Source organism: Mycobacterium paraffinicum, from assembly GCF_001907675.1.
In the GTDB taxonomy this organism is placed as follows: Bacteria; Actinomycetota; Actinomycetes; order Mycobacteriales; family Mycobacteriaceae; genus Mycobacterium; species Mycobacterium paraffinicum_A.
This window is the reverse complement of sequence record NZ_MPNT01000035.1, coordinates 1-56,447: the sequence shown is the minus strand read 5'-3', so window position 1 is coordinate 56,447 and position 56,447 is coordinate 1. Positions and strand designations below refer to the sequence as shown.

Here is a 56,447-nt window from a genome sequence, read left to right as displayed (position 1 = left end):
GTGGTCGCCAGGCTGGAATGGCCGAGCAGCTCCTGCACCACCCGCAGGTCGGCCCCCCCTTCCAGCAGGTGTGTCGCCGCGCTGTGCCGAAGCCCGTGCGGGCCCATGTCGGGGGCGCCGTCCACCGCGGCGACCGTCTGGTGCACCACGGTGCGGGCCTGACGCACGTCGAGCCGCCGGCCCCGCGCCCCCAGCAGCAGGGCCGGGCCGGACTCGGCGGTCACCAGAGCGGGGCGTCCCTCGTCGAGCCAGGCGCGCAGCGCCTCGGCGGCCGGCATCCCGAACGGCACGGTGCGTTGCTTGTTGCCCTTGCCGAGCACCCGGACCAGCCGATAGCGGGTGTCCACGTCATCGATGTCCAGGCCGCACAGCTCGCTCACCCGGATTCCGGTGGCGTACAGCATCTCGACGATCAGCCGGTCCCGCAAGGCCATCGGATCCCCTTGTTGGGCACCGGATTTCGCGGCGGCCATCGCGTCGAGCGCCTGGTCTTGGCGCAGGACCGCCGGCAGCGTGCGGTGCGCCTTGGGCACCTGCAGCCGCGCCGCGGGGTCCCCGGCCAGCAGCCCGCGCCGCGCGGCCCACGCGGTGAACGCCTTGACCGCCGACGTGCGGCGGGCCAGCGTCGTGCGGGCCGCGCCGGCCGTGGCCCCGGACGCCAACCATGAGCGCAAGAGCGGCAGGCTCAGATCCTTCAGCCCGGCTCCGCGGTCGTCGAGGAAAGTGAACAACGAGCGCAAGTCACCCAGATATGCGCGACGAGTATGCGCGGAACGCAGGCATTGCAGTTCCAGGTACTCGTCGAATTCCTCGAGGATGGCCTCCACGCCTGCCACGTTCGCAGGCCGCCGGGACTCGAATCAGTCGACGCGCCGAAGCGTGTCCGGGGTGAGATCTTTCAGTGTCGGATAGCCGTCGACGGCCATGATCAGGTCCGCTTCGGCCAGCAGCGAACGCAGCACGTGCACGACGCCGTCGACGCCGCCCAGCGCCAGACCGTAGGCATATGGACGACCGACGCCCACCGCGGTCGCGCCCAGCGCCAGCGCCTTGACGATGTCGGCACCGTTGCGGATGCCGGAATCGAACAGCACCGGCAGCCCGTCGGCCGCCTCGACCACCCCCGGCAGGCAGTCCAGCGCGGGCAGGCCGCCGTTGGCCTGGCGTCCGCCGTGGGTCGAGCAGTAGATGCCGTCGACACCACCGTCCTTGGCGCGCCGGGCGTCGTCGGGATGGCAGATGCCCTTGATGATCAGCGGCAACGTGGTCAGCGATCGCAGCCAGGGCAGGTCGTCCCACGTCAACGGATTGCCGAACGTCGTGATCCACTGCAGCACGGCGGCTTGCGGGTCCTCCTCGGGCGGGCGCGGCAGGCCGGCGCGAAAGACCGGGTCGCTGGTGTAGTTGCTCAGGCACAGCCCCCGCAACTGCGGAAAGTTCGCCGTGCTGAGGTCGCGCGGACGCCAGCCGGGAATCCAGGTGTCCAGGGTGACGATGATTGCTTTGTAGCCGGCGGCCTCGGCCCGCCGCACCAGGCTGGCGGCGAGCTCGCGGTTCTTCGGCGTGTACAGCTGGAAAAAGCCGGGGGTGTCGCCGAACTGGGCGGCGACGTCCTCCAGCGGGTCTGCGGTCAGGGTGGAAACGACCATCGGGACGCCGGTGGCCGCCGCGGCGCGCGCGGTGGCCAGGTCGCCGTGGCCGTCTTGAGCGCAGATGCCGATGACGCCGATCGGGGCCATGAACACCGGCGACGGCAGCGTCAGGCCGAACATCTCGACCGACAGGTCACGCTCCGCGGCGCCGACGAACATCCGGGGCATCAAGCCCCAGCGGTCGAACGCCTCGCGATTGGCCCGCTGGGTGCGCTCGTCGCCGGCGCCCCCGGTGACGTAGGACCACACCGACGGCGACATCGCCCGCTCGGCCCGGGCCTCCAGCTCCGCGAACGCCATCGGCAGCGCGGGCGCGACCCCGCCCAGACCCTTGAAGTAGATCTCGTTCTGGTAATCGCCGAAATGCGCCATGGAAGTAGAGGATGCCAGCCGGCGATCGGACCGACGAACCCGCTAGGAGGCGCCGGCCTCGGCCTCGGCCAGTTCCTTCTTCCATTGCCGGAAGGTCTCTTCGGTGCGGCCGCGCCGCCAGTAGCCCGAGATCGACGACGCCCACTTCGCGTCCACACCGCGCTCCTTGCGGATGTAGGGCCGCAGATTGTGCATGACGCTTTGCGCCTCGCCGTGGATGAACACGTGCACCTGCCCGGGCAGCCACGGCGTGGTGGTGACCGCCTCGATCAGCGGGGCGTGGTCGCCGGCGCGGTCCTCGGGGACCAGATCGGCCCGGCCGCCGCGATAAACCCAATGCACCTCGACGCCTTCCGGCGCGGTCAGGGGAATCTCGTCTTCCTGGCCCGCCACCTCGATGAACGCCTTGCCGACGGCGTTGGGCGGCAACGCTTCTAGCGCCGCGGCCATGGCCGGTAGCGCCGACTCGTCACCGGCCAGCAGATGCCAATCGGCGGCCGGATCGGGCGTGTAGGCACCGCCGGGGCCCATCAAGAAGATCCGCTGGCCGGGCCGCGCCGCGGCCGCCCACTGGCCCGCGATCCCATGCTCGCCGTGCGTGACGATGTTCAGCGTGATTTGCCGGGCGGCGCTGTCGACGTGGCGCACGGTCATGGTGCGGACCGACGGCCGCTTCTCGGGGGGCAGGCCGGCGAAGCTGTCGAGGGTCAACGGCTGGGGCAGGTCATCGACATCGACGTCGTCGGCGACGAACGCCAGCTTGACGTAGGAATCGGTGAATTTGCTGGGCACGAAGGCGTCGAAGTCCTTGCTGCCCAGCACGACCGCGACCATGTGCGGTGTGAGCTCCTTGGTATCGACAACCTCGAAGCGCTGCAGAGGTCGACCCGCCACTTGTCCTCCCATCCCCGCCCGGCCCCCGTCGACTATACGAGCCGCGGCGTCGATGCTGCTTGGCCGCTCGCGGCCCGGAGAAGTCGCCACCTGCCCTCCTGACGGCACACCAACCCGGCCAGCTCGAGCATGGCCAGCGGCCCCAATACCCGCTCGGGCGCCAGCCCCGACGCGATCGCGAGCTGCTCGACGGTTGCGGCGCCGCGGCCCGGCAGCGCCTCGTACACCCGGCGTTCGGCGTCGCTCAGCCCGTCGAGCACGGTCGACGGGCGCGGTTCCTCGGCGGCCAGCTCGCCGATGCGGCCGATGAGCTCGACGACGTGGTCGGAGCGGGTGACCAGCTCGGCGCCGTCGCGCAGCAGCGCGTGGCAGCCGGCCGATGCCGACGACGTCACGGGGCCGGGCACCGCGGCCACCACCCGCCCCAGCGCCCGCGCCCACGCGGCGGTGTTCGCCGCGCCGCTGCGCAGCCCCGCCTCGACCACCACCGCGGCCCCGGCGACGGCGGCCACCAGCCGGTTGCGGGTCAGGAACCGGTGGCGGGCGGGTCGGACGCCCGGCGGGTACTCGGTGAAGAGCAGCCCGTGTTGGCCGACGCGATGCAGCAGCGCCGCATGGCCGCTGGGATACGGGATGTCGAGTCCCCCGGCGAGCACCGCCACAGTGACGCCGTCGGCGTTCAGCACCGCCCGATGTGCCGCGCCGTCGATCCCGTACGCACCGCCGGAGACGACGGCCACCTCCCGTTGCGTCAGCCCGACCGCCAAGTCCTCGGCCACCTGCTCGCCATACGCCGTCGCGGCCCGCGTTCCCACCACGGCGGCCGCACGGTAGGCCACCTCGTCGAGCCGGGCCGGACCCTGTGCCCACAGCACCATCGGGGCCGCGCCGCGCGCCTTGCCCGAGGCGCTCCCGAACGCGGCGAATGCCAGCAGCGGCCACTCGTCGTCGTCCGGCGTGATCAACCGTCCCCCGCGATGGGCGAGCAGCTCGAGGTCGGCTGCCGCACAATCGATTTCGCGCCGCGCCTCCGTGTGCCGCGCGAGAACGTCGTCGACCAGACCGCGGCGCACCCGGTCGGCCGCCTCCACCGGGCCGACGGACCGGACCAGGGTGGCCAGCTCGGCGCAGGGCGGCTCGGCCACCCGGGACAGGTATGCCCAGGCACGCAGGACGGGATCGTCGACCGCGGTCAGCATCGGGGCGCTCCGGGTTCCAAGGATTCGCCAAGGATCCGTTGAGGCCCATACGCGAATGTGTTGTCGTCGACCCCCATTCGCCATCGCCCGGCCGGCAACGAAGGGAGTGAACGATGATCGTCTGCCCGCCGACCCAGCTCGCGGTGCCCGCCCGCCCAACAAACCCCTGGGCGATCGCGGCATTCGCGCTGAGCCTGGTCAGCTGGTGCGGCCTGCCCATCCCGATCCTGAGCGGCGTCCTCGCGTTCGTCGCGTTGCGCGACATGGAACAGCGCGGTGAGGGTGGTCGCGCGATGGCGCAGTTCGCCCGGGCGTTCGCCATCCTGGTGACCGTCGCGATAGCGGTTCGCGGCGGGCACAACGACTGGTTGACCAACCCGTACTGGTGATTCGCGGCCGGCCCTCATCGCTGCGCCCCCGGCTGGCGGAAGCTGAGCGCAGCCGCGACCTCCTCGAGCCCCGGCGACACCCCGCCGGCCAGATCGGCCAGGCTCCACGCGACCCGCAAAGTCCGGTCCAGGCCGCGGATGCTGAGCGCCCCCCGATCCAGTGCCCTTTGCAGCGGAGTCATCGCCGCGTTGCCGAGGCGGAACTTCCGGCGCAACAGCGCCCCGCTGACCTCGGCGTTGGTGCGAAATCCGTACGGCGACCAGCGCGCGGCCGCGGCCGCGCGGGCCTGGGTCACCCGCTGCCGAACCTGCGCCGTCGACTCGGCTTCGCCGCCGGAGAACGCGCCCGCGCGCACCGAGTGCATCTGCACCCGCAGGTCAACTCTGTCGAGCAGTGGACCGGACAGCTTGCCGAGGTAGCGGCGCTTGGCGGCGGCGGCACACACGCAGTCCTGCGGCTCGGCGGGCGCGCAGGGGCACAGGTTGGCCGCCAGCACCAGCTGGAACCGGGCCGGATAGCAGGCCACACCGTCGCGTCGGGCAAGGCGAATTTCCCCATCCTCCAACGGGGTTCGAAGGGCTTCCAGCGCGCTGAGGCTGATCTCCGCGCATTCGTCGAGGAAGAGCACCCCGCGATGCGCGCGGCTGACCGCGCCGGGGCGCGCCATGCCCGAGCCGCCGCCGACGAGCGCCGCCACGGTGGAGCTGTGATGCGGCGCCACGAACGGCGGCGTGGTGATCAGCGGCGTCTCACCCGACAGCAGCCCGGCCACCGAATGGATCGCGGTGACCTCAAGTGACTCGCTCTCCGACAGCGGCGGAAGCAGCCCCGGAAGTCGTTGGGCGAGCATGGTTTTGCCTACACCCGGCGGCCCGGTGAGCATGAGGTGGTGCGAACCGGCGGCGGCCACCTCCACCGCGAACCGCGCCTGCGTCTGCCCGACCACATCGGACAGATCGATCGACGGTTCGGGCGGGGTGGACGCGGTGGTGATCCGGTCGTGCAGGGCGGCGGAACCGCTGAGCCATTTCTGCAACTGCCTCAGCGTGCGCACTCCCCAGACGTCGATGCCGTCGACCAGGCTGGCCTCGGCCAGGTTGTCGACCGGGACGACGACGGCCGGCCAGCCGTCGCGCTTGGCGGCCAGCACCGCGGGCAGCACGCCGCGCACCGGGCGCACTCGGCCGTCCAGCGAGAGTTCGCCTAGGAGAACCGTCTTCTCCAGGCGGTCCCACGGGTTTTTGCGCTGCGCCGACAGGACGGCCGCGGCCAGGGCGATGTCGTAGACGGATCCCATTTTGGGCAGCGTCGCCGGTGAAAGCGCGAGCGTTAGCCGCGCCTGCGGCCAGTCGTTGCCGCAGTTGGTGACCGCCGCCCGGACCCGGTCGCGGGATTCCTGCAGGGCGGCGTCCGGCAACCCCACCAGGTGAACGCCCGGCAATCCGGAGCTGATGTCGGCTTCGATCTCCACGATCTGGCCATCCACGCCGCGGACGGCGACCGAGAACGCGCGGCCCAGCGCCATCAGCCGATCCCTTGCAGGTGGGTGATTTCGGGAGTGCGCCGGCGCCCGATCCGCACCCGGATCACGTCGATGCGCAGCGCCGCCCAACGAACGTTCTGGTCCGCCAGCCAGAGCCCGGCCAGGCGGCGCAACCGGCGGACCTTGCGCTCGGTGACCGCGTACGCCAGCCCGCCGTAGCCGTCGCCGGTACGGGTCTTCACCTCGACGAACACCACCGTGCGGGTGGCGTCGTCGCAGGCGACGACGTCGAGTTCGCCGTAGCGGCAACGCCAGTTGCGTTGCAGGACACGTAATCCCGCCCTCGTCAGGTGGTCCACGGCGAGCGCCTCACCCAGCGCGCCGAGCTGGACCCGGGTCATCGTCGTTTCGGTCGTCATGCGGCCACTGTGCGGGCCGGCCCCGACATGGCGGGCCACAGCGGCGCGTGTGAACCGTTCGCAGCGGCCGGTTATCCCCAGTGCCGCGTTCATCCACAACCGGCCGAATACGTCTAGCTGATGCGGTCGGCTCTGGTGTAGATGTTCATCGAGTCCTCGCGCAGGAAGCCGACCAATGTGATCCCCGACTCCTCGGCCAACGACACCGCCAACGACGACGGCGCGGACACGGCGGCCAGCACCGGAATCCCGGCCAGCACGGCTTTCTGCGTCAACTCGAAGGAGGCCCGGCCACTGACCAGCAGTACCGAGCCGGCCAGCGGCACCAGCCGCTGCTCCAGCGCCCAGCCGATGACCTTGTCGACGGCGTTGTGCCTGCCAACATCCTCGCGCACCGCGAGCATGGTCCCGTCGACCCCGAAGAGGGCGGCGGCGTGCAGCCCGCCGGTGCTGTCGAAAACCTTTTGCGCCGAACGGAGTTGGCCGGGCATGGCTTCGAGCGTGGCCGCTCCGAGAGTCGCGGGATCCGCCCCGGGGGCGAAGCGGCCGATCAGCCGCACCGCATCCAGCGACGCCTTGCCGCAGACGCCGCACGAGGAGGTGGTGTAGAAGTTTCTCGTCACGTCGAGGGTGGGCGCCGCGACGCCCGGGGCCAACGTAATGTCCAGGACGTTATAGGTGTTCGTGCCCTCCACGGCACCGCCGCAATAGCGGATGCTCTGCACGTCGTCGCGGCCCGCGATGATCCCCTCGGTGAGCAGAAAGCCTTGCGCCAATTCGAAATCCGCCCCCGGCGTGCGCATGGTCACGGTGACCGCCGCGCCGTTCACCCGGATCTCGAGCGGTTCCTCGACGACCAGGGCGTCGGGCCGGGTGACGGCCTTCCCGGCGGTCAGGTGCGTCACCCGCCGGCGCGCAGTTACGTGTCGCACGAGGCGATCTCACCGTCGGCGGGGATCGCGGCGGAGCGCTGAGATCTCACGCAGCAAAACTACCCCGGCCTCATAGCGCCGAGGCCAGCGCGGTCAGCGTTTCCGCCGAGGAGTGAACCGGCCGCCAGCCGAGCTGGGTGCGCGCCTTGGTGGTGTCCATGACCATCGACGTGCGCGCGGTGTGCAGCCATTCCAGCATGGACGGGACCAGCGGCACCCGCGAGAGCGCCGCCGACGCCGCGGAGGCCGCTACGGCGGGCACCCGGACCGGGCGGCCACCCAGGGCCCTGGCCACGTCGGCCACCGTGACGACGCCGTCACCGGCGATGTTGTACGCCCCGGGGGGCGCCGGCGTGGTGGCCGCCAACGCGATCGCGCTCGCGACGTCGTCGTGGTGCACCAGCTGCAATGGGTATCCCGGATCGGGGACGACCGGCTTGAGTATCGGCACCGCCTTGACCACGGCCCGCATCGGGCCGGGCAGTTGGTTCCACGGCATCGCGTCGGCCAAGGCGGTGGCGTTGGGGCCGGCGACGATGCACGGCCGCAACACGAAGACCTCCAGCGGCGAGTCCTTGGTGATCTCGCCGAGCAGCGCCTCACACGCCGCCTTCTGCTCGGAGTAGTAATGCTCCTCGGACCCTCGCGCCGGCACGTCCTCGGTCAACGGGGCGGGGTTGTCGCGGTGATACCCGTAGGCCGCCACCGACGACGTGTACACCAGCCGCCGGGTCCGCTCGCTGGCGACCGTCGCCTCGAACACGTTGCGGGTGCCCTGCAGGTTGATGCGGGCGCTTTCTTCCCGCGACCCCATGATGATGAACGCCAGGTGGATCACCACGTCGGCCTGCGCCACCAGGGCGTCGACGGCCTCGCGGTCCAGGATGTCGCCCTGCTGGTAGGCGGTCTTCTGCCAGCCGCGCGAAGACGGGTCGAACGGCCGGCGCGCCATCCCGATGATGGCCTCCACGGCCGGTTCGCGCTCCAGCGCCGTCACCGCCGACAGCCCGATCTCGCCGGTCGGCCCGGTCACCGCGACGGTAATTCCCACTCCAAGGCTTTTTCCCCTCGGAGGCCCGCCGAAACCACGGGTGGGAAACGTCACCCGGACCACTGCCGGGCGCTGGCGGATCGTGAAGGCTCACCGCCCGGGCCCTGGGCCGACCGTCCGCGTTCAATTCGTCGCAATCGGGCCGAACAGTGTGTGAGGCGCGCGCGCAGAGCCGATAATCTACGGCGATCGAACGCGGGGTCAGACTGCATGGCGCGGGGAATGGGGCACAACATGGTGGACGAATCGACGGCCGCGGACCGGCCGACGCCGGGCGGGGAGACGGCTGACCCCGGCACGGTGTTCGCCGCGCTGGCCGAGATCATCTACCAGGGCTCGGACGTCAGCCAGATGTATGCGGCCATCTGCGTCGCCGCGACCCTGGTGGTCCGCGGCTGCGACCACGCCAGCCTGTTGGTTCGCGACGGCGACCGCTACGTCACCGTGGGCGCGAGCGACCAGTTGGCGCAGCAGATCGACGAGCTGGAACGGCGGTCCGGCGACGGGCCGTGCATCGACGCGATCGAGGAGGAAACCCCGCAGATCGATCCCGACCTCAGGACACCGTCGCTGTGGCCGCACCTGGCGAAGGTGCTGGTGGCCGAGACCCCGGTGCGCGGGGCGATGGGCTTTCGGCTGCTGGTGGACAAGCGCAAAGGCGCCGCGCTGAATCTGTTCAGCGACACCCCCAACGTCTTCGACGCCGAGTCGGCCGGGCGTGCGGCCGTGCTGGCCGCGTTCGCCAGCGTGGCCATCAACGCGGTCGCCAAGGGCGAGGACGCCAGCAGCCTGCGCCGGGGACTGCTGAGCAACCGGGAGATCGGTAAAGCGGTTGGCATGCTGATGCTGCTCCAAGACTTGACCGAGGAGCAGGCGTTCGACCTGTTGCGCCGCCATTCGCAGGCGCTGAACATGAAGCTGGCCGACGTCGCGCGCGAGGTGATCCAGAAACGCGGTGAGCTGCCGTCCTCGGACGACAAGCAGGCCCCGGAGGGCGGCTAGCTCCCGGGCTATTCGGGCAGCCGCAGCTCGGGCTTTTCCACCTCTTCGATGTTGACGTCCTTGAACGTCACCACCCGCACCTGCTTGACGAACCGCGCCGGCCGGTACATGTCCCACACCCACGCGTCGGACAGCCGCAGTTCGAAATAGACCTCGCCGTCGGCGTTGCGCGGCACCATTTCGACGCTGTTGGCCAGGTAGAACCGCCGCTCGGTTTCCACGACGTAGCTGAACTGTCCGACGATGTCCTTGTATTCGCGGTACAGCGAGAGCTCCATCTCGGTTTCGTACTTTTCGAGATCCTCGGCACTCATCTGTTCAGACGTCCTTCTCGGAGAAACACTTCCCCGGCGTTCCGCCCAGGGAATCCTGGTCCCATCTTTCCTCACCGATACCCGCCGCGCGCGGGCGGAGGTCCGGTCTGCATTCGGCCACCACGCGGCCACCCGACCCTTGTGACCCTATGGCCACCCGCCGCACGTTGATGAACGAATGGCGGTGTTCGGGACAGGGCCCGAGCCGCGTCAGCGCCGCGCTGTGCGCCGGCGTGCTGTAGCCCTTGTGCTCGGCGAAGCCGTAACCCGGATGGTCGGCCTCCATGGCGACCATCAGCCGGTCCCGGCTCACCTTCGCCAGCACGCTGGCCGCGGCGATGCAGGCCGCCACCGCATCGCCCCCGATGACCGGCAGCGACGGCACCGGCAGCCCGGGGACGCGGAATCCGTCGCTGAGCACGTACCCGGGCCGCACCGGTAGGCCGGCAACGGCGCGGCGCATGCCCTCGATGTTCGCGATGTGCACGCCGCGCCGGTCCACTTCGGCCGGCGGGATGAACACCACGTGGTAGGCCAGCGCGTAGCGACGGATCAGCGGGAACAACTTCTCCCGGGCGGCCTCGGTCAGCTTCTTCGAATCATCGAGCGCGGCGAGGCTTTCCAACCGACCCGGACCAAGCACACAGGCGGCCACCACCAGCGGGCCCGCGCACGCGCCGCGACCGACTTCGTCCACGCCCGCGACCGGGCCCAACCCGCTGCGGTACAGCGCGGATTCCAGGGTGCGCAATCCCGACGATTTGCGGATCACCGTCCGCGGCGGCCACGTCGTGGCCATGGCTACTGGTGCTGCTGCGGGTTCACCGAGGACACGCCACCCCAGCGCCCCGGCGGCCACACGATGAACCTCGCCTTGCCGATGACGTTGGACACCGGCACGGTCCCCGACGTCGGATCGCCCGTGCACAACACGCCCTTGAGCGCCTCGGCCGGAACGCTGGTGCAGTGGGCGCGGGAGTCCGCCGAGTGCGTCCGGTTGTCACCCATCACCCACAGCCGCCCCTGGGGCACGTTGACCGGCCCGAACTCGCTACCCAGGCACGGGTACACCGACGGGTCGGCCATCATGGTGGCCGGGTCCAGGTAGGGCTCCTTGAGCGGCTTGCCGTCGACCGTCAACCCGGTGTCGGCGCGGCACTGCACCGTCTGCCCCCCGACCGCGATGACCCGCTTGACGAGGTCGTTCTCGTCGGGAGGCACGAAGCCGATGAAGGACAGCGCGTCCTGTGCCCAGCGCAGCACGGTGTTGTTGGACCGGATCGACTTGTAGCCGAGGTTCCAGGAGGGCGGTCCCTTGAAGACGATGACGTCGCCGGGGCGCGGCGGGTCGAAGCGATAGGTGACTTTGTCGACCATGATCCGGTCGCCGACGCAGCCGGCGCACCCGTGCAGCGTCGGCTCCATCGACTCCGACGGGATCAGGTAGGGCCGCGCCACGAAGGTCAGCATGACGTAATAGAGCGCCACCGCGATCACCGCCAGCAGCGCGAATTCCCGCAGGGCGGATCGCTTGGTGCGCTCCGGCACGTCCTTGTCGGGCGCGTCCGCCGGCTCGGGAATCGATTCGGCAGCCTTCGGCGCCTCGCCTTCGGGCGGGTCCGGGATGCGGGTGGAGACCTTCGGCTCTGACTGGGCGGACTGGGGCTCAGATGAGTCCGTGGGATCGGTCACGAGATCAGAGTAGCCAGCGCAGATTGTGGCGCTGTAAACCGACCGGGACTGCCGCCCGGCCGTCCCGGCTCAGCGCTTTTCCTTGATCTTGGCCTTCTTGCCGCGGAGCTCACGCAGGTAGTACAGCTTGGCGCGGCGGACATCGCCACGGGTCACCACCTCGATGTGGTCGATGTTGGGCGAGTGCACCGGGAAGGTCCGCTCGACGCCGACGCCGTAGCTCTCCTTGCGCACGGTGAACGTCTCGCGGACGCCGCCGCCCTGCCGGCGGATCACCACGCCCTTGAACACCTGGATGCGCTCCTTGGCGCCCTCGATGACCTTGACGTGCACGTTGATGGTGTCGCCCGGGCCGAAAACCGGGATGTCGTCGCGCAGCGACGCTTGGTCGACGAAGTCCAGGCGGTTCATCTTGAGAAGGCACTTCCTTGCGGTCGCGGCCTGCGGGGACAGCCCTCACCTGGGGTGTGAGGCGGTCGCCAAGCCGATGGTTTTGGGCAACTTGCGCGTATCTCGCAGCGGGCGGAAAACGGCCCGGCCGGCCGGCAACCCCTGGAGACAACTGGTCAATTGTGCCAGACAGGGCGCTTGCCACGAAAATCACAGCTCCCGACGCGGTTCGCAGCGAGCCGAACGCGCTGGTAAATGGTACATATGACTGGGGCCAGAACGCGCTACCGGACCTGCGTGACGGCCGGATCAGGTGGCGCGACGCGGCCCGCGCCTGTGCACCGTCCGAGCCAGTCGGAGGAGGGGAATGCGCGTTCGGCCGCTGACTTTGTTCACCGCCACAGCGGCGGTGGCGTTGGTGGTGGCCGCCGGTTGCGAGGCGAAGGTACAGGCCAAGGTCTACAACTTCCCGGTGTACGTCACCCCCGACCGCGGCCTGCGCCAGGCGTCCCCGCAGCGGGCGCAGCTGATGCTCGAGGCGGTCGAGCCCACGCAGCCGGAGCAGCAGCCGCCCAGCGCGCAACCCGTGGGCCTGCAGGCTCGCGCGCAGCAAGCGACCGACGAGGCCGCGGCCGGCGGGGCCGCCCTGTCGGTGGCGATTCTCGATCGAAAGACCCATCAGCTGGTTACCACCGGCAACAGCCAGGTCATCGGCACCGCATCGGTGGCCAAGCTGTTCATCGCCGACGACCTGCTGCTGCACGCATCCGAGGGCAAGGCCGCGCTGAGCGCCGACGACCGCCAGGCGCTGGACATCATGCTGCAGTCCTCCGACGACGGCGCCGCCGAGCGATTCTGGGCCCAGGGCGGCGCGAACGCCATCATCGCCGCGGTCGCGGCCCGCTATGGGCTGGCGTCGACCACGCCGCCCAGCGACGGACGCTGGTGGAACACCATGAGCACTACGACCGACCTGGTCCGCTACTACGAGATGCTGCTCGACGGGTCCGGCGGCCTGCCGCCCGACAAGGCGAAGCTCATCGTCGACGACCTGGCCCAGTCCACGCCGAACGGACTCGACGGGTATCCGCAGCGATTCGGCATCCCGGACGGGTTGTATGCCGAACCGGTGGCGGTCAAGCAGGGCTGGATGTGCTGCATCGGCAGCGACTGGATGCACCTGTCGACCGGCGTGATCGGCGCGGACCGTCGCTACATCATGGTGGTGCAGTCCCTGCAACCCTCCGACGATGCCACCGCCCGCGAGACCATCACCAGGGCGGTCAAGACGATATTTCCCGAAGGTCGGATCGACCCGCTGGGGCGCGGGCTCTAATCGGATTGCCCGGCTCCTCCTCGCTCCACTTCGCGGAGCGCATCGTCGCCGGGCGAATCGGAAGGGTCCAGCAGCTCCGGTCGGCGTTCGCGGGTGCGCTGCAACGAAACCTCGCGCCGCCATGCCTCGACGCGCGCGTGGTCGCCGGATAGCAAGACCTCGGGTACGTCGAGCCCGCGCCAGCTCGGCGGCCGGGTGTAGCTGGGCCCCTCGAGCAGCCGATCCAGGGCCGGGGAATGCGAATCGTGCAGGTGTGAGGCGGGATTGCCGAGCACTCCCTGAAGCAGGCGCACCACGGCCTCGATCATCACGACGGCCGCCGACTCCCCACCCGGCAGGACATAGTCGCCGATCGAGACCTCCTCGACCCGCATCCGTCGGCCGGCATCCTCGATGACCCGCTGGTCGATGCCCTCGTAGCGACCGCACGCGAACACCAGATGCTCCTCGCCGCTCCAGCGCTGGGCGTCGGCCTGGGTGAACAACGCTCCGGCGGGTGTCGGCACAACCAAAACGGTTCGCTCCGAACAGATTTCGTCCAATGCCTCGCCCCACACCGGCGCCTTCATCACCATCCCGGGACCGCCGCCGTAGGGCGCATCGTCGACCGAGCGGTGCACGTCGTGCGTCCACCGACGCAGGTCATGCACCCGCAGGTCGACCAGGCCCGACTGAATCGCCCTGCCCGGCAACGATTGCCGCAGCGGGTCCAGGAAGGCGGGAAAGATGGTGACGACGTCGATCCTCATGCCAGATCCAGCAGGCCCTCGGGCGGATCGATCTCCGCGACTCCGTCGTCGAGTGACACCGAGGTGACGATCGCGCCGACGAACGGCACCAACACTTCCCCGCCGTCGCCCCGGCGGACCGCCAACAGCTCGCCGGCGGCGGTGTGCAGCACCTCGGCGACGACACCGACGTCCTGGCCCGTCACGGTCCGGACGTGCAGCCCCTCGAGCTGGTGGTCGTAGTAGGTGTCCGGCTCGGCGATGGGGGGCAGGTCGTCGGAGTCGACGACGAACAAGGTGCCGCGCAGCGCGTCGGCGGAGTCGCGATCGGTCACCCCGGCCAATCGCAATAGCAGCCGCCCGCCGTGTTCACGCACACTCTCGACGACGAAGTCGCGTTCCCCACCGCCGCGGGAAGCCCTGCCGCGCAACGTTTTACCGGGAGCGAAGCGGGCGTCGGGGTCGTCGGTGCGGATCTCGACGACGACCTCGCCGCCGATCCCGTGCGCCTTCGCGACGCGTCCGACCGTCAACTCCAACGGAGTTCCATGAGCGGCTACTGGTCGGTGTCCACCACGTCGACGCGGATGCCGCGGCCACCGATACCGGCGACCAGCGTGCGCAGGGCGGTCGCGGTGCGACCGCCGCGACCGATCACCTTGCCGAGGTCGTCGGGATGGACGTGGACCTCGACGGTTCGGCCGCGGCGACTGGTCACCATGTCCACCCGGACATCGTCGGGGTTGTCGACAATCCCCCGCACCAGGTGCTCCACCGCGTCAACGACGACCGTGCTCATCGCCGCGTCAGCTCTCGGTGCCCGGCTCGGCCTGCTCGCCGCCCTCGGCGGCCGTCTCGGCCGGCGCGGCTTCAGCGGGAGCCTCAGCGGCGGCCTCCGGCGCGGCGGCCTTGGCGGCCTTCTTCGCCGGCGCCTTCTTCTTCGGCTTCGCGGCCTCGGTGGTCGGGCCGCCCTCGGCCTCCGCCAGCGCGGCGTTGAACAGCTCCAGCTTGCTCGGCTTGGGCGGGGCGACCTTCAAGCGGCCCTCGGCGCCCGGCAGGCCCTTGAACTTCTGCCAGTCGCCGGTGATCTTCAGCAGCTTGAGGACGGGCTCGGTGGGCTGGGCGCCCACGGACAGCCAGTACTGGGCGCGCTCGGAGTTGATCTCGATGAGGCTCGGGTCTTCCTTGGGGTGGTAGCGACCGATGACCTCGATGGAGCGACCGTCGCGCCGCGTCCGCGCGTCGGCGACGGCGATGCGGTACTGGGGATTGCGGATCTTGCCAAGCCGGGTGAGCTTGATCTTCACAGCCATGGTTAAGCGAATTCTCCTGTGTGTGTCACGCTGCAATTCAGCGATCGGGGCGGGATGCCAGGATCCGGTTTTGCCTCGCGTGTCTGACCACGAAGCGATGCGTGATCGCTCGGCGGACAGCCGCCTATTGTGCCAGAACGGGTCGCCGTGTCAGAAATCGCGGCGATCGCGAGCGCGGCGGGGCCGGGCGCTGCGGGTCGCCGCCATCGTGGTGGCCGGGGCGTGCCGAACAGCCCTGGCGGCAATCTCGGCGCAAGCCCTACATGACCTTCTGGAAGACCTTCGTCTCCACCCGGCGCGTCATCCGCCAACCCTCCGGCGTGCGGACGAATTCGTCGTCGTACCAGAGCCCACAGAACAACACCTGATCGTTGTCGCCGCCGAGCACCATCGGGTTGAAGCAGATAACCCGCGACGACGCCTTGTCGCCATCGATACGCACCGAGAAGTTGCCCAGCATGTGCGCGTACACCGGAAAGTTCGGCAGCACCTCCGACAGCCACTTCTTGACCTCGGGGTAGTGGCCCTCGATGCCACCGAGCGCGGTGTAGTCGATGTACGCGTCGTCGGTGAACACCTTGTCGAGATCGTCGAATCGGCGCTGGTCAATGGCGGTGGAGTAGTCCACCAGCAGCTGCTGGATCTCTAAGCGGTCGGAAATCTCGGCCAGGCTCAACATGCATCGGACAGTAGACGAAAATCGGCGCCGAAAAGGCCCGGAAGTTAGACTTTCGGCCCATGCGTAAGGTCATGGCCGCAGCCGCGGCCCTGCTCACGGTCGGTGCGTGCGGGGCCACCGTCCCAGCGTCCTGGGCCGACAGCACGCAGCCGGTCGGCTCGATGCCGATCCCGGACGGCCCGGCGCAGACCTGGATCGTCGCCGACCTGGACAGCGGCCAGGTGCTGGCCGCCCGCGACCAGAACGTGGCCCACCCGCCGGCGAGCACCATCAAGGTGCTGCTGGCGCTGGTGACCCTGGACCAGGTGAGCCTGGACTCCACAGTGGTCGCCGATACCGCCGACACGCAGGTGGAGTGCAATTGTGTCGGCGTCAAACCGGGCCGGCTCTACACCGCGCGCCAGCTGCTGGACGGCCTGCTGCTGGTCTCGGGCAACGACGCGGCCAACACGCTGGCGCACATGCTGGGCGGACCCGACGCCACGGTCGCCAAGATGAACGCCAAGGCGGCCGCCCTGGGCGCGACGAACACCCATGCCGCGACGCCGTCCGGTCTCGACGGGCCCGGCGGGTCCGGGGCCTCGACGGCGCACGACCTGGCCGTCATCTTCCGCGCCGCGATGGCCAATCCGGTGTTCGCCCAGATCACCGCCGAGCCGTCGGCGATGTTCCCCGGCGATCACGGGGATCAACCGATCGTCAACCAGGACGAGCTGTTGCAGCGCTATCCCGGCGCGATCGGCGGCAAGACCGGGTTCACCGACGCCGCGCGCAAGACCTTCGTCGGCGCGGCTGCACGCGGTGGCCGGCGGCTGGTCATCGCGATGATGTACGGCCTGGTCAAGGCCGGCGGGCCGACCTACTGGGACCAGGCCGCGACGCTGTTCGACTGGGGTTTCGCGCTCAACCCGCAGTCCAGCGTCGGCTCGCTATAGGCCCGCGTCCGGCGCCGCCGCGGACAGCAGCGTCATCAGCATGGGGATCCGTTGCTCCGCGATCTGCGGCTGCGGCAGCACCCCCTCCACCACCGCGGCCCCGTCGAACACGTTGGTCAGCACCGCCACCAGGACGGGGAACGTCTCCTCGGGGAAGCTCTCGGCGCCGGGCAGGGTGCGGGCGGCCTCGAGAATCTTGCTGGAGTATTGCCGCAGCTCGTTTTGCAAAGTGGCCCTGAGCTTTTCGTCGGTGCGCGCGGCGACCAGCAGTTCGTAGAGCACCGCGTTGCTGGGGGCGGCGGTGACGTCGCGCAGGATCGCCAGGGCGGCTTCGAGCGCCGGCCGATCGGGCGGGATCTCGGCGACCCGCTTGGTGAACGTCTCGAGCTGACGACGCAACACCTCGGAGGCCGTGGCCGCCATGAAGTCGCCCATCGTCCCGAAGTGCCGGAACAGGGCCCCCACGGACACGCCCGCGCGCTTGGTGATCACGGCGGCCGACGCCCGGGCGTACCCGACCTCGATGATGGTGTCGATGCAGGCGTCCAGGAGTCGGCCCACGGTCTCCTCGCGACGCTGCTGCTGAGTTCTGGCCATGTCAGGCCCCGATTTTCACGGCGCTCTGGCCGCGGTGCCGCTGGCCCGCGCGCAGGTAGCGGCCGGACTTCACCGTCTGGCCGTAGCCCTCGCGGAACCGGCCCGCGCGGAAGACCACGGCGCCGCCCACGCCGGTCGCGACGACGGCGTCGTCGTTGCGGTTGACCATGCGCCGCAGGCCGCCGTAGAAGGGCACCTCCTCCTCGTAGTAACCCTCGACCGCCTCGTTGAGGCCGGCCGGGTCGATCACCACGAAGTCCGCGCGGTCGCCCTGGCGCAGCGTGCCGGCGTCGATGCCGAACCACTCCCCCAGTTCGCCGGTCAGGCGATGCACCGCGTGCTCGGTCGACATGAATGGCGCGCCGGCCCGGTAGGCGTCCCGGGCACGCTTGAGCAGCTTCAGCGGGAAGTTGTAGAAGGCCATGTTGCGCAGGTGCGCACCGGCATCGGAGAAGCCCATGTGCACGCTGCCCTCCTTGGCGAGCGCGTTGAGCAGCTTGGGCCGATGGTTGGCGACGATCGTCGTCCAGCGGACGTTGCGTTCACCGTTCTCGACGAGCACGTCGAGGAACGCGTCGAGCGGGTGCAATTCGCGCTCGTCGGCGATGGCGCCGAAGCTCTTGCCTATCAACGACTTGTCGGGGCATTCGACGATGACGGCGTCGTGGAAGTCGCGGTGCCACAGCGACGGTCCGAGTTTGACGCGGTCGAACTCGCGCCGGAACTGGCGGCGGTATTCCTTGTCGGCCAGCAACTCGTTGCGCTGCAACTGATCCCGTAGGTGCAAGGCGGCGGTTCCGGCGCCGAACTCCTCGAAGACCGGCAGGTCGATCCCGTCGGAGTACAACTCGAACGGCACCGGCAGATGCTGGAACCGCACGCTGGCGCCCAGGAGCTTGTTGAGCAGGCGGGCCCCCGGTCCGAAGACGTACACCGACAGCGGCATCGACTTGGCGTCGGCGGAAACCAGCATGCTCATGCGAACGCCCTTGCCCCGGTTGAAGATCCGGCTGCTGGCCACGAAGAAGAGCATCCCGGTCGCCGGCTTCGCCACGTTGGGCGCGCTCTGCAGGATGCGGCCGCGCTTGCGCAGCACCTTGATCAGCCGGCGCCGTTCGCGCCACGTCGCGAAGGTGGACGGCAGCGCCCGCGACCGGAAGCGTTCACCGTCGAGTTTGTCGATGGCCGCGTCCATCCCCGACATGCCGAGCACCCCGGCGTCCAGCGCCTCGTCGAGCAGGCTCGCCATCCGCTCCACTTCGGCGTCGGTGGGCCGGACGGCGGCGTCGGTGGCCCGGTCGAGGCCCATCACCGCCGCCCGCAGGTCCGAATGGCCAAGCAGTGAGCCGACATTCGGCCCGAGTGGCAGGGCGTCGATCGCCTTGATGTATTCCGCCGCGCCGGACCAGGTCTTGTTTTGCAAAGCGCCGTAAACGTATTCGCGGGGGACGGCCTCCACGCGGCTGAACAGGTCGGCGGCGTCCTCGGAGTTGGCGTAGACAGTGGACAGCGAGCAGTTCCCGAGCAGCACGGTGGTGACACCGTGGCGCACGGACTCGCGCAGGCCCGGGTCCAGCAACACCTCGGCGTCGTAGTGGGTGTGCACGTCGACGAAGCCGGGCACCACCCACTTGCCGGCCGCGTCGATCACCTCGGGGCAACCCGTCTCGTCCAGCGGGCGGTCCGACACCGTCGCCACCACGCCGTCCCGGATGCCCAGCGTGCGGGTCTGCGGCGCACCGCCGGTGCCGTCGAACCACAGCCCGTCGCGAATGATCACGTCGTACGCCATTTTTTGCCTCCACTCGTCGCGGTGGAACCGAACGTAACATAGATAGCAAGTACTCGCAATCTTTTCTTGGAATCGGTGTAGCGCGTCCTGACCAGGGCCGAAGGGAATGTCGACGGGTCGGAAACCGGCACACCCGGTAGCACGCCGCCCGCGGGATTGGCCGCCGCCGGGGGGATCCCGCGGCTACGTCGACGGGCGAAACACCTTGCCGCGCAATATCACCAGGTCCGGGCGGCGCAGCACCGCCGGGCCCGAGCGCGGATCGTCCGAAAAGCACACCAGGTCCGCGGACGCGCCGTGCTCGAGGCCGGGGCGGCCCAGCCAGCGGCGGGCGTCCCAGCACGCCGCGCCCAACGCCTCGCCCCCGCTCATCCCGATGCCCTTGAGCGCCTCGACCTCGTCGGCGATGCGCCCGGGCGCGACCATGGTGCCCGCGTCACTGCCGGCGTAGATCGGCACACCGGCCTCGCGGGCCGCGGCGAGCCGCCCCGGGCCGCGGGCATGCAGGTCACGCATGTGGGCGGCGTAGGTCGGGTACTTCGTGGCCGCGGCGTCGGCGATGCCGGGGAAATTCTCGACGATGTTGACCAGCGTGGGGACCAGGACGGTGCCGCGCTCGACCATCAGCTCGATGGTGTCGTCGGTGAGGCCGGTGCCGTGCTCGATGCAGTCGATGCCGGCGTTGATCAGGCCGGGCAGCGCGTCCTCGCTGAAGACGTGCGCGGTGACGCGGGCGCCGTGGGCGTGCGCGGTCTCGATCGCGGCCTTGAGCACGTCGTCGGACCACAGCGGGGCGAGGTCGCCGACGCTGCGGTCGATCCAGTCGCCGACCAGCTTGATCCAGCCGTCCCCGCGCCGCGCCTCCTGCGCGACCGCCTCGGGCAGCTGCCACTCGTCTTCCAGCTCGCGCGAGAAGCCCGCCGCGTAGCGCTTCGGCCGGGCGAGGTGTTTTCCGGCCCGGATGATGCGGGGCAGGTCGTCGTGGTCGTCCAGGCTGCGGGTGTCGGTGGGCGAGCCGCAGTCTCGCAACAGCAGCGCACCCACGTCGCGTTCGGTCTCGGCTTGGGCGATCGCGTCGTCGAGCGGTATCTCCCCGCGCCCACCCAGGCCGACGTGACAGTGGGCGTCGACCAGGCCGGGCAGAATCCAGCCGCCGTCAAAGACGGTGTCGGCGCCGGCGACCGGTTCGACGCTGGTGCGGCCGTCGACGATCCACAGCTCGATCGGGGTCTCGTCGGGCAGCCCGACACCTCGCACGTGCAGGCGCACGGCGCGGCTAGTTCCGATGGTGACGACCCGCGTCGCCCGGCTTCGCCGCGCTCGCGATCGTCACTAGTTCTTGCCCGGGAACTTGAGCTTGGACAGGTCGAAGTCGGCCAGCCCGGGCGGCAGCTCGTTGAGGCCCTCGGGCATGTGCGACAGGTCGGGGAACCCCGCCGGCATGCCCGGCATCCCGGCGCCGAGTGGGTTGCGGACCTTGGGCGGCGTGGGGCCGCGTCCGCCCTTCTTGCCCTTCTTGCCCTTCGCGCCCTTGGCCTTTCGGGTCGCCGACTTGCGGCCCATGCCGGGGATCCCCATCCCGCCGAGCATCGACGACATCATCTTGCGGGCCTCGAAGAAGCGGTCGACCAGCTGGTTGACGTCGGACACCGAGACGCCGGACCCGTTGGCGATGCGCAGCCGCCGCGAGGCGTTGATGATCTTCGGGTCGGCCCGCTCCTCGGGCGTCATGCCGCGGATGATGGCCTGCAGGCGGTCGAGTTGCTTGTCGTCGACCTGGGCCAGCGCGTCCTTCATCTGCCCGGCCCCGGGCAGCATGCCCAGCAGGTTGCCGATCGGGCCCATCTTGCGGATCGCGAGCATCTGCTCCAGGAAGTCCTCGAGCGTCAGCTCGCCGGTGCCGATCTTGGCGGCGGCGGCCTCGGCCTGCTCGGCGTCGAAGACCTGCTCGGCCTGTTCGATCAGGCTCAGCACGTCGCCCATGCCCAGGATGCGGCCGGCCATCCGGTCCGGGTGGAAGACGTCGAAGTCCTCCAGCTTCTCGCCGGTGGAGGCGAAAAGGATTGGGACGCCGGTCACCTCGCGGACCGACAACGCCGCGCCACCGCGGGCGTCACCGTCGAGTTTGGTCAGCACGACGCCGGTGAAGCCGACGCCCTCGCGGAAGGCCTCCGCGGTGGTGACGGCGTCCTGCCCGATCATCGCGTCGAGCACGAACAAGACCTCGTCGGGGTTGACGGCGTCGCGGATGGCCGCGGCCTGGGCCATCAGCTCCTCGTCGATGCCCAGCCGTCCCGCGGTGTCGACGATGACGACGTCGTGGTGCTTGGCCAGGGCTTCGGCGAGACCGGCGGCCGCCACCGCGACCGGGTCGCCGGGCCCCGATTCGGGGGACTCGCCGGGGTGGGGAGCGAACACCGGGACGCCGGCGCGCTCGCCGACGACTTGCAGCTGGTTGACCGCGGCCGGCCGCTGCAGGTCGCAGGCCACCAACAGCGGGGTGTGTCCCTGGCCGCGCAGCCAGGCGGCCAGCTTGCCGGCCAGCGAGGTCTTACCGGAACCCTGCAGACCGGCGAGCATCACCACGGTCGGCGGCGTCTTGGCGAACGCGAGTTGGCGCGTCTCGCCGCCCAGGATGCCGATGAGCTCTTCGTTGACGATCTTGACGACCTGCTGCGCCGGGTTGAGCGCACCGGATACCTCGGCGCCCCTGGCGCGCTCCTTGATCCGGGTGACGAACGCCCGGACCACGGGCAACGACACGTCGGCTTCCAGCAGCGCCAGCCGGATCTCGCGGGTGGTGGCCTCGATGTCGGCGTCGGTCAGTCGACCCTTGCCGCGTAGCCCCTGAAGTGCACCGGTCAACCGGTCGGACAGCGATTCAAACACCCCGCCAGCCTAGTGGAGCCCGGCGCGGCCGGCCCGACGCCGCCCGTCGACCGCGACACTGCAACTACGCACACGACACGCCGGTGAGGGTGTGCGTAGTTTCAGTCTCGCCGAAACGACGAGCGGGTTTGAATGGTCGAGCGAACCAAAACGCGGCCGAACGAGGTGAAAACCCATGCTCGAGGTGATCGACAGAGGGTCCTGCACCCCCGCCCATCCGGTGCCGCTGCTCTTCGTGCACGGCGGCTGGCACGGCGCATGGTGCTGGGAGCACTTCCTCGATTTCTTCGCCGACGCGGGCTACCGCGCGGCCGCGATGAGCCTGCGCGGGCACGGCGGCAGCCCGACGGCGAAGCCGCTGCACAAGGTCTCCATCGCCGACTACATCGAGGACCTCCGCTCGGTGGCCGACGAACTGGGCGGCGGGCCGGTACTGATCGGCCATTCGCTGGGCGGCTTCGTCATCCAGCGCTACCTCGAACAGCGCAGCGCTCCGGCGGCGGTGCTGGTGGGCTCCGTGCCGCCGCAGGGGGTACTCACCATGGCGCTGCGGGTCTGGCGCCGCCGCCCGTCGATGACCATGGAAGCGTGGAGCGACCCCACGCTGCTGAAATTCCTTGCCACCCCGGCGCTGGCCCGCGAGTACTTGTTCTGCGCCGACACGCCCGAGGCCATCGTCGAGTCCTGCAGGCAACGCGCCGGGGCCGAGAGCGTCCGCGCCGCCATGACCGATCCGGTGCTCCGCCGCGTCCGAACCCGGCGGGTGAGGGCCCCGATCCTGGTCCTGGGCGCCGAGTACGACGGGTTCGTCAGCGTCGGCGAGGTACGCGCCACGGCGCGCGCCTACCGGACCGAGCCGCATTTCTTCCCGATGGGGCACAACATGATGCTCGAGCCGGGCTGGGCTGACGTCGCCGAACACATCCGCGGGTGGCTGGAGGCGCGCGACCTGGCGAGCCACGCGCGGTAACCCCGCTCGAGTCGTTACTGCGCCGAAAAGCGTTGGCGTGCTAGATTTCACAGCCATCGCCTAATCAGGCGGCCGCACCGAAAACTACAACCACCCGGGGGGAAATGTCCGTGCAACCGGTCGCTCGCACGGAGACCCCCGTCGACGACAACGGCGGCCGGGCGCTGCGCGGATGGCAGCGCAGGGCACTGGTCAAATACCTGACCGGCCAACCGCGCGATTTCCTGGCCGTGGCGACCCCGGGATCCGGGAAGACGACGTTCGCGCTGCGGGTGGCGGCCGAACTGCTGGGCCAGCGCGCCGTCGAACAGATCACGGTCGTCGTGCCCACCGAGCACCTCAAGGTGCAGTGGGCGCAGGCCGCGGCGCGGCACGGCATCGCGCTGGACCCCAAGTTCTCCAACTCCAACGCCCAGATGTCGGGCGAGTACCACGGCGTGATGGTCACCTACGCTCAGGTCGCCGCGCACCCGACGCTGCACCGGGTACGCACCGAGCAGCGCAAGACGCTGGTCGTCTTCGACGAGATCCACCACGGCGGCGACGCCAAGACGTGGGGTGACGCCATCCGCGAGGCCTTCGGCGACGCCACCCGCCGGCTCGCCCTGACGGGAACGCCCTTTCGCAGCGACGACAGCCCCATCCCGTTCGTCGCCTACGAGGCCGGAGCCGACGGGGTGCGGCGTTCGAGGGCCGACCACACCTACGGCTACGCGGAGGCTCTCGCCGACGGAGTGGTGCGGCCGGTGGTGTTCCTGGCCTACTCCGGGGAGGCGCGCTGGCGCGACAGCGCCGGGGAGGAGCACGCCGCGCGGCTGGGCGAGCCGCTGACCGCCGAGCACACGGCGCGGGCGTGGCGCACGGCGCTCGACCCCGCCGGCGAATGGATGCCCGCGGTGATCGCGGCCGCCGACCAACGGCTGCGCCAGAAGCGCGAGCACGTGCCCGACGCCGGCGGCATGATCATCGCGTCCGACCGCACGGCGGCCCGCGCCTACGCCGCCCTGCTGACGACGCTGACCTCGGAGGCGCCGACGGTGGTGCTCTCCGACGACCCCGGATCGTCCGCCCGCATCAGCGAATTCGCCGCCGGTACCAGCCGCTGGCTGGTCGCGGTGCGCATGGTCTCCGAGGGCGTCGACGTGCCGCGGCTCTCGGTCGGCATCTACGCCACCAGTGCGTCGACGCCCCTGTTCTTCGCGCAGGCCATCGGCCGGTTCGTCCGGTCGCGCCGCGCGGGCGAGACCGCGAGCATCTTCCTGCCGTCGGTGCCCAACCTGCTGCAGCTCGCCAGCGAGCTGGAGGCCCAACGCAACCACGTGCTCGGGGAGCCGCATCGCCCGGACGAGGACCCCCTCGACGGTGACCCGGCCACCAGAACGCAGACCGAGAAAACCGAAGCCGACAACGGCTTCACCTCACTGGGCGCCGACGCGGAGCTCGACCAGGTCATCTTCGACGGATCGTCGTTCGGCACCGCCGCGCCGGCCGGCAGCGACGAGGAGGCCGACTACCTCGGCATCCCGGGCCTCCTCGACGCCGAGCAGATGCGGGCGCTGCTGCACCGCCGCCAGGACGAGCAGCTGCAGCGACGGGCCGCGCAGGGCGCGCCCGCCGCCGCGGTCTCCGCGGCCCCCACGCTGCATGGCCAGCTGCGCGACCTGCGCCGCGAGCTGAACTCCCTGGTGTCGGCCACCCACCACCGCACAGGCAAGCCGCACGGCTGGATCCACAGCGAACTTCGCCGTCGCTGCGGGGGGCCGCCGATCGCCGCCGCCACCCGCGAGCAGATCCAGGCCCGGATCGAGGCCCTGCGGCGCCTCAACGCCGAGCACACCTGACGCCTTAGTCGCCGACCGGCTCTTGAAGCACTTCGACCGCCGGGCCGCCCAGCACCGCTAGCAGATGCTCTTCGATCGCGGCTCGCGCGTCGTCCTCGGCGTCGGCCGGCACCGACACGCAGAAGACGTCCGCCGCCGTCGACCCGAACGTGTTCACCTTGGCCCAGACGATGTCGGCCCCCGCCTGTTCCAGTGCGTGGGTCAGCAGCGCCAGCAGCCCCAGGCGATCCATGGCGCGGACTTCGAAGATCAACTGGCCGGCGGTCGCGGCGTCGAGCCACAGGATGCGGGGCGGGGCGGTCGACCGGGTGACGGGCACGCCGGCCTGAATCTCGCCGGCCCGCGCGGTCGCGGCGCTCACGGCGTCGCTGTCCCGCTTCTCCAGCGTGCCGAGGACATCGAGGTCACCGGCCAGGGCTCCGTTGAATTGTTGTCGCAGCAAACCCGGTTCGGGTGGCGAGCCGAAGACCGGTGACACGACGAACTCGACGATCGCCACGCCCTCGTGAATGTTGGCCAACGCCGAATGGATGCGCAGCGAGTTCAACGCCAGGACCGCAGCGGCTTTCGAAACCAGCCCCCGCTGGTTGGGCGCAATCATCACCGCGGTCAGGCGCTCGCGGTCACCGGGCTTGAGCTCCACGTGCACACCGCGGTCGGCCGCCAACGAAAGATAATGCGGCGCAATCGGTTCCGCCTCGGGAAGCGGCTCGCCCGCCATCACCAACCGGCAGCGGCGGACCAGGTCTTCGATCAGGGACGCCTTCCAGTCGCTCCACACTCCCGGCCCGGTGGCCCTGGAGTCGGCCTCCGCCAGCGCCTGCAGGAGTTCGAGCAGTTGCGGGTCTCCCTTGAGGGCGGCGGCCACCGACTCGATCGTCTCGGGGTCGTTGAGGTCGCTTCGGGTGGCCGTCACCGGCAGCAGCAGATGATGGCGGACCATGCCCGCGAGCGTCGCGGTGTCCTCGTCGGACAGGCCCAGCCTGGTGGCGATCGGGATGGTCAGTTCCGCGCCGAGCACGCAGTGGTCGGTGCCGCGCCCCTTGCCGATGTCGTGCAGCAGCGCGCCGAGCGCGAGCAGGTCCGACCGCGCCACCCGCGTGGTGAGCGGCGCGGCGTTGACGGCGGTTTCGACGATGTGCCGGTCGACGGTCCACTTGTGCGAGACGTCGCGCGGCGGCAGGTCACGCACCGCGTCCCACTCCGGGAAGAGACGACCCCACAGCCCGGTGCGGTCCAGCGACTCGATGGTGTTGGCCGTCGTGGGCCCGGCCAGCAGCACGACCAGCAGGTCGTCCAGCGCCTCCCGCGGCCACGGCGAGGGCAGGTCCGGAACGCTGTCGGCCAGCCGTTTGAGCGTGCCGGCGCCGATGGGCAGGCCGGTGGCCGCCGACGCGGCTGCGACCCGCAGTACCAGTCCGGGATCGGTCTGGGGGTGGGCGTCGCGGGCGAGCACCACCTCGCCGTCGTACTCGACCACGCCCTCGTCCAACGGTCGCCGCCGCGGGCGCCGCACCAGCGCCGTCAGGCCGCGCCGGGGCAGCGCGTTCTGCGCGGTCCGCAGCCCGGTTTCGGCGTGGTAGGCGATCGTGCGGCTGGCGCTGGATAGCAAGCGCGACAACGCAAATCGATCCCCGACGCCCAACGCGGCGCTCACCTCGTCGGCGAACTGCGCCAGCAGTTGGTCGCGTCCGCGTCCGGATACCAGGTGCAGTTCGGTGCGGACGTCGAGCATCGTCAGATACGCGGCGTCCAGTGAGCCCCCCGGCGCGTCGGGATGGCCCATGCCGTGGCGGTCGATGAGTTGCGCGACGCCCAGCGCGTCAAGCAATTGGACGTCGCGCAGGCCGCCTCGGCCCGACTTGAGGTCCGGCTCGGCCCGCTGCGCGATTCGCCAACACCGTTGCCAGCGTTGGTATGTCATCGCGACAAGCTCGTCCATGCGAGATCGAATGGCGCTGCGCCACTGGCGTCGCGCCCCGTCGATCAGCTCCGCCGACAGCCGCTCGTCCCCGGCGATGTGGCGCGCGTCCAGCATGCCCAGCGCCGCCACCAGGTCGCTGTTGGCGACGCCCAGGGCCCCCGACACCGTCCGCACGCTGTGGTCGAGCCGAACGTTGGCGTCCCACAACGGATACCACAGGCCGTCGGCGACCCGCTGCAGCACCTCGTTGGATTTGTTGTCGTGCAACAACATTAGGTCGAGATCCGAATACGGCAGCAGTTCGCGCCGGCCCAACCCCCCGACCCCGACGATCGCGAAACCGCTGCCGTCGGTGATGCCGATCGCGTCGCCCTTGGCCACCAGCCAGGATTCGTGCAGCTCCAGCCAGGCCTTGCGCAACTCCGCCGCAGCGAGCTCGCGACCCTCCGACAGCAGTCGGCGCCGCGAGGCAGCCAAATCGGCTGCCCCGCCGGCGCTTCCTGTCCCCGCTTCAGATGGCCGGTCGAGGGGGCTTGTCATACCCTCCCGGCCCGTCCGGCCTGGTTCAACGATGCACGGCCACGGTCAGAGGGCATCGGTTCCGCGTTCACCCGTGCGCACTCGCACAATGGTTTCCACGGGAGAGACCCAGACCTTGCCGTCACCGATCTTGCCGGTGCGCGCCGCCCCGACGATGCTGTCCACGACCTTGTCCACGATGGAATCGTCGACCACGACCTCGATGCGCACCTTCGGCACGAAATCCACCGAGTACTCAGCGCCCCGGTAAACCTCGGTGTGGCCCTTCTGCCGCCCATACCCTTGAATTTCGCTGACCGTCATCCCCAGGACGCCCGCGTCCTCGAGGCTGGTCTTCACGTCATCGAGGGTGAACGGCTTCACGATTGCGGTGACTAGCTTCATGCCTGCTCTGCCTCCACTTTGTCGCCCACTCGGTCCTCCTCCAGGCCGTTGCGGTCATCCACCGGAGTCCGCGCCGCCGGAAGGACCGATCCTTGCCCACCGATCGCTCCGAAATCGTACGCGCTCTCCGCGTGCTCAGACTCGTCGATGCCTGTTGATTCTTCTTCGGCGGGGACGCGCAACCCGATCGTGTACTTGAGGATCAAGGCCAGGATCAGCGTGACGATGCCCGAGTAGAAGAGTACGGCGAAGGCGCCGACCGCCTGACGTTCGAGCTGGGACCAGCCGCCGCCGTAGAACAGCCCCTTCGACACCCCGGCCACGCCGTCGATCGCAGGGGATTCGGGCGCGGCGAGCAGGCCCACCAGCAGCGTGCCCGTCAAACCACCGATCATGTGCACCCCGACCACGTCGAGCGAGTCGTCGAAGCCGAGCTTGAACTTCAGCCCGACCGCCAGCGCGCACACCACGCCGGCCACCGCACCGACCACCAGCGCGCCGAGCACGTTGACCGACGAGCAGGACGGGGTGATCGCGACCAGCCCGGCGACGATGCCCGACGCCGCACCCAGCGTCGTGGGCTTTCCGTCGCGGATGCGCTCGGTGAGCAGCCAGGCCAGCATGGCCGTGGCCGTCGCGATCGTGGTGGTCATGAAGGTGGTACCGGCCGAACCGTTCGAGCTGGTCGCCGAACCGGCGTTGAACCCGAACCAGCCGAACCACAGCAGACCGGCGCCGAGCATCACGAACGGGAGGTTGTGCGGCCGGAACAGCGTCGTGGGCCAGCCCTTGCGCTTGCCCAGGACGATCGCCAGGGCCAGGCCCGCCACACCGGAGTTGATATGGACCGCGGTCCCCCCGGCGAAGTCGATGGCGTGCAGCTTGTTGTTGATCCAGCCGCCGTGCTCGGACGCGAACCCGTCCGCCGCGAACACCCAGTGCGCGACTGGGAAGTAGACCAGGGTCGCCCACAGTGCGGAGAACACCAGCCAGGCGGTGAACTTGAGCCGGTCGGCGACCGCACCCGAGATCAGCGCGACGGTGATGATCGCGAACATCAGCTGGAAGGCGACGAACACGGTCGCGGGCATGGTGCCGGCCAGCGGAATGTCGACCTGCGTGACGCCCTTGCTCGGGTCCGCCTTGACGGCGTTGCCGCCGATGAGCTTTGCCAGGCCCCAGTAATCGGTCGGGTTGCCCACGACACCGCCCCGGTCGTCACCGAACGACATCGAGTAGCCGTAGAGCACCCACAGCACGGTCACCACACCCATCGCGCTGATGCTCATCATGATCATGTTGAGCACGCTTCTGGTGCGCACCATGCCGCCGTAGAAGAATGCAAGGCCCGGCGTCATCAACAGCACTAGCGCGGAACTCGCCAACATCCAGGCGGTATCGCCGGTATCGGGTTGGCCCAATTGCGGGAATGCCACTCGCTCACCTCCGGTCAGGACATGAATGGCCGTCAGGCGACGCCTGTGACCTGATCCAGAACCTTGCGCAATGGTTGTTTCCGCAATGGGGCCAGTGTGTTTCGGCGGTATTAACGTCCCGCTAGCCGTGTAAGCGGTTCAGCCGAGCAGCGCGTCGACGAAGGCCCCCGGCTCGAACGGCGCCAGGTCGTCGGGTCCCTCCCCGAGCCCGACCAGCTTCACCGGCACGCCGAGTTCCTGTTGGACGCGGAATACGATGCCGCCCTTGGCAGTTCCGTCCAGCTTGGTCAGCACTGCGCCGGTGATCTCGACGACGTCGGCGAAAACCCGCGCCTGCGCCAACCCGTTCTGTCCGATGGTGGCATCGAGCACCAGCAGCACCTCATCGACGGCTGCGCGGCGGCTCACTACGCGCTTGACCTTGTCGAGCTCGTCCATCAACCCGACCTTGGTGTGCAGCCGGCCGGCGGTGTCGATCAGCACCACGTCGGCGCCCGCGGCGATGCCCTTGTCGACGGCGTCGAAAGCCACCGATGCGGGGTCCGCGCCTTCGGCCCCGCGCACCACCTCCGCGCCCACCCGGGACGCCCAGGTCTGCAGCTGGTCGGCCGCGGCGGCCCGGAACGTGTCGGCGGCGCCCAGCACGACGCGGCGCCCGTCGGCCACCAACACCCGCGCCAGCTTGCCGACGGTGGTGGTCTTTCCCGTGCCGTTCACGCCGACGACCAGCAGCACCGACGGGTGGTCGGCGTGGGGCAGCGCGCGGATCGAGCGGTCCAGCTCGGGGTGCAGCTCGCGGATCAGCACGTCGCGCAGCACGGCCTTGGCGTCGGCCTCGGTGCGCACGTCGCCGCCCGCCAGGCGGGCGCGCAGCTGCGTCATCACCGAATCGGTGACCACGGGCCCCAGGTCGGCGACCAGCAGGGTGTCCTCGACGTCCTGCCACGCGTCCTCGTCGAGATCCCCGCCCCCGATCAGGCCCAACACGCTGCGCCCCAACGCGTTCTGCGAGCGGGCCAGCCGGCCGCGAAGCCGCTCCAGCCGGCCCTCCGCGGGTGCGATGGCCTCGATCTCCGGGGCCTCGCGGGCCGGCGGCTCGGGGGCCGCTACGGGCGGCGGGGTGACGGTCTCCGGTTCGGGGAGTTCGACCTCGGAGATCGTGCGCCGCGGCGCGTCGCGGGGAATGGTGGCGTCGTCGCCCACCGCGGGCAGGCCCGTGGTGTCGAGCCGGTCGGCCTGGGTCGTCTGGCTGAAGGTGATGCCCGACGACGCGGTGTAGCCGCCCGACCGGTCAATCGCGCCGGGCTCCGGCTTGGCGGTGAAGCTGATCCGGCGGCGGCGGTACCGCGCCAGGCCCAGGACCAGCGCGGCGATGACAACCAGGACGGCGACGACCGCGATGGCGATCCAAAGACCTTGCGACACGGTGGCAATCCTTCCAGCCGCCCGCCACCGGCCCGAGCGGGCCCTAGCTCGAGACCAGCTGCTCCACCTGCTGCCCGCGCATCCGCTGCGAGATCACCGCGGTGATGCCGTCGCCCTGCATGGTCACCCCGTACAGGGCGTCGGCGACCTCCATCGTGGGCTTCTGGTGCGTGATGATGATCAGCTGCGACCGCGCCCGGAGCAGCTCGAACAGGCTGATCAGGCGGCGCAGGTTGGTGTCGTCGAGCGCGGCCTCCACCTCGTCCATGATGTAGAACGGCGACGGGCGGGCGCGGAAGATGGCCACCAGCATCGCCACCGCGGTCAGCGCCTTCTCGCCACCGGACAGCAACGACAGCCGGGTGATCTTCTTGCCGGGCGGGCGCGCCTCCACCTCGATGCCGGTGGTGAGCATGTCGTCGGGATCGGTCAGCCGCAGCCGGCCCTCCCCGCCGGGGAACAGCACGGTGAAGACTTCCTGGAATTCGCGTTCCACGTCGACGAACGCCTCGCTGAACACCTGCAGGATGCGGGCGTCGACGTCGGCGACCACGTCCAGCAGGTCCTTGCGGGCCGCCTTGACATCCTCGAGCTGGGTGGACAGGAAGTTGTAGCGCTCCTCCAGCGCGGCAAACTCCTCGAGCGCCAGCGGGTTGACCCGGCCCAGCTCCGCGAGCTCCCGCTCGGCGCGTTTGGCCCGCCGCTCCTGGGTGGCCCGGTCGTACGGCATCGGCGCGGGCGCGACCACCTGCTCGCCGCGTTCCCGGGCCTGCTCGAACTCGGCCATCTCGAGCTCGGTGGGCGGCAGCGCCACGTCCGGCCCGTACTCGGCGATCAGGTCGGCGGGCGCCATCCCGAACTGCTCGAGCACCATCTGCTCGAGCTGCTCGATGCGCATGGCCGCCTGCGCGTTGGCCACCTCGTCACGATGCAGCGAGTCGGTGAGGGTGGCGACCCGGGCGCCGAGCGCGTTCGCCTCGTCGCGCACCGCCGCCATCGCGGTCGTCCGGTCCTGGCGTTCGGCCGCCAGGGCGTCGCGGATCTTCGACGCCGCCCCGACCACCCGGTCCAGCCGCTGGGCCAGCAGCCGTCCGGCGTCGGCCACCGCCGCGGCGACCGCGGCCGCGCGCAGCCGCGCCTCGCGCGCCTGCTGGGCGCGCAGCCGCGCCTCGCGTTCCGCGGCGGCCGCGCGGCGCAGGGAATCCGCTCGCCCGCGGACCGCGTTGGCCCGCTCCTCGGCGGTGCGCACCGCCAGCCGGGCCTCCACCTCGGCGCTGCGGGCGGCCTCGGCGGCCGCGGCGATCCGCTGCCGGACCTCGGCATGGTTGGGCGCTTCGGCCTGAATGTGTTGCGTCTCTTGGGCGTTGCGCAGCCGGCTTTCCAGTGCCGTGACTTCTTCGACGGTCTGCGCGCGGCCGGCCTCGAGCTCTTCGCGCTGCCGCAGCAGCCTGGTCCACTCGTCTTCGGTGGTGCGGGCTTCCTGCCCGAGCCGCCCCAGCTGCTCGTACATCGCCGAGATGGCGGTGTCGGATTCGTTGAGCGCGGCCAGCGCCTGCTCGGCGGAGTCCTGCCGGGCGGCCTGCTCGGTCAGCGCGCCGGACAGCGCCGCGGTCAGCTGGGCGACCTGCGATTCCGCGGCGGCCAGCTCGCTGCCGGCCTTGTCGATTTCCGAGGCCACCTCGAGCGTGGAGAGCTTGCGGTCGGAGCCCCCGCTCACCCAGCCGGCGCCCACCAGGTCGCCGTCGAGCGTGACCGCACGCAACCGCGGGCGCGCCGCCACCAGCTCGAGCGCCTGATCCAGGTCGTCGACCACCGCGACGCCCGAGAGCATCGCCGTGATGGCGCCGCGCAGCCGCGCGGGCGCCTCGATCAGGTCCAGCGCCCAGAGGGCGGAGCCGGGCAGCGCGTCGCGCGACGCGGCGTCGTCGGCGGGCCAATCGCCGAGCACCAACGCCGCCCGTCCACCGTCCGCTTGCTTGAGGGCGGCAACCGCGGACCGGGCCGCGCCGAAGCTCTCGGCGGCCAGGGCGTCGGCCGCGGATCCCAGCACCGCGGCCAGCGCCGCCTCGTAGCCGGAGCGGACCTTGACCAGCTTGGCGATCGGGCCGAAAAGTCCTGTGCCAGCATGGTTTTCGGTGAGCCAGGCCGCGCCGTCCTTGCGCTCCAGTCCGACCGCCAGCGCGTCGATGCGGGCCCGCAGCGAGGCCACCCGGCGTTCGGCGTCGCGCTCGGCGGCCTGCAGTTCGGCGACTCGCGCGTCGGCCAACCGCAGGGCGGCGACGGTCCGCTCGTGGTGCTCGTCGAGGCCCACCTCGCCCTGGTCGAGCTCGCCGACGCGGCCCTGCACGGTCTCGAACTCCGCCTTGGACTGCTGCGCGCGGGCGGCGGCCTGTTCGATGCGTTCGGACAGCCGGGCGACGCTGTCGTCGATGGATTCGACGCGGGCCCGCATGGTCTCCACCTGACCGGCCAGTCGCGCCAGGCCCTCGCGCCGGTCGGCCTCGGCGCGCACCGCCGCCAGGTGGGCCCGATCGGCCTCGGCGGCCTCGCGCTCGCGCTCGCCCAGCTCGGCGCGGGCGGCGTCGAGCCGGGTGCGCGCCTCGGCGAGTTCTGCCAGCAATTGGCGCTCGGCGACGGCGACCCGCTCCGCCTCGGCTTCCAGCGCGTCCGGATCGGTGTCGCTGGGCGGCGCCGGTTCCACGTCGAGATGATGGGCGCGTTCGCTGGCGATGCGGACCGTCGCGGCCACCCGCTCGGCCAGCGCGGACAGCCCGAACCAGGTGTGCTGCACCGATTCGGCCCGCTGCGAGAGTTCGGCGACCGCCGCCTCGTGCGCGGTGAGCTCCTCGGATGCCACGGCCAGGCGGGCGGCGGCCTGGTCGTGCTCGCGGCGGATGGTGGCCTCAGCCTCGAAGATGGCGTCGCGCTCGGTTTGCCTGTTGACCAGGTCGTCGGCGGCCAGGCGCAATCGGGCGTCGCGCAGGTCGGCCTGGATGGTCTGGGCGCGGCGGGCCACCTCGGCCTGGCGGCCCAGCGGTTTGAGTTGGCGGCGCAGCTCGGTGGTGAGGTCGGTGAGTCGGGCCAGGTTCGCCGACATCGCGTCGAGTTTGCGGAGGGCCTTTTCCTTGCGCTTGCGGTGCTTGAGCACCCCGGCGGCCTCTTCGATGAAGGCGCGCCGGTCTTCGGGCCGCGACTGCAGGATCTCGTCGAGCTTGCCCTGCCCCACGATGACGTGCATCTCCCGGCCGATCCCGGAGTCGCTCAGCAGCTCCTGGACGTCCATCAAACGGCAATTGGCGCCGTTGATTTCGTATTCGCTGGCGCCGTCGCGGAACATGCGCCGGGTGATCGACACCTCGGAGTATTCGATCGGCAGCGCGTTGTCGGAGTTGTCGATGGTGACGGTGACCTCGGCGCGGCCGAGCGGGGCCCGCGACGAGGTGCCGGCGAAGATGACGTCCTCCATCTTGCCGCCGCGCAGGGTCTTCGCGCCCTGCTCCCCCATGACCCAGGCCAGGGCGTCGACGACGTTCGACTTGCCCGAACCGTTGGGCCCGACGACCGCGGTGATGCCCGGCTCGAAACGCAGAGTCGTCGGCGAAGCGAAGGACTTGAAGCCCTTCAGCGTCAGACTCTTGAGGTACACGGCGAGCCAGACTACCGCTCGAATCGCTCGGGTCGGCCCTAGCGAGGGGTGTCGGGAGGCGCGAAATGCGGCCGTTGTTCACGCCTTGCCGCACTGGTCACAATGGCCACATCAGTCACGCGACGGAGGGCGCTGGCGCGCCGCATCAGCGCTCGACAAACCCTTCGAACCGTTCCCGCGGCTCCGACCAGTCGGCGACCACCTTGTCGACGCGGCCGGGCCGCGACGGCCACGCCTCGCCGCCCTCCAGCAGCGCCAGCAGTCGCTCGGCGGCTTCGCGTGGGCCCTGCGCGACCACCAGCACGCGGCCATCGGGCTGGTTGGCCGCGTAGCCGGTAAGCCCCAATTCGAGCGCCCGGCTGCGCGTCCACCAGCGGAAACCGACGCCCTGGACCTTCCCGTGCACCCAGGCGGTGAGCCGGACGTCAGGTTCCGACATCGGCGACCTTGAAGCTGACGTTCGTACCGGCCTTCAGCGTGCGCCCGACGGTGCAGACCGCCTCGATCGCCCGGTCGACCACCACCAGCAGCCGCTCCTTCTCCTCCGCGGTGAGCCCGGACAGGTCGAGCTCGAGCGTCTCTTCCAACAGCGGGTACAGCTCGCGTTCGCGGTCGGCGTCACCGGACACTCTGACCACCGCTTGGTAGTCGTCGCCGAGCCGGCGGGCGAGTGGTTGGTCGCTGGACATCCCGCTGCACGCGGCGAGCGCGATCTTCAGCAGCTCGCCAGGGGTGAAGACGCCGTCGACGTCTTCGGAGCCGACGAGTACCTGCGCACCGCGCGAGCTGTGTCCGGTGTAGCGGCGCGATCCCGTGCGCTCCACCCAGAGTTCGGTCATGGCTCATTTCTACCGGGCAGTGCGCGCCCGACGCCGCGGGCATACTGCGTTCATGGCCACTGTGGTCGCATTCCACGCCCATCCGGACGACGAGGTGATCCTCACCGGAGGCACGCTCGCGCGGGCGGCGGCGGATGGGCACCGCGTGGTCGTCGTGGCCGCGACCGACGGACGGGTACACAACGCGGATGACGGCTTCCGTCTAGACGAATTGCGTTCGAGCGCAAGGATTTTAGGGGTTCACCGGGTCGAGTGTCTGGGCTACGCCGACAGCGGTTATGGCCCACAGTTCTACCCTGACCCGCCGGGGCGAATCCGCTTCGGGCGCGCAGACGTCGAGGATGCGGCGCAGCGGCTCGCGGCCATCCTCGCCGAGGAAGACGCCGACCTTCTGCTCAGCTATCAACCGAACGGCGGCTACGGTCACCGCGATCATGTCCAGGTGCATCACGTCGGCAAGCGCGCCGCCGAATTCGCGGCTACGCCACGCGTGCTAGAGGCGACGATGCCGCGGGAATTACTGGTGCGCGCCGGCCGGCTCGCCCGGTTGCTGAGACTGCCGCCGCCCTACGAGCCGGACGTCGCCCGCACCGCGTACGCGCCGCGGGCGAGCATCACCCACCGGATTGACGTCTTTGGCTTCGCGCGCCAGAAGCGGGACGCGTTCGCCGCCCACCGCTCGCAGATCGGCGAGTCCACCGTGGGAGCGCGCATGTACGACGTCCTGCTGCGACTGCCGCCGCAGGCGTTCGGCCTGCTCTTTCCCCGGGAGTGGTTCGTCGACCCCGCCTTGCCCCCAGGGGCCGCGCGCCGAGACATCTTCGATTGACACGCCCGACGTCGAGGCTCGAGTCTTCAGCGGACGATCAGCGACAACAGCTTCTTACCCAATGAGATTGCGGCCGAATTGTTTTCGCATGACACAACCACGTGCTGACCGACCCGTTGGCGCAGCTCACGCTCGAAGACATCCCGCAGCGTCGACGACGCGGCCGGGCATCCGTCGCACGCGCCGACCATCCGCACCGTCACGGTGTGGCCGGTCACCGAGACCAGCTCGATCGACCCGCCGTGCGAGGTGGCCAGGGCGCCCACGGGCCCGGCAAGCAGTTCCGCGGCAACGGATTCCAGATCCGGGCCCGACGACTCGTCGACCGTCCAGCCCTGCGGTTCCAGCAGGGCCGCACCGAGCGCCTCGCGGACGTCATCTCCCAGTTCACGCCAGCTACCCCCGGCGCCGATCGTGATCAGGACGTCGCCGGCGCCGACCACGAGCTCGGTGATTACCCCGTCGTCCAGCAGGGCGCCGAGCCGGCCGGGGGCGCGCAGGACGGTGCCGCGCGCCGGCAGCCGGTCGGGTGGGACCACCCAGCGCAGCTGACGCGGGTCCGCGGTCGCCGTGGCGTGGATGGGGATCATGCGCCGACACCGACCGCGATCGAGCGGGCCGCGAACGCCATCGTCCAGGCCAGCACGAACATGTAGGACCACGCGAACGCGGGCCACCGCCACGAGTTGGTCTCGCGGCGCATCACCGCGACGGTGGACATGCATTGCAAAGCGAAGATGAAGTACACCATCAGCGCGATGACGGTTGGCGCGGTGAACACCCTGTGGCCGCCGTCGTCGCTCATCGCGACCAGGGCCTCGTGTGGGTCGTCGGGATTCGTCGCCGCCGAAACCTGGCCAAGGGTGGACACGAAAACCTCACGCGCCGAGGTGGAACCGAGCAGCGCGACGTTGATGCGCCAATCGAAACCGAGCGGCTTGAACACCGGCCCGATCGCCTTCCCGACGTCGGCGGCGTAGCTGTGGTCCATCACGTAGGCGGTGGTCTCCGTCGGCGACATGTGCGCGGTCTCGGCTTGGCGCGCCGGCAGATTGAGCAGCACCCAGAGCACCACGGAGGTGCCCAGGATGATGGTCCCGGCCTTGCGCAGGAACACTTTCGCCGAATCCCACATGGTGATGAGCACGTTCTTGAGGGACGGGAAACGGTACGGCGGAAGCTCCATCGTGAACGGCAGCAGATCGCTGCGCAGGATCGTCGACTTGAACAACGACGCGGCGATCAGCGCCGAGGTGCCCCCACACAGGTACAGCAGGAACATCGCCACACCCTGCGCGCTGAACCCCCACCACTGGGCCTGCGGCGAAACCAGCAGCCCGACCAGCAGGGTGAAGACGGGGAGCCGCGCGGAGCAGGTCATCAACGGCGCCGTGATGATGGTGGCGATTCGGTCGCGCGACGACGGCAGCGTCCGGGTGGCCATGATCCCCGGGATGGCGCAGGCGAACGACGAGAGCATCGCGACGAAGGCGCGACCCTCCAGCCCGGTGGTGGCCATTACCCGGTCCATCAGGAATGCCGCCCGCGCCATGTAACCGACGTTCTCCAGCAGCGCAATCAGCAAGAACAGCAACACGATCTGCGGGATGAACTGCAGCACCGTCCCCACGCCGCCGATGAGTCCTTGGCCGAGCAGACCCCGCACGACGTAGTTGCCGACGTGGTCGCTGACCAGCGTGCCGAGCCAACCGAGGCCCTGGCTGACGCGGTCCTGCAGCGGCGCGGCGATGGTGAAGACGACCTGGAAGAAGCAGAACATCACCGCGAAGAAGATGACGGTTCCCCACAGCGGGTGCAGCACGATCCTGTCGATGCCGCGGGTGCGTTGATCGGGCTGCGGCGCAACGTATTTGGCCGCACGCAGGACCGACTTACCCCAGGCGTCGATGCCGTCGTCGTCGCCCGGCGGCAGGATCGGGGGCCGCTGCCACCGGTCGAAGGACACCAGCCGCGCGCGCAGGGTGTCGATGCCCCCGCCGCGGTGCGCGATGACCGGGAGCACCGGGATGCCCAGCGCGGTCGACAAGGCGTCCGCGTCGATGCGACCGCCGCGCGCGGTCAACTCATCGGTCATGGTCAACGCCAACAGGCACGGGACGTCAAGCCGCATCACCTGGGCCACCAGCATGATGGAGCGGTGCAGCGTGGTGGCGTCGGCCACCAGAACGATCGCGTCGGGACGGCCGGCGTCGGCGACGTTGCCGGCCAGCAGGTCGGCCACCACCTGTTCGTCTGGGCTGATGGGCTCCAAGCTGTAGGTGCCCGGCAGATCCTCCACGGCGATCTCGACGCCGTCCATTTTCGTGATGCCGACCCTGCGCCCGACGGTGACGCCCGGATAGTTGCCGGTCTTGGCGCGTAGCCCGGTGAGGTGGTTGAACACCGACGTCTTGCCCGCGTTGGGGCTGCCCACCAGCGCGACGCGTGCCACACCGGCGACCGCGACCGCGGCGCCTTCCTCATGGCAGGACGTCATGCGACGCTCCCCGGGTCGACTTGGATCAGCCGCGCCTCGCGGCGGCGCAGGCACAGCTCGGTGTCCTGCACGCGGTAGATGGTCGGGTCGCCCATCGGCGCCCGCCGGATGACCTCGACGTCCGACGCCGGCCGGAAGCCAAGTTGCCGCAGCCGGCCCGCCACCACGGCAGAAGCCGCCGGCGCCACGCCCAGGATCCTCGCCCGCTGGCCCGGCGCGAGCTGGGCCAGCACGGTCGGCGAATCCGATTCAAGTGAGCTCCGCACTAGCCGACCCGGCGCCATCGGTTCACCATGCCACCCAGGATAACGACGCCAGGTGAGGATAACCTCACCTTTCTAGCCTTTCTTGCAAACGCCCGGCCGGCGCGCATCGAGCGTGCGCCCCGGGTGGCATCCCTCGGCGTGTCGCCACCGTGGCCGCACGCGCAAAGCCCTGCTCGCACACTCAAAGGCGCGGCCGCGGCTGGCATCTCGGACAGTAGAACGACGACCGGTTCATGAACTTCTCCCGGCGCATCACCGCGCCGCAACGCCTGCAGTTCTGTCCCTCGCGGCCGTAGGCGTCCAGCGACCGGTCGAAGTAGCCGGATTCGCCGTTGACGTTGATGTACAGCGAGTCGAACGACGTCCCGCCCTGCGCCAGCGCGTCGCGCATCACGTCGGCCGCGGCGTCCAGGACCGCGCCCAGCCGGGGACGGCTCAGCGTGGCCGCGATGCGGGCCCCGTTGACCTTGGCGCGCCATAGCGCCTCGTCGGCGTAGATGTTGCCGATGCCCGACACGACGGTCTGGTCGAGGAGCTGCCGCTTGATCTCGGAGTGCTTGCGCCGCAAGACGTTCACGACGGCGTCGCGGTCGAAGAGGGGATCCAGCGGGTCGCGCGCCAGGTGCGCGACGGGGGCCGGCACCACGCTCCCGTCCACGCTCACCAGGTCGGCGAGCATCCAGCCGCCGAAAGTGCGCTGGTCGGCGAAGCTCAGCACGGTCCCGTCGTCGAGCAGCGCGGAGATGCGCACGTGGTCGGCGCGGGGCACCTCACCCAGCAGCATCTGCCCGCTCATGCCGAGGTGCACGACGAGCGCGGTGTCCGGGACCTGTGGGCCGTCGAGCAGCAGCCATAGGTACTTGCCGCGCCGATCGGTGCCCGTAATGCGCGCGTCGAGCAACCGGGCGGTGAGGTCGGCCGGACCGGCCTCGTGGCGGCGCACCGCGCGCGGGTGATGCACCCGAACGGCCGTGATCGTTCTGCCGGCGACCCGGGTCTGCAAGCCGCGGCGCACGACCTCGACTTCGGGCAGTTCAGGCATTTAGTGATGATCGCAAGCGCGGCGAAGCCGGGCGCGGCGGGTCAGCACCATTGACCCGCGATGATCGCAAGCGCGGCGAAGCCGGGCGCGGCGGGTCAGCACCATCGACCCGCGATGATCGCAGCGCGGCGAAGCCGGGCGCTGGGGGTACCTCCCGCTTGCGGGGGTGGGTCAGCACCATTCAGACGGACGTCTTCCCGGCGGTGTCCAACTCTTCGAGGGCTTTCCAGGTGGCGGCCGCGGCCTTCTGCTCGGCCTCCTTCTTGGAGCGCCCCACGCCGGACCCGTATTCGGTGTCCATCACGACGACGACCGCGGTGAATTCCTTGTCGTGGTCCGGGCCGGTGGAGGTGACGACGTAGGACGGCGCGCCCATGCCCCGGGCGGCGGTCAGCTCCTGCAGGCTGGTCTTCCAGTCCAGCCCGGCGCCCAGCGTCGGCGCCGCGTCCAGCAAGCCGCCGAACAGTCGCAGGATCACTTCGCGGGCGGTGTCGATCCCGTGCTGCAGATAGATGGCGCCCAGCAGCGATTCCATCCCGTCGGCGAGGATGCTCGATTTGTCGGCGCCACCGGTGTTGGCTTCCCCGCGACCGAGAAACAGGTGAACGCCCAGGCCGTCCGGGGTCAGCTTGCGGGCGACGTCGGCCAGCGCCTGGGTGTTGACGACGCTGGCCCGCAGCTTGGCGAGGTCACCTTCGGAGCGGTCGGGGTGCCGGTGGTAGAGCTCGTCGGTGATGGTCAGACCCAGCACGGCGTCGCCGAGAAATTCGAGGCGTTCGTTGGTGGGCAGGCCGCCGTGCTCGTAGGCATAGCTGCGATGCGTCAACGCCAGCGTGAGCAGCTCGTCGGGCAGTTCGACCCCGAGCGCATCGAGCAGATCCTGGCGTGACGTCATTGCTCACCCGCGTCGGGCTCGGGAAACATGCCGGCCAGCTTGGCCCACCGCGGGTCGATGCGGTCGTGCCGATGGCCGGGCTCGGCCGCCAGGGCGACCCCGCATTCGGGACACAGCCCCGGGCAGTCGGGCGTGCACAGGGGTGCGAACGGCAGCTCCAGCCCTACGGCGTCGACGATCGACTGCTCGAGGTCGATGGTGTCGTCGACGATGTGACCGACCTCGTCCTCCTCGGTGGTCGCCTCGGTCGTGCTGTCGGGATAGGCGAACAACTCGGTCAGACTGACCTGTACCCGACCGTTGACCGGCGTCAGGCACCGGGAGCATTCGCCGACCGTGGGCGCGTCCACCGTCCCGGTCACCAACACGCCTTCGGAGACGGACTGAATCTGCAGGTCCAGATCCAACGGGGCGTCCCGCGCGATCGCGATCATGTCCAGCCCGATGCGCGACGGGCTGGGCACGGTCTTCCGCAAGGTCACCATCGCGCCCGGGCGCCGCCCGAGCCTGGTGATGTCGATCGACATCGGCGAGTTCAGACGGCGCTGGGAGGTGGTGCTGTGCTGCCGCGTCATAGGAGAAATCCTACGGCGCGCGCCGCATAATGCCAGGGCACGGCCGCCCCGCAGGGGTTAGCGCACCGCGTAGTCGTGCGTGCCGGCCGCCGTCCGCAGCTGGTGACGTCCGCGCCCGACGGAGCGCAGCGTGCCGTTGAGGAACTCCTCGAACTCGGCGAGCTTGTTGTCGACGTAGATGTCGCACTCGCCGCGCAGCCGGTCGGCCTCGGCGTGCGCCGAGTCGATGAGACGAGTGGCCTCGGCGTTGGCCGCCTCCACCACGCTGTTCTGCGACACCAGGCGCTGCTGCTCCTTGATGCCCTCTTGGACGGCTTTCTCGTAGGAGATGTTGCCGTTCTCCAGCAGCCGGTCGGCCTCGGCCTGGGCACGGCCGACGCTGGCCTCGTACTCGCGTTTCGCCGCCGTGGCGATGCGCATCGCTTCCTCGCGAGCCTCACCGACCATCCGCTCGCTGTGCTGGCGAGCCTCGCTTACCATGCGGTCTGCCTGCGCTTTTGCGTCGGACAGCAGCCGGTCCGCCTCCGCGCGGGCGTGGTTGAGCATCGACTCGGATTCGGTGGTCGCCGAGGACACCATGGAGTCGGCGTGCGACTTGGCGTCCTGCAGCATCGAGTCACGCGCGTCGAGGACATCCTGGGCGTCGTCCAGCTCTCCGGGGATCGCGTCCTTGATGTCGTCGATCAGTTCCAGCACGTCACCGCGGGGGACCACGCAGCCGGCCGTCATCGGAACGCCGCGCGCTTCTTCAACGATGGCGCTCAATTCATCGAGCGCTTCAAAGACTCGGTACACGGCCATTTCCTCCTGGCGTCTGCAAAAATCTTGTTGTTACCAGTGTGCCTGGTGTTGCCTTTGTGACAGCGGTGGCGGGCCGGTGTGTCGGACATTTGACCTCGTCGACGACGAGAAGCGCCACTCCACCCGCAGCGATGCCGCAGTCCCGCGTAGATCCCATCGAAACGCCCGTCCGCGCCGCCAAGGTTGATGGCGCCTGCTGCGGCCATTCTAGGGATCGCGGCCGCCCCCCGCCCTGGCCAGGACGCTTTGCGCCGTTGACGGATACCCCTGCGGGGTATAGTTTGGACCGGGAACCACCGAAGGGGAGGATCGAGCACTCGTGCTATCAGCGATCGGACACGCCTTGGCGGTGGCGGGATCGATGACGTGGGAAATTCTGTGGGCCTTGATCGTGGGGTTCGCCCTTTCGGCGGTGGTGCAGGCGGTCGTCCGGCGCTCGACGATCGTTGGGCTGCTGGGCGACGACCGGCCGCGAACCCTGGCGCTGGCCGCCGGCCTCGGCGCGGCGTCGTCGTCGTGCTCGTACGCCGCGGTGGCGTTGGCCCGGTCACTCGTGCGCAAGGGCGCCAACTTCACCGCCGCGATGGCGTTCGAGATCGGTTCCACCAACCTGGTGGTCGAACTGGGCATCATCCTGGCGCTGCTGATGGGCTGGCAGTTCACTGCTGCGGAGTTCGTCGGCGGCCCGTTGATGATCGTGGTCCTCGCCGTCCTGTTCCGCCTGTTCGTGCGCTCGCGGCTCGTCGATGCCGCCCGTGAGCAGGCCGACCGCGGGATCGCCGGCTCGATGGAAGGCCATGCCGCCATGGACATGTCCATCAAGAAGCAGGGTTCGTTCGCGCAGCGCCTCTTCTCCGGGGAGGGCTTCACTTCCGTCGCCCACGTGTTCGTGATGGAGTGGTTGGCGATTCTGCGCGACCTGGTGCTGGGCTTGTTGATCGCGGGCGCCATCGCGGCGTGGGTGCCCGAAAAGTTCTGGCAGGTCTTCTTTTTCGCCGACCACCCGACCTGGTCGACCATATGGGGCCCGCTCGTGGGACCGATCGTGGCGATCGTGTCGTTCGTCTGCTCGATTGGCAACGTCCCGCTGGCCGCAGTGCTGTGGAACGGAGGCATCAGTTTCGGCGGTGTGATCGCGTTCATCTACGCCGACCTGCTGATCCTGCCGATCCTCAATATCTACCGCAAGTACTACGGCACCAAGATGATGCTGACGCTGCTGGGCACCTTTTACGCGGCGATGGTCGCCGCCGGCTATCTGGTCGAAATTATCTTCGGTGCAACGCATCTCATTCCGAAGCAGCGCAACGCCACCGTCATGGAAGCGGCGGTTTCGTGGAACTACACGACCTGGCTGAATATCGCCTTCCTCGCCGTCGCGGCCATGCTGGTCATCCGGTTCGTCATGACGGGCGGAATTCCGATGGCGCGGATGATGGGCGGCTCGCCCGACGGCGGGCACGAACACGCGTGTCACTAGCGGTGCCAAATCCGTTGCGCGCGAGCCCGACCACCAACCGACCGAAGAACTGGGGCAAGGCGCCGCGGTCGCAAAGATAGCCGCGCGCTGATGACTTGCGGCGCAACGATTTAAGGGCGGCCGGCGAGCTTTTCGCGCAGTCGCCGGTTGACCGGTTCCGGCAGTAGCTCGGACACGTCGCCGCCGAACGTCGCGACCTCCTTGGCCAACGACGACGAGACAAACGAATACCGCGGCGTCGTCGCGACGAAAAAGGTGTCGACACCGGCGATGTGCTTGTTCATCTGCGCCATCTGTAGCTCGTACTCGAAGTCGGTGCCGGTGCGCAGGCCCTTCACGATGGCGGTCATCCCCCGCGACCTGACGAAGTCGACCACCAGACCCTGCCCGGCCTCGACGCGCAGGTTGGGCAGATGGGTCGTCGACTCGTTGATCATGGCGATCCGCTCGTCGAGATCGAACATGCCCTTCTTCGCGGGGTTGGTCAGGATCGCCACCACCACCTCGTCGAACTGGACCGACGCCCGTTCGAAGACGTCGATGTGGCCCAACGTCACCGGGTCAAACGATCCCGGGCACACCGCGCCGCTCATGACGCGCGCCGACGACGATGCAGAACGCAGTGATGAGGAGGAGCGGCGCCCATGACGGAAGACGCTACACGCCGGCCTCACCCTCGCTCGGCCATCTCCAACCGGGTGTCGCCGTACACGCGCGGCGGCCGCACCGACCAGCCGACCGGCCAGGTCAGCGGCGCGCCGCTCGCCGCGCGCTCCACCACCGCGACGGTTCCGGGTTTCGCCCAGCCGTGGGTGACCAACGCCGCCAAGACGGCCTCCACCTCGGCGGCCGCGACGTCGTAGGGCGGGTCGGCGAGGACGACGTCGATCGGATTCGCGGTCCCGGCGGCCAGGACGGTGGCGACCGTACCGCGGCGCACCGTCGCGCCGGCCAGCCCCAGGGTGTCGATGTTGCGCGCGATGACGGCCGCGCTGCGCGGGTCGGACTCCACGAACAGCGCCGAGGCGGCCCCCCGCGACAGCGCCTCCAATCCCAGTGCGCCCGAACCGGCGTAGAGATCCAGCACCGCCGCGCCGCTCAGGTCGTCCCGCGCGGTCAGGATGTTGAAAAGCGACTCACGCACGCGGTCGGTGGTCGGCCTGGTCCCGCGGGGCGGGACGGCGATGCGCCGGCCGCCGGCCACGCCGCCGATGATGCGGGTCACGCGCCAACACTTACAGGAGCGTCGACCAATAGTCCCAGAACCGGGCCATGATCAGGAGGAACACCGTGGTGAACCACAGCGCGACGATGGACCACCGCCACTGATACAACACCCACGCCACACCGCGTCCCCGGCTCAGCAGCGCCGGACGCCACACGATCGACGCGACGACCACCAGCAGCGTGACGGTGGCCGCCCAGACGACCATGCAGTACGGGCACAACGCGCCGATCGTGTACAGGCTCTCGTAGATCAACCAGTGCACGAACACCGCGCCGAGCAGCAGCCCGATCGTCAAACCGATCCAATACCATTGCGGTAACGGCACTTTCGCCATCGCCAGCAGCCCGGTAACGACCACCACGGTGAAGGCCACCAGGCCGAGCAACGGGTTGGGGAAGCCCAGCACCGATGCCTGCGGGGTGACCATCACCGAGCCGCACGACAGGACCGGGTTGAAGTTGCACGTCGGCACGTACGCCGGGTTGAGCAGCAGGTCGATCTTCTCCACCGTCAGCGTCGCCGAGGCGGCCAGGCCGATCACGCCGGCGATCAGCACCCACCACGCGCTGGGCGCCGGGACGGGCGCTTGCTGACGCGATTCCGCCGTCAGATCGGCGGTTTGGGTCGACACCGGGCGATCAGGTGGCCGGAGGGGCGGTGGCGCCGTCGATGCCGGGCACGTCGCCCACGATGCTCTTGACCTTGGCGACCAGCGCGTCGGGGGTGGACGGGTCGTAGTCGTCGCCGTTGATCTTGATGGTCGGCGTGGCGTTGATCTTCGCGGCCGCAGCCTCGCCGGTGACCTTGGCGATGTACTTGCCGCTGTTGATGCAGTCGGGCACCTTGCCCGCGGCGCCGGCCTCGCGGGCGATCTCGATCAGCCGGGCGTTGTCCGGGAAGCTGCTGCCGCGCTCGCTGGGCTGCAGGTCGGTGGTGTACAGCGCGGTGTGGAACCGGCGGAACGCGTCGAGCGACTCGTCGGCCACGCAGAGCGCCGCGGCGCCCGCCCGCGACGAGTAGTTCTGGTTCCTGGCGTTGTCGAGGATCGACACCATGGAGTAGTCGGCCGCGATGGCGCCGACGTCGATCAGCCTGGACACCGTCGGCCCGAAGGTCCGCTCGAAGTTGCCGCAGGCCGGGCAGAGGAAGTCCTCGTAGAAGGTGACCACGGCCTTGGGGTTGCTGGTCCCGGGCTGGGTGACCAGCTTGCTCGACGTCACCCGCACGGTGTCGCCGGCGCCGATGGCGGCGGTCTTCTTGTGGTGTGTGACCACGATGTAGGAGACCAGCGCGACCAGGAAGATGACGACGACGGCGGTCCCGCCGATCTGCACGAGTCGGCCCGATTTACCGTCGGCCGCCTTCATGTCAAAGCGCGGTTTGGATTTGTCGGCCACAGTTGCGCGATCCTTCGGTAATCGGGTGGTCTTCGTGGGCGCCTCTAGATTACCGGCGCCGAACGCGCAACAGATCAGACCCGGCTCAGGTGGGCCCGCAAAGCCGAGATCAGCTCCGTGGTCGCGGCGGCGCTGCCACCGCCGAGCTGGAACAAGTTGATGAAGCCGTGGGTCAGCGACCCCATGCACCGCAGATCGACCGCCGTCCCGGCGGCCCGCAGCGCCGCCGCGTAGCTCTCCCCTTCGTCGCGCAGCGGGTCGAACCCGGCGACCGCGATCAGGGCCGGCGCCAGCCCGGCCAGCGACTCGGCCAGCAGTGGCGATACCCGGGGGTCGGCCCGGTCGACGCCCGAGCCGCGCAGGTACTGAGACTCGAACCAATCGATGTCGCGTTTGGTCAGCACGAAGCCGCGGGCGAACAGGCCCAGGGAACGGGTCTGCGAGGTGAAATCGGTCCGCGGGTAGATCAGCCACTGCAGCACTGGGGCGGGCGCGCCCTCGTCGCGCGCCTGTTGGCAGACGACGGCCGCCAGGTTGCCGCCCGCGCTGTCGCCGCCGACCGCGACGCGACCGGGCGCGGCGCCGAGTTCCCCGGCGTGGTCGTATGCCCACCTGAAGGCGGCGTAGGCGTCCTCGACGGCGGCCGGGGCCGGATGCTCGGGGGCCAGCCGGTAGTCGATGGACAACACGTGAATGCCGGCGTCGCGGCAGGTCAACCGGCACAGGGCGTCGTAGGAGTCCAGGTCGCCGATCGACCACCCACCGCCGTGGTAGAAGACCAGCAGGGGTGCGGACGCGCCGTTGGGGGGCCGGTAGTGCCGGGCCGGGATCTCACCCGCGGGTCCGGGCAGGGACAGGTCACGGACGTCGACGTGGATCTGCGGCCCGGGCAGCTCCAGCAGCATCTGGCGCATCTGAGCGCGGGACGCGCTTGCGTCGTCGTCGACCACCAGGCCGTCGATGCCGACGGCGCGCAACCCGGAGAGCATCAGCTGAAGCGTGGCGTCCAGCGTGTTGCCGTCGATGGTCACCGAGCGGCCACCGAACAGCGCGCGCTTGGCCGGGGCCGGGATCCACGGAATGACCTTGACACCGATCGTGGAGACCGCGCCCTGCATGCGGCTGGTCAGGCGCATGGGCGCGTGTTTGACGCCAAGATGCAGGTCCGGCGCGGGCACGCTCTTGGTCATGGGCACTCCCTGTGCATCCAACGTGGCGACGCTCGACGACGGACGGTTGCTCGTTCCGCGCCCTCGTCTCGGACTCTTCCGGTCTTCGGCGGCCACCGAGCAGGTGCGGTCGGTGCCGCGCTGCGCGTCCGGTACGGGCTGGGCGGGTGGCCCCCCGGTGTGCCGTGCGACCAACTCTACGTGGTGACGAATATCCCAAAAAGAAGACCGGGTTCCGAATCACCGCCCCCGGCCCGGTGTTGCTGAGGTGGTATTTTCCAGCTCGGTAATATCGTGATCCCCAAACCGGTAACCCCCTCACGGATTGCGAGCAGCTCCGACGTGTTCCATTTCGAACTCAGCGCCTCGAATTCGGCGCCGATGGAATGGCGTCGATCTCCTCGCTCGATGACGGCGCCCGGTTGGGCCCACGAACCTTCAATTCCACAGGCAGGTGAATGACATTGGCTGGCGAGTCGGGCGCTGCCGTGCCCTCGATAGCTCTTAATGACGAAAACACGATGCCGGTGCTGGGCTTGGGTGTCGCCGACTTGTCCGAGGACGAGACGGAACGCGCGGTCTCCGCGGCGCTGGAGATGGGCTGCCGGCTGATCGACACCGCCTCGGCCTACGGCAACGAGGCCGCAGTCGGCCGCGCCATCGCGGCCTCCGGGATCCCGCGGGCCGAGCTCTTCGTCACCACCAAGCTGGCCGCCGCCGACCACGGGTTCCTCCGGTCCGAGGAGGCCTGCAAGGAAAGCCTGGAGCGGCTCGGCCTGGATTACGTCGACCTCTACCTGATCCACTGGCCCGTGCCGTCGCGCGGTGAGTACGTGAACTCCTTCGGCGGCCTGATCCAATGCCGCGGAAACGGGCTCGCGCGCTCGATCGGCGTTTCGAACTTCACCGAGCAGCATGTCACCGATGTCATCGACCTGACCTTCGTCACCCCGGCGGTCAACCAGGTCGAACTGCACCCGCTGCTCAACCAGGCCGACGTACGCAAGACCAACGCGGAGCACAACGTCGTCACCCAGGCCTATACGCCGCTGGCGCTCGGCAAGCTGACGGACAACCCGACGGTGACCTCGGTCGCCGGCGAATACGGCAAGACGCCGGCTCAGGTGTTGCTCCGGTGGAACCTGCAGTTGGGCAACGCGGTGGTCTTCCGGTCGGCCAACCCGGAGCACATCTCCGGCAACCTCGACGTGTTCGACTTCGAGTTGGCCGCCGAGCACATGGACGCGATCAACGGGCTCAACGACGGCACCCGGCTGCGCCCGGATCCCAACACGTTCGAGGGCGCCTGAGCTATCCCGCCGGGCAGGTGGCCGCCGCCTGGCGTAGCACGCCCGTCGACGCCTGATCCACCGGCAGCGCGTAGCCGCGCAGCACGGCGATGAACTGCATCGCGTATTGGCAGGCGAACGCGGCGTTCGGCGGCATCCACTGCGCCGGCGGCGCATCGCCCTTGTCCTGATTCGCCTGTCCGTCGACCGCCACCAGATTGGCCGGATCGTTGGCGAACCGCAGCCGCTGCCCGTCGGGCCAGTTGTAGGCGCCCATGTCCCAGGCGTAGGCCAGCGGGACGATGTGGTCGATCTGCACCGCCTCGCCTACCCTGGCGCCGCGCTGGAACGCAATCGTCTTGTTGGTGTACGGGTCGTGCAGGGTGCCGGTGGCCACCGCGTCCGGACACCGTTTGGTCGACACGTAGGTCTTGTCGATGAGGTCGCGGTTGAGGATGTCGTCGCGGGTGTCGCATCCGTTGTGGCCCAGCGGGGCGTCGTTGTCGTCGTCCCACGCGTCGCCGAACGCCGCGCGGCGGTAGTCGTACCGGTGCGCCCGAAGCGGCAGCACCGCGATACCCGCGAGCACGTCGGTGCCCGGCTGCACCGTCGGAACGTCGGCGCGCGCGGCGTATTCGTCCGCGTGCCTGGCCGTCGAGGACCCGACCGTCTGGTAGGCCACCAGCAGGGCGAGCGCCGCGGTCGCGGACAACCACAGCAGCACCTTGCGATTCACCAGCGCCGTCCCCCACAAGTGGGAGGTGCCCCCACTCCCCCGCAAGCGGGTGGTGCCCCCACCTCATCGCTTCGTCCCCCGCAAGCGGGCGGTACCCCCACTGCATCGTCGCTGGCGGTCACGACTTATCCAGGTATTCGATCCGGTCGGTGGTGACGAAAGGCGCTGCCAGCAAAGCCAATTCGGGGCTGGCCGGATTTTCGTCGTAGCTTCGGACGCAGAAGTCACGCGCGGCCTCGATGACGTCGCGGTGGTCGGCCAGCGAGAGCAAGCGCAGATTGATCGCGCGACCGGACTGGTTGCGGCCCAAGACGTCTCCCTCCCGACGCTCCTTGAGGTCCAGGTCGGCGAGCGCGAACCCGTCCTGGGTCGCGGCCACGGCGGAGAGCCGCCGGCCCGCCGGCGACCCCGGCGCGACCCAGGTGGCCAGCAGGCACAAACTCGGGTGCTGGCCGCGGCCGATGCGGCCGCGCAGCTGATGCAGCTGGCTGATGCCGAAGCGGTCGGCATCCATCACCAGCATCACCGTGGCGTTCGGGACGTCGACGCCCACCTCGATCACCGTGGTGCACACGAGCACATCGGTCTCGCCGGCGCGAAACGCCGCCATCGCGGCGTCCTTCTCCTCGGCGGACAACCGCCCGTGCATCAGTGCCAGGCGCACGTTCGCCAGCTCGCCCGCACGCAGCCGCGCGTAGAGTCCTTCGGCGGTTTCCGACGGTCTCGCCTGCTGCTCCTGTTTCTCCGGCTCGTCGGTCTCGTCGATCCGGGGCGCCACCACATAGGCCTGCCGACCGGCGGCGACCTCTTCGGTGATGCGCTGCCAGGCCCGCTCGAGCCACGCGGGCTTCTCCCTGACGAAGATGACGTTGCTGGTGATCGGCTGGCGGCCACGCGGCAGTTCGCGCAGTGTGGAGGTTTCCAGGTCACCGTAGACGGTCAGCGCGACCGTGCGCGGTATCGGCGTCGCCGTCATCACCAGCAGGTGCGGGGTGACCCTCCGACGAGCCTTGGCCCGCAACTGGTCTCGCTGTTCGACCCCGAACCGGTGTTGCTCGTCGACCACCACCATGCCCAGGTTGTGGAACTCCACCGCGTCCTGTAACAGCGCGTGGGTGCCCACGACGATCCCGACCTGGCCACTGGCCACCTCGTCACGGACTTGCTTCTTCTGCGCCGCGGTCATCGAACCGGTGAGCAGGGCGACCCGGGTCGCGTTGTCCGCTCCACCTAGCTGACCGGCCATCGCCAACGGGCCGAGCACGTCGTTGATGGACCTAAGATGTTGGGCGGCAAGGACTTCCGTCGGCGCCAGCAGCGCGCACTGGTAACCCGCGTCCACCAGTTGCAGCATCGCCAGCACCGCGATGATCGTCTTGCCCGATCCGACCTCACCCTGGAGCAGGCGGTTCATCGGCCGGGTGGCCGAGAGCTCCTTGGCGAACACGTCGAGCACCTCACGCTGCCCGGCGGTCAGCTCGAACGGCAAGCGCCGCAACAGTTCCGCGGACAATCCGTCGGGGCGCGGGGGCGCCGGGGGGCCCGATTCCGACAGCTCGCCGTGCCGCCGGGTGACCAGCGCCCACTGCAGCCCCACGGCTTCGTCGAACGTCAGCCGCTCCCGCGCCCGCCGCCGCGCGGAAGCGTCTTCGGCCAGGTGGATGTCGCGCAACGCCCGGTCCTCGGAGACCAGGCCGTGGCGGCTGCACAGGTCGGCGGGCAGGGGGTCGTCCACCGGATCCAGGACGTCGAGCACCTGGCGCACGCACCTGAAGACGTCCCAGCTCTGCACCTTCGTGGTCGCCGGATAGATCGGGAAGAAGGCCCGCTCGAACGCCGCCATCTGCACCTCGCCGGTGGTGGCCTGCGAGGCGATCGCGATGTTCTTCAGCGAGCTGGTGCCACGGTTCTTGCCGTCCGGGGAATCGAGGATGAGGAAGGCCGGGTGCGTCAGCTGCATGACGTTCTTGAAGAACCCGACCTCCCCCGACAGCATCACCTTGGTGCCTTCGGTCAGGTCCTTCTTCAGATAGTTCGCGTTGAAGAACGTCGCGGTCACCTTGTTGCGGCCGGCACCGAGGGTGATGCGGTGGCAGACCTTCTTCGGGGTCTTCTTCATCGGCCACGTCTTGGTTTCGGTGATCGTGTCGACGATGGTGATGTGCTCGCCGGCCGGCGGGCGCTGGTCGTCGGCGCCCCACCGGGTCGCACCCTCGGTGTAGCTGCGCGGGTAGTGCCGCAGCAGATCGTCGACGGTGCGGATGCCCAACTCCTCGTCGAGCTGATCGGCGGCCTTGGCGCCCACCACGAAGTCCAGCCGGTCGCCCAGCGACACCACGGCTACTCGACCCCGATCAACAGCGCGTCACCGCGATGGCCGGTGCGGTACGTGACCAGCTCGGTGCCCGGGTGATGGTCGTGCATGTGCTTTTGCAGGACGCCGCCCACGTCCGCGACGTCGTCTTCCGATTCGATGCCGGCGCCGACCAGCACCGTCACCAGGTCCCCACCGGAGGCCAGCAACAGATCCAGCAGGCCGATGGCCGCAGCGACCACATCGGCCGCCACGATGAGCACCTCGTCGGCCGCGATGCCCAGCCCGTCGCCCGGCTGGCAGCGGCCGGCCCAGGTCAACGCGCTTTCGGTCGCGATGCGCACCGACGCGTGCCGGGCCGCACCGGCCGCGCGGGCCATGGTGTAGCCGTCGTCCACCGCCTGCCGGCCGGTTTCGTGCACGGCCAGCGCGGCCAGGCCCTGCACCATCGACGCCGTCGGGATCGGCACCACGTCGATCCCCCAGCCGATGGCCGCGGTGCACCCGGCGACCAGCTCCTCGGCGGGCACGTAGCCGTTGGGCAGCACCATCACCTGCGCGGCGCCGGTGTCGATCACCGCGCGCATCAGCTGATGCGCGCTGATGTTCACCGGGTCGCCGGCGGCCGGGTCGCGCTGCAGCACGCAGGCGCCCTCCCCGCCGAACAGCTCGGCGGCGCCGTCGCCGTCGACGACGGCCAGCACCGCCCTCTCCCGGGTCCAGCCGCCGACCGGCAGGCCGGCCGCGCCGGAGCTCAACGCCGAAATCACGATGCGGCTCAACCGCCCCGCCGCGAGCCCGGCCTCGACCGCGGCGCCGGCGTCGTCGGTGTGCACGTGCACCGAGTACGTACGCTCGGCCGACGACGTCGCGGCCGCGATGCCCACGGAATCGCCCAGCTCCCCGAGCCGGTCCCGCAGCGCGTCGGCCGCGGCCGCATCGCAGCCGTCCAAGCGGTACATCACCTCGAATTGCGGCGCGGGGCGCTCGGCGGCGCCGTCCGGTTGGGGCGCTCGCGGCGACAGTTCGTACACGGTTCGCGCGGGGGCTTGACCGGTGACGGTGGTGCGCAGGGCGTCCAGCAGCACCAGCAGGCCGCGGCCGCCGGCGTCCACGGCGCCGGCGTCGGCCAGCACGTCGAGCTGCTCGGTCGTCTTCTCCAGCGCGACGACCGCGGCGTCGCCGGCGGCGGTGATCGCCGGGGTGAGACCCTCCCCGGCCTGGGCGCGCTCCCCGACGGCGTCGGCCGCCGCCCGCAGCACCGAGACGATGGTCCCCGGGATCTCCTCGCCGCCCATCGACGCGATGACCAGGTCCACGCCGCGCCGCAACGACGCCGCGAGGATGGCGGCATCGATGTGGGGCAGCTCACCGCCGGAATCGGCCGCCGCGACGGCGGTAACGTCGGCGATTCCGCGCAGAATCTGCGACAGGATCACCCCGGAGTTTCCGCGAGCGCCGTTCAGCGCACCGGCCGACATCGCGGCGGTGGCCCGGGCGACGCAGGCCGAGCCGCCCTCGGAGTTCACCCCGGCGTTGGCCTCGGCCAGCGCCGAACGCATGGTGAACAGCATGTTGGCGCCGGTATCGGAGTCGGCGACCGGGAAGACGTTGAGCCGGTTGATCTCGTCGATGTGGGTGATGAGGTCGCTGACGGCGGTGTGCGCCCAGTCCCGCAAGGTGATCGCGTCGAGCAGACGTTCCGACGTTCCCAGTGTCAGCCACCTCCTCCACAACCAGGCCCCCGGTGGGCGCCAGCGTAGCCCGGCGACTCGCGCGACGGCTGCCCGTGACCACCACCCGCCGCCGCGGCGATCCGGCCCATTGAGCCTAGCCAGACGGGGCGACAGCGGTGGTGATCGTTTTGGTGGTTGCCAGCGGAGTCGGTATCCTGGTTGGGCCCGGGTCGGCCCGGGCTTTCCCGGCCCCGTGTCAGACCGCCGAGCCGGACCCCCGAGATTTGAGGAGCTTGAACCATGGCCGCTGTGTGCGACATCTGCGGGAAAGGCCCCGGCTTCGGCAAGTCGGTGTCGCACTCCCACCGCCGCACCAGCCGCCGGTGGGACCCCAACGTCCAGACCGTGCACGTTGTCACCCGCCCGGGCGGCAACAAGAAGCGCGTCAACGCCTGCACGTCCTGCATCAAGGCCGGCAAGGTCGCCCGGGGCTAGCCCGGCGTTATCACGGGCTACATCACGATGTGCCCGGCGTCGACGGGTATCGACACGCCCGTCACGTAGCGGGCCCGGGGACCGACCAGCCACAGCACCGCTTCCGTCACGTCTTGCGCTTCGACCAGCGGCACGTCGGGCAGCAGCATCTGCGAGACGGCCGGGTTGGGATTCTCCAGCATCCGGTTGACGACGAAGTCGTTGAGGATCATCGGCGTCATGACGCCACTCGGGTGCACCGAGTTGACCCGAATCTTGTGTGGCGCGTAGGCATTGGCCGCTGACCGCATCAACCCGACCACCCCGTGCTTGGACGCGGCGTAGGCGAACATCGCCGCGCTGCCGTCGCCGCCCCGGCCGGTCAGCCCCTGCGACGAGCTGACCAGCACGATCGACCCGCCCTGTCCCTTGCGGATGATCGAGGGCACCGTCGCCAGCAACGTGTGCCACACGCCCTTGAGGTTGGTGTCGACGATCGTGTTGAACACCGGCTCGGAATGGGCCTCCGGGTCACCGATCGCCACCACCCCGGCGTTGGCGACGACGATGTCCACCTCGCCGAGGTCGTCGATTCCGCTTTGCACCGCGGCCTCGAGTTGCGGCAGGTCGCGGACGTCGGCGACGACGGGCGCCACCCTGCGGCCGGCGGCTTGGACCAGCCGCGCGGTCTCGTCGAGATCGGATTTGGTGCCCAGCGGGTAGGGAATCGCGTCGATGTCGGTGCAGATGTCCACGGCGATGATGTCGGCGCCCTGTTCGGCGAAGGCCACCGCGTGACTGCGGCCCTGGCCGCGCGCCGCACCGGTGATGACGGCGACCTTGTCGTCGAGTTCCCCCATGGCTACACCTCCAGCTTCGTGCCGGTCTCGTGCTCGGCGAAGGCGACCAGGCGGGCGGCCGCGTCGTAGTCGCACGCGACCGGCGACCGGCCGATCAGCACCGGCCCGCCGCGCAGGCCGAACCGCCCGCTGACCCCGACATAACTGCCGGGCGGCAACGGTTCGCTGATGCAGTACAGCGTGGGGGCCGCGCCCTCGTCGATGTCGTTGGCCAGCCGGTCGGCCACCACCTTGACCACCTTGTGCGCCATCGACATCAGAGCGGAGTCGCCGAGCTGCGACAGGTTCGACGCGACCCAGCCCGGGTGGGTCAGCTGGGTGACCACCGGCGACCCGGCCGCGCGCAGCCTGCGGTCCAGTTCGAGGCCCCAGAGCATGACCGTGAGCTTCGACTGTGCGTAGGCGCCCAGCCGGGTCCACTTGTGCCGGCGCAGGTGAAGATCGTCCAGGTGCAGCGTCGCGGACCGGTGCGCGTCGGAGCCGACGTTGATGATCTGCGAGCGCACCCTGGGCAGGAGCAGGTTGGTCAGGGCGAACGGGCCGAGCAGGTTGGTGCCCAGCGTCTTTTCGAATCCGTCGACCGTTTCGGTGCGGCGTTCGGTCAGGGCACCGGCGTTGTTGATCAGGATGTCGACATCGTCGTCGATCGAACTGGCGAAGGCGCGCACCGAGGACTGGTCGGCGAGGTCGACCCTGGCCACCGTGGTCGAGCCGCCCATCTCGGTCGCGCGTTGCTCGCCCAGCTCGGTGTTGCGCACCGCCAGGATCACGTGGGCGCCGGCCTTGGCCAGGGCACGGGCGGTCCCGAGCCCGACGCCGTTGGTCGCTCCGGTCACGACGACTCGTTTGCCGGTGAGGTTGCCGAGCCGGCTCGGCGTCCAAGGTACGGTCACGGCGATCAAGACTAATGGTCGGTTCTATGTAAATTCGACCGGTTCTGCCACCATTGTTCGCGGAAGCGGAGGACATAGGTGCGACGGGCGGTCCACATGAGTGACAGCGCAACAGAAATCACCAACCTGATCTACACCTACGCCGAGCTTCTCGACGGAGGCGACCTGGACGGCGTCGCCCGACTCTTCGAGCATGGCCGCATCTGCGGCGTGGAGAACGGCCCGCCGGAGACGGTGTTCGCCGGTGCCGCCCGGGTGCGCGAGATGTACGAGATGGCCACGCGCATCTATGAAGACGGCACCCCCAAGACCAAGCACAACACCACCAATGTGCAGCTGCACATCGACGAGTCCGCGGGGACCGCGCGCAGCACGTCGTACTACTGCGTCACCCAGGCGACTCCCGACCTGCCGCTGCAGGTGATCGTGACCGGGCACTACAAGGACACGTTCCACCGCGTGGACGGCGCCTGGCGGTTCGACAGCCGCACAATGTTCGTCGACCAGGTCGGCGACGTCAGCCAGCATCTGAAGTTCTGATCGGGTCGGCTATTTACGTTGGACGACAATGCTTTTGGAAAGCGCATCGAAAGAAGAGCGCATGCCTGACGACCCCGTCGCGACAGCGTCGCAGCACGAACAGGAAATCCGTCACGAAGGACGCCAACTTCGCGAGGTCGTGAATCACTCGTCGAGTGTGGGCCCTACGTACGGATTTTCGGCCGATTTACGTCCATAGGCCCCACGGTCGGCGACGTCCATTAAGTCACTCGTCCATTAAGTTACTCGTCGAGGAACACGGCTCGGGCGCCCAGGATGATGCCGCGCTTGCGGGCCCGCTCGGCGTCGCTGAAGTGCCCGTCGGGATGCAACCAATCCAGCAGCCGCTTGGCGTAGACGGCCAACTCATCGGGCCGATACCCCGCGGCCTTGCCGGCCAAGTCGGCCTCGGCGGCGGCCCG

The 56,447-nt window shown here is 69.7% G+C and carries 56 protein-coding genes and 1 pseudogene; 11 read left to right on the top strand and 46 right to left on the bottom strand.

All coding sequences use genetic code 11. The annotated features are described in order from the left end of the window. From BRW65_RS26100 to dprA, 4 genes are all read right to left on the bottom strand, one after another. On the bottom strand, positions 1-827 hold an 827-nt coding region (locus BRW65_RS26100; protein ID WP_073879612.1), incomplete at its 3' end, for a tyrosine recombinase XerC. A 33-nt stretch (positions 828-860) separates the two neighbouring features. Further along, entirely contained in the window at positions 861-2,024 is a 1,164-nt protein-coding gene (locus BRW65_RS26095) for a lactate 2-monooxygenase (RefSeq protein WP_073879610.1), read from the bottom strand. Positions 2,025-2,066: 42 nt separating this feature from the next. Next, positions 2,067-2,918, bottom strand: a complete 852-nt coding sequence (locus tag BRW65_RS26090; protein ID WP_073879608.1) for a siderophore-interacting protein — start codon at positions 2,916-2,918, stop codon at positions 2,067-2,069. 32 nt (positions 2,919-2,950) lie between these two features. Further along, positions 2,951-4,117 carry a DNA-processing protein DprA gene (gene dprA, locus BRW65_RS26085; RefSeq protein WP_073879606.1) on the bottom strand — a complete coding sequence of 389 codons (1,167 nt, stop codon included), beginning with the start codon at positions 4,115-4,117 and terminating at the stop codon, positions 2,951-2,953. Positions 4,118-4,230: 113 nt separating this feature from the next. Here dprA and BRW65_RS26080 point away from each other — a divergent pair, with 113 nt between their 5' ends. Beyond that, on the top strand, positions 4,231-4,506 hold the full coding sequence (locus tag BRW65_RS26080; protein ID WP_073879604.1) for a DUF4190 domain-containing protein: 276 nt from the start codon (positions 4,231-4,233) through the stop codon (positions 4,504-4,506). Positions 4,507-4,520: 14 nt separating this feature from the next. On the opposite strand, the gene BRW65_RS26075 is transcribed toward BRW65_RS26080, so the two are convergent. The 4 genes from BRW65_RS26075 to BRW65_RS26060 form a co-directional block, all read right to left on the bottom strand. Continuing rightward, on the bottom strand, positions 4,521-6,032 hold the full coding sequence (locus tag BRW65_RS26075; RefSeq protein ID WP_073879602.1) for a YifB family Mg chelatase-like AAA ATPase: 1,512 nt from the start codon (positions 6,030-6,032) through the stop codon (positions 4,521-4,523). Continuing rightward, positions 6,032-6,409 carry a YraN family protein gene (locus BRW65_RS26070; RefSeq protein ID WP_073879626.1) on the bottom strand — a complete coding sequence of 126 codons (378 nt, stop codon included), beginning with the start codon at positions 6,407-6,409 and terminating at the stop codon, positions 6,032-6,034. Before BRW65_RS26070 ends, BRW65_RS26075 begins: the two co-directional genes overlap by 1 nt. Before the next feature lie 113 nt (positions 6,410-6,522). Continuing rightward, positions 6,523-7,341, bottom strand: coding sequence for a formate dehydrogenase accessory sulfurtransferase FdhD (gene fdhD, locus BRW65_RS26065; RefSeq protein WP_073879600.1), 819 nt, complete (start codon positions 7,339-7,341; stop codon positions 6,523-6,525). Positions 7,342-7,411: 70 nt separating this feature from the next. Then, positions 7,412-8,392 carry an SDR family oxidoreductase gene (locus tag BRW65_RS26060; protein WP_073879598.1) on the bottom strand — a complete coding sequence of 327 codons (981 nt, stop codon included), beginning with the start codon at positions 8,390-8,392 and terminating at the stop codon, positions 7,412-7,414. 234 nt (positions 8,393-8,626) lie between these two features. On the opposite strand from BRW65_RS26060, the gene BRW65_RS26055 reads away from it, so the two are divergent. Continuing rightward, entirely contained in the window at positions 8,627-9,394 is a 768-nt protein-coding gene (locus BRW65_RS26055) for a GAF and ANTAR domain-containing protein (protein WP_073879624.1), read from the top strand. An 8-nt stretch (positions 9,395-9,402) separates the two neighbouring features. On the opposite strand, the gene BRW65_RS26050 is transcribed toward BRW65_RS26055, so the two are convergent. The 4 genes from BRW65_RS26050 to rplS all read right to left on the bottom strand — a co-directional run bounded on the left by BRW65_RS26050 (position 9,403) and on the right by rplS (position 11,811). Then, a complete protein-coding gene (locus tag BRW65_RS26050) occupies positions 9,403-9,708 on the bottom strand; it encodes a DUF2469 domain-containing protein (RefSeq protein WP_007171389.1) in 306 nt (101 codons plus the stop codon). Between the two features lie 4 nt (positions 9,709-9,712). Then, a complete protein-coding gene (locus BRW65_RS26045; protein WP_244168211.1) occupies positions 9,713-10,507 on the bottom strand; it encodes a ribonuclease HII in 795 nt (264 codons plus the stop codon). A gap of 2 nt (positions 10,508-10,509) precedes the next feature. Beyond that, positions 10,510-11,400 carry a signal peptidase I gene (lepB, locus tag BRW65_RS26040; protein ID WP_073879596.1) on the bottom strand — a complete coding sequence of 297 codons (891 nt, stop codon included), beginning with the start codon at positions 11,398-11,400 and terminating at the stop codon, positions 10,510-10,512. A 69-nt stretch (positions 11,401-11,469) separates the two neighbouring features. Then, a complete protein-coding gene (rplS, locus tag BRW65_RS26035) occupies positions 11,470-11,811 on the bottom strand; it encodes a 50S ribosomal protein L19 (protein WP_055403251.1) in 342 nt (113 codons plus the stop codon). Positions 11,812-12,157: 346 nt separating this feature from the next. Between rplS and BRW65_RS26030 the strand changes: the two genes are divergently transcribed. After that, on the top strand, positions 12,158-13,126 hold the full coding sequence (locus tag BRW65_RS26030) for a hypothetical protein (RefSeq protein WP_073879594.1): 969 nt from the start codon (positions 12,158-12,160) through the stop codon (positions 13,124-13,126). Here the strand turns inward: BRW65_RS26030 and trmD are convergent. From trmD to BRW65_RS26005, 5 genes are all read right to left on the bottom strand, one after another. After that, positions 13,123-13,875, bottom strand: coding sequence for a tRNA (guanosine(37)-N1)-methyltransferase TrmD (gene trmD, locus BRW65_RS26025; protein WP_073879592.1), 753 nt, complete (start codon positions 13,873-13,875; stop codon positions 13,123-13,125). The genes BRW65_RS26030 and trmD overlap by 4 nt on opposite strands. Beyond that, entirely contained in the window at positions 13,872-14,393 is a 522-nt protein-coding gene (rimM, locus tag BRW65_RS26020) for a ribosome maturation factor RimM (protein WP_073879590.1), read from the bottom strand. Before rimM ends, trmD begins: the two co-directional genes overlap by 4 nt. Before the next feature lie 17 nt (positions 14,394-14,410). Further along, positions 14,411-14,653 (bottom strand): RNA-binding protein, encoded by a 243-nt coding sequence (locus tag BRW65_RS26015; protein WP_003878715.1) that lies wholly within the window; start codon positions 14,651-14,653, stop codon positions 14,411-14,413. A 7-nt stretch (positions 14,654-14,660) separates the two neighbouring features. Further along, on the bottom strand, positions 14,661-15,167 hold the full coding sequence (gene rpsP / locus BRW65_RS26010) for a 30S ribosomal protein S16 (RefSeq protein ID WP_073879588.1): 507 nt from the start codon (positions 15,165-15,167) through the stop codon (positions 14,661-14,663). A 259-nt stretch (positions 15,168-15,426) separates the two neighbouring features. After that, positions 15,427-15,846 (bottom strand): nuclear transport factor 2 family protein, encoded by a 420-nt coding sequence (locus BRW65_RS26005; RefSeq protein WP_073879586.1) that lies wholly within the window; start codon positions 15,844-15,846, stop codon positions 15,427-15,429. A gap of 59 nt (positions 15,847-15,905) precedes the next feature. Here BRW65_RS26005 and BRW65_RS26000 point away from each other — a divergent pair, with 59 nt between their 5' ends. Beyond that, positions 15,906-16,781 carry a D-alanyl-D-alanine carboxypeptidase family protein gene (locus tag BRW65_RS26000; RefSeq protein ID WP_073879584.1) on the top strand — a complete coding sequence of 292 codons (876 nt, stop codon included), beginning with the start codon at positions 15,906-15,908 and terminating at the stop codon, positions 16,779-16,781. Here BRW65_RS26000 and BRW65_RS25995 read toward each other — a convergent pair. The 4 genes from BRW65_RS25995 to ffh form a co-directional block, all read right to left on the bottom strand. Continuing rightward, positions 16,776-17,378 (bottom strand): TetR/AcrR family transcriptional regulator, encoded by a 603-nt coding sequence (locus BRW65_RS25995; RefSeq protein WP_073879582.1) that lies wholly within the window; start codon positions 17,376-17,378, stop codon positions 16,776-16,778. The two genes, BRW65_RS26000 and BRW65_RS25995, sit on opposite strands and share 6 nt — an antisense overlap. A gap of 1 nt (position 17,379) precedes the next feature. After that, the gene (locus BRW65_RS25990) at positions 17,380-19,170 is read right to left on the bottom strand and encodes an N-acyl-D-amino-acid deacylase family protein (RefSeq protein WP_073879580.1); all 1,791 of its coding nucleotides are present in this window, start codon (positions 19,168-19,170) and stop codon (positions 17,380-17,382) included. 183 nt (positions 19,171-19,353) lie between these two features. After that, positions 19,354-20,457 carry a metal-dependent hydrolase family protein gene (locus BRW65_RS25985; protein ID WP_208611929.1) on the bottom strand — a complete coding sequence of 368 codons (1,104 nt, stop codon included), beginning with the start codon at positions 20,455-20,457 and terminating at the stop codon, positions 19,354-19,356. Positions 20,458-20,502: 45 nt separating this feature from the next. Beyond that, on the bottom strand, positions 20,503-22,059 hold the full coding sequence (gene ffh, locus BRW65_RS25980) for a signal recognition particle protein (protein ID WP_073879576.1): 1,557 nt from the start codon (positions 22,057-22,059) through the stop codon (positions 20,503-20,505). 175 nt (positions 22,060-22,234) lie between these two features. On the opposite strand from ffh, the gene BRW65_RS25975 reads away from it, so the two are divergent. Further along, positions 22,235-23,029, top strand: a complete 795-nt coding sequence (locus BRW65_RS25975) for an alpha/beta hydrolase (RefSeq protein WP_073879574.1) — start codon at positions 22,235-22,237, stop codon at positions 23,027-23,029. Between the two features lie 104 nt (positions 23,030-23,133). Then, a complete protein-coding gene (locus tag BRW65_RS25970) occupies positions 23,134-24,870 on the top strand; it encodes a DEAD/DEAH box helicase (protein ID WP_073879572.1) in 1,737 nt (578 codons plus the stop codon). Between the two features lie 4 nt (positions 24,871-24,874). On the opposite strand, the gene BRW65_RS25965 is transcribed toward BRW65_RS25970, so the two are convergent. The 7 genes from BRW65_RS25965 to BRW65_RS25935 all read right to left on the bottom strand — a co-directional run bounded on the left by BRW65_RS25965 (position 24,875) and on the right by BRW65_RS25935 (position 35,064). Then, positions 24,875-27,334: a [protein-PII] uridylyltransferase gene (locus BRW65_RS25965; protein ID WP_073879570.1), complete on the bottom strand. Its 2,460-nt coding sequence runs from the start codon at positions 27,332-27,334 to the stop codon at positions 24,875-24,877. 45 nt (positions 27,335-27,379) lie between these two features. Then, entirely contained in the window at positions 27,380-27,718 is a 339-nt protein-coding gene (glnB, locus tag BRW65_RS25960) for a nitrogen regulatory protein P-II (protein ID WP_073879568.1), read from the bottom strand. Continuing rightward, positions 27,715-29,106 carry an ammonium transporter gene (locus BRW65_RS25955; RefSeq protein WP_073879622.1) on the bottom strand — a complete coding sequence of 464 codons (1,392 nt, stop codon included), beginning with the start codon at positions 29,104-29,106 and terminating at the stop codon, positions 27,715-27,717. Before BRW65_RS25955 ends, glnB begins: the two co-directional genes overlap by 4 nt. A gap of 186 nt (positions 29,107-29,292) precedes the next feature. Next, positions 29,293-30,579 (bottom strand): signal recognition particle-docking protein FtsY, encoded by a 1,287-nt coding sequence (ftsY, locus tag BRW65_RS25950; RefSeq protein WP_073879566.1) that lies wholly within the window; start codon positions 30,577-30,579, stop codon positions 29,293-29,295. Positions 30,580-30,622: 43 nt separating this feature from the next. Then, positions 30,623-34,225 carry a chromosome segregation protein SMC gene (smc, locus tag BRW65_RS25945; protein ID WP_073879564.1) on the bottom strand — a complete coding sequence of 1,201 codons (3,603 nt, stop codon included), beginning with the start codon at positions 34,223-34,225 and terminating at the stop codon, positions 30,623-30,625. Positions 34,226-34,370: 145 nt separating this feature from the next. After that, the gene (locus BRW65_RS25940) at positions 34,371-34,664 is read right to left on the bottom strand and encodes an acylphosphatase (RefSeq protein WP_073879562.1); all 294 of its coding nucleotides are present in this window, start codon (positions 34,662-34,664) and stop codon (positions 34,371-34,373) included. Further along, positions 34,651-35,064, bottom strand: a complete 414-nt coding sequence (locus tag BRW65_RS25935) for an OsmC family protein (RefSeq protein ID WP_073879560.1) — start codon at positions 35,062-35,064, stop codon at positions 34,651-34,653. The genes BRW65_RS25940 and BRW65_RS25935 overlap by 14 nt, the downstream gene beginning before the upstream one ends. Positions 35,065-35,116: 52 nt before the next feature. Here BRW65_RS25935 and BRW65_RS25930 point away from each other — a divergent pair, with 52 nt between their 5' ends. After that, on the top strand, positions 35,117-35,893 hold the full coding sequence (locus tag BRW65_RS25930) for a PIG-L deacetylase family protein (RefSeq protein ID WP_073879558.1): 777 nt from the start codon (positions 35,117-35,119) through the stop codon (positions 35,891-35,893). 26 nt (positions 35,894-35,919) lie between these two features. On the opposite strand, the gene BRW65_RS25925 is transcribed toward BRW65_RS25930, so the two are convergent. The 7 genes from BRW65_RS25925 to sepIVA all read right to left on the bottom strand — a co-directional run bounded on the left by BRW65_RS25925 (position 35,920) and on the right by sepIVA (position 41,963). After that, a complete protein-coding gene (locus tag BRW65_RS25925) occupies positions 35,920-36,483 on the bottom strand; it encodes a NifU family protein (RefSeq protein ID WP_073879556.1) in 564 nt (187 codons plus the stop codon). Then, positions 36,480-38,390, bottom strand: coding sequence for a ferrous iron transporter B (feoB, locus tag BRW65_RS25920; RefSeq protein ID WP_073879554.1), 1,911 nt, complete (start codon positions 38,388-38,390; stop codon positions 36,480-36,482). Before feoB ends, BRW65_RS25925 begins: the two co-directional genes overlap by 4 nt. Further along, the gene (locus tag BRW65_RS25915) at positions 38,387-38,656 is read right to left on the bottom strand and encodes a FeoA family protein (RefSeq protein ID WP_244168210.1); all 270 of its coding nucleotides are present in this window, start codon (positions 38,654-38,656) and stop codon (positions 38,387-38,389) included. The genes feoB and BRW65_RS25915 overlap by 4 nt, the downstream gene beginning before the upstream one ends. A 181-nt stretch (positions 38,657-38,837) precedes the next feature. Further along, complete coding sequence (gene mutM / locus BRW65_RS25910) at positions 38,838-39,698, bottom strand: DNA-formamidopyrimidine glycosylase (protein WP_073879552.1); 861 nt, start codon at positions 39,696-39,698, stop codon at positions 38,838-38,840. Between the two features lie 181 nt (positions 39,699-39,879). Then, entirely contained in the window at positions 39,880-40,593 is a 714-nt protein-coding gene (gene rnc, locus BRW65_RS25900; protein WP_073879548.1) for a ribonuclease III, read from the bottom strand. Further along, positions 40,590-41,168, bottom strand: coding sequence for a YceD family protein (locus tag BRW65_RS25895; protein WP_208611928.1), 579 nt, complete (start codon positions 41,166-41,168; stop codon positions 40,590-40,592). The genes rnc and BRW65_RS25895 overlap by 4 nt, the downstream gene beginning before the upstream one ends. Positions 41,169-41,225: 57 nt before the next feature. After that, entirely contained in the window at positions 41,226-41,963 is a 738-nt protein-coding gene (sepIVA, locus tag BRW65_RS25890) for a cell division protein SepIVA (RefSeq protein WP_068079496.1), read from the bottom strand. Positions 41,964-42,288: 325 nt separating this feature from the next. Here sepIVA and BRW65_RS25885 point away from each other — a divergent pair, with 325 nt between their 5' ends. After that, on the top strand, positions 42,289-43,449 hold the full coding sequence (locus tag BRW65_RS25885; protein ID WP_073879546.1) for a permease: 1,161 nt from the start codon (positions 42,289-42,291) through the stop codon (positions 43,447-43,449). Between the two features lie 110 nt (positions 43,450-43,559). Here the strand turns inward: BRW65_RS25885 and coaD are convergent, their stop codons facing one another. From coaD to BRW65_RS25860, 5 genes are all read right to left on the bottom strand, one after another. Next, complete coding sequence (coaD, locus tag BRW65_RS25880; protein ID WP_073879544.1) at positions 43,560-44,042, bottom strand: pantetheine-phosphate adenylyltransferase; 483 nt, start codon at positions 44,040-44,042, stop codon at positions 43,560-43,562. A gap of 77 nt (positions 44,043-44,119) precedes the next feature. Beyond that, positions 44,120-44,674, bottom strand: coding sequence for a 16S rRNA (guanine(966)-N(2))-methyltransferase RsmD (gene rsmD / locus BRW65_RS25875; RefSeq protein ID WP_073879542.1), 555 nt, complete (start codon positions 44,672-44,674; stop codon positions 44,120-44,122). 10 nt (positions 44,675-44,684) lie between these two features. After that, complete coding sequence (locus BRW65_RS25870) at positions 44,685-45,308, bottom strand: vitamin K epoxide reductase family protein (RefSeq protein WP_073879540.1); 624 nt, start codon at positions 45,306-45,308, stop codon at positions 44,685-44,687. A 7-nt stretch (positions 45,309-45,315) separates the two neighbouring features. After that, entirely contained in the window at positions 45,316-46,074 is a 759-nt protein-coding gene (locus BRW65_RS25865; protein ID WP_073879538.1) for a DsbA family protein, read from the bottom strand. A gap of 74 nt (positions 46,075-46,148) precedes the next feature. Beyond that, positions 46,149-47,264, bottom strand: a complete 1,116-nt coding sequence (locus BRW65_RS25860; protein WP_073879536.1) for an alpha/beta hydrolase — start codon at positions 47,262-47,264, stop codon at positions 46,149-46,151. Between the two features lie 443 nt (positions 47,265-47,707). Here BRW65_RS25860 and BRW65_RS25855 point away from each other — a divergent pair, with 443 nt between their 5' ends. Continuing rightward, a complete protein-coding gene (locus BRW65_RS25855; protein ID WP_139273238.1) occupies positions 47,708-48,553 on the top strand; it encodes an aldo/keto reductase in 846 nt (281 codons plus the stop codon). A 1-nt stretch (position 48,554) separates the two neighbouring features. On the opposite strand, the gene BRW65_RS25850 is transcribed toward BRW65_RS25855, so the two are convergent. The 3 genes from BRW65_RS25850 to BRW65_RS25840 all read right to left on the bottom strand — a co-directional run bounded on the left by BRW65_RS25850 (position 48,555) and on the right by BRW65_RS25840 (position 53,297). Next, positions 48,555-49,268 (bottom strand): HNH endonuclease family protein, encoded by a 714-nt coding sequence (locus BRW65_RS25850; RefSeq protein ID WP_073879532.1) that lies wholly within the window; start codon positions 49,266-49,268, stop codon positions 48,555-48,557. Between the two features lie 118 nt (positions 49,269-49,386). Then, complete coding sequence (gene recG / locus BRW65_RS25845) at positions 49,387-51,606, bottom strand: ATP-dependent DNA helicase RecG (protein ID WP_073879530.1); 2,220 nt, start codon at positions 51,604-51,606, stop codon at positions 49,387-49,389. A gap of 2 nt (positions 51,607-51,608) precedes the next feature. Next, positions 51,609-53,297: a DAK2 domain-containing protein gene (locus BRW65_RS25840; RefSeq protein WP_073879616.1), complete on the bottom strand. Its 1,689-nt coding sequence runs from the start codon at positions 53,295-53,297 to the stop codon at positions 51,609-51,611. Between the two features lie 261 nt (positions 53,298-53,558). On the opposite strand from BRW65_RS25840, the gene rpmB reads away from it, so the two are divergent. Further along, on the top strand, positions 53,559-53,753 hold the full coding sequence (gene rpmB, locus BRW65_RS25835) for a 50S ribosomal protein L28 (protein ID WP_073879528.1): 195 nt from the start codon (positions 53,559-53,561) through the stop codon (positions 53,751-53,753). 17 nt (positions 53,754-53,770) lie between these two features. On the opposite strand, the gene BRW65_RS25830 is transcribed toward rpmB, so the two are convergent. Together BRW65_RS25830 and BRW65_RS25825 are read right to left on the bottom strand one after the other, a co-directional pair. Next, complete coding sequence (locus tag BRW65_RS25830; RefSeq protein WP_073879526.1) at positions 53,771-54,592, bottom strand: mycofactocin-coupled SDR family oxidoreductase; 822 nt, start codon at positions 54,590-54,592, stop codon at positions 53,771-53,773. Positions 54,593-54,594: 2 nt separating this feature from the next. Then, on the bottom strand, positions 54,595-55,485 hold the full coding sequence (locus BRW65_RS25825) for an SDR family NAD(P)-dependent oxidoreductase (protein WP_073879614.1): 891 nt from the start codon (positions 55,483-55,485) through the stop codon (positions 54,595-54,597). Positions 55,486-55,581: 96 nt separating this feature from the next. On the opposite strand from BRW65_RS25825, the gene BRW65_RS25820 reads away from it, so the two are divergent. After that, entirely contained in the window at positions 55,582-56,025 is a 444-nt protein-coding gene (locus BRW65_RS25820; RefSeq protein ID WP_073879524.1) for a nuclear transport factor 2 family protein, read from the top strand. A 269-nt stretch (positions 56,026-56,294) separates the two neighbouring features. On the opposite strand, the pseudogene BRW65_RS25815 reads toward BRW65_RS25820, so the two are convergent. Further along, positions 56,295-56,447, bottom strand: a pseudogene (locus tag BRW65_RS25815) (DUF222 domain-containing protein); the annotation flags it as partial.

What these genes read in the sequence shown, in the direction of transcription:
- BRW65_RS26095 (WP_073879610.1), bottom strand. Translation starts at nt 2,024, where the DNA reads ATGGCGCATTTCGGCGATTACCAGAACGAGATCTACTTCAAGGGTCTG.
- dprA (WP_073879606.1), bottom strand. Translation starts at nt 4,117, where the DNA reads ATGCTGACCGCGGTCGACGATCCCGTCCTGCGTGCCTGGGCATACCTG.
- BRW65_RS26080 (WP_073879604.1), top strand. Translation starts at nt 4,231, where the DNA reads ATGATCGTCTGCCCGCCGACCCAGCTCGCGGTGCCCGCCCGCCCAACA.
- BRW65_RS26075 (WP_073879602.1), bottom strand. Translation starts at nt 6,032, where the DNA reads ATGGCGCTGGGCCGCGCGTTCTCGGTCGCCGTCCGCGGCGTGGATGGC.
- BRW65_RS26070 (WP_073879626.1), bottom strand. Translation starts at nt 6,409, where the DNA reads ATGACGACCGAAACGACGATGACCCGGGTCCAGCTCGGCGCGCTGGGT.
- BRW65_RS26055 (WP_073879624.1), top strand. Translation starts at nt 8,627, where the DNA reads ATGGTGGACGAATCGACGGCCGCGGACCGGCCGACGCCGGGCGGGGAG.
- BRW65_RS26050 (WP_007171389.1), bottom strand. Translation starts at nt 9,708, where the DNA reads ATGAGTGCCGAGGATCTCGAAAAGTACGAAACCGAGATGGAGCTCTCG.
- BRW65_RS26045 (WP_244168211.1), bottom strand. Translation starts at nt 10,507, where the DNA reads ATGGCCACGACGTGGCCGCCGCGGACGGTGATCCGCAAATCGTCGGGA.
- rplS (WP_055403251.1), bottom strand. Translation starts at nt 11,811, where the DNA reads ATGAACCGCCTGGACTTCGTCGACCAAGCGTCGCTGCGCGACGACATC.
- BRW65_RS26030 (WP_073879594.1), top strand. Translation starts at nt 12,158, where the DNA reads ATGCGCGTTCGGCCGCTGACTTTGTTCACCGCCACAGCGGCGGTGGCG.
- trmD (WP_073879592.1), bottom strand. Translation starts at nt 13,875, where the DNA reads ATGAGGATCGACGTCGTCACCATCTTTCCCGCCTTCCTGGACCCGCTG.
- BRW65_RS26015 (WP_003878715.1), bottom strand. Translation starts at nt 14,653, where the DNA reads ATGAGCACGGTCGTCGTTGACGCGGTGGAGCACCTGGTGCGGGGGATT.
- rpsP (WP_073879588.1), bottom strand. Translation starts at nt 15,167, where the DNA reads ATGGCTGTGAAGATCAAGCTCACCCGGCTTGGCAAGATCCGCAATCCC.
- BRW65_RS26005 (WP_073879586.1), bottom strand. Translation starts at nt 15,846, where the DNA reads ATGTTGAGCCTGGCCGAGATTTCCGACCGCTTAGAGATCCAGCAGCTG.
- BRW65_RS26000 (WP_073879584.1), top strand. Translation starts at nt 15,906, where the DNA reads ATGCGTAAGGTCATGGCCGCAGCCGCGGCCCTGCTCACGGTCGGTGCG.
- BRW65_RS25995 (WP_073879582.1), bottom strand. Translation starts at nt 17,378, where the DNA reads ATGGCCAGAACTCAGCAGCAGCGTCGCGAGGAGACCGTGGGCCGACTC.
- BRW65_RS25990 (WP_073879580.1), bottom strand. Translation starts at nt 19,170, where the DNA reads ATGGCGTACGACGTGATCATTCGCGACGGGCTGTGGTTCGACGGCACC.
- BRW65_RS25975 (WP_073879574.1), top strand. Translation starts at nt 22,235, where the DNA reads ATGCTCGAGGTGATCGACAGAGGGTCCTGCACCCCCGCCCATCCGGTG.
- BRW65_RS25970 (WP_073879572.1), top strand. Translation starts at nt 23,134, where the DNA reads ATGTCCGTGCAACCGGTCGCTCGCACGGAGACCCCCGTCGACGACAAC.
- BRW65_RS25965 (WP_073879570.1), bottom strand. Translation starts at nt 27,334, where the DNA reads ATGACAAGCCCCCTCGACCGGCCATCTGAAGCGGGGACAGGAAGCGCC.
- glnB (WP_073879568.1), bottom strand. Translation starts at nt 27,718, where the DNA reads ATGAAGCTAGTCACCGCAATCGTGAAGCCGTTCACCCTCGATGACGTG.
- BRW65_RS25955 (WP_073879622.1), bottom strand. Translation starts at nt 29,106, where the DNA reads ATGTTGGCGAGTTCCGCGCTAGTGCTGTTGATGACGCCGGGCCTTGCA.
- BRW65_RS25940 (WP_073879562.1), bottom strand. Translation starts at nt 34,664, where the DNA reads ATGTCGGAACCTGACGTCCGGCTCACCGCCTGGGTGCACGGGAAGGTC.
- BRW65_RS25935 (WP_073879560.1), bottom strand. Translation starts at nt 35,064, where the DNA reads ATGACCGAACTCTGGGTGGAGCGCACGGGATCGCGCCGCTACACCGGA.
- BRW65_RS25930 (WP_073879558.1), top strand. Translation starts at nt 35,117, where the DNA reads ATGGCCACTGTGGTCGCATTCCACGCCCATCCGGACGACGAGGTGATC.
- BRW65_RS25925 (WP_073879556.1), bottom strand. Translation starts at nt 36,483, where the DNA reads ATGATCCCCATCCACGCCACGGCGACCGCGGACCCGCGTCAGCTGCGC.
- feoB (WP_073879554.1), bottom strand. Translation starts at nt 38,390, where the DNA reads ATGACGTCCTGCCATGAGGAAGGCGCCGCGGTCGCGGTCGCCGGTGTG.
- mutM (WP_073879552.1), bottom strand. Translation starts at nt 39,698, where the DNA reads ATGCCTGAACTGCCCGAAGTCGAGGTCGTGCGCCGCGGCTTGCAGACC.
- rnc (WP_073879548.1), bottom strand. Translation starts at nt 40,593, where the DNA reads ATGACGTCACGCCAGGATCTGCTCGATGCGCTCGGGGTCGAACTGCCC.
- BRW65_RS25895 (WP_208611928.1), bottom strand. Translation starts at nt 41,168, where the DNA reads ATGACGCGGCAGCACAGCACCACCTCCCAGCGCCGTCTGAACTCGCCG.
- coaD (WP_073879544.1), bottom strand. Translation starts at nt 44,042, where the DNA reads ATGAGCGGCGCGGTGTGCCCGGGATCGTTTGACCCGGTGACGTTGGGC.
- BRW65_RS25860 (WP_073879536.1), bottom strand. Translation starts at nt 47,264, where the DNA reads ATGACCAAGAGCGTGCCCGCGCCGGACCTGCATCTTGGCGTCAAACAC.
- rpmB (WP_073879528.1), top strand. Translation starts at nt 53,559, where the DNA reads ATGGCCGCTGTGTGCGACATCTGCGGGAAAGGCCCCGGCTTCGGCAAG.
- BRW65_RS25830 (WP_073879526.1), bottom strand. Translation starts at nt 54,592, where the DNA reads ATGGGGGAACTCGACGACAAGGTCGCCGTCATCACCGGTGCGGCGCGC.
- BRW65_RS25820 (WP_073879524.1), top strand. Translation starts at nt 55,582, where the DNA reads ATGAGTGACAGCGCAACAGAAATCACCAACCTGATCTACACCTACGCC.